The following is a 57,671-nucleotide window of genomic DNA, read 5'->3' on the forward strand; positions in this document are numbered from 1 at the left end:
AATCAATGCCCTAGACCCTGCAATGTTATATTGACAGTAGTTGACTGAATGAAAATGACTTTGTAGCTAGCTTTTTTCACCCCTTGTCGGCGCCACGCATAGAGAAATTGGATTCCTAATTTCTACAAACAATACCAGTTGGGGAATAAGTCCCAATATAGAAGGTGACAGTAAGTCAACTTACAAAAATGTGCAAGTTAGCCGGGCCTCAACACAGAGATTTTCGAAAAGAAATTCTACATATTATATTTATTTTAAAACGCCGATTTCTTGCAAGTATTCTTCATATGGAATTTCTTTTGAAACGCCGCCTTGTTTATTTAAATCGATAACACGATTTGCAATCGTGTTGATAAATTCGAAGTCATAAGAAGTAAAGATGATAGAACCTTTAAATGATTTAAGACCATCATTGACAGCAGTAATACTTTCTAAGTCTAAGTGGTTAGTAGGTTCGTCAAGTAAAAGTACATTCGCACTTGATAACATCATTTTACTTAGCATACAACGTACTTTTTCTCCACCTGAAAGCACACTAGCTTTTTTCTTAACTTCTTCACCACTAAATAACATACGACCTAAGAAACCACGTAAAAATGTTTCTGTTTGTTCATCTTCAGGAGCATATTGTCTTAACCAATCAACGAGATTCATATTTACACCCTCAAAGAACTCTGAGTTATCTTTAGGGAAGTAACTTAATGATGTAGTAACACCCCATTTAAATGAACCTTCGTCTGGTTCCATTTCGCCAGCTAATATTTTAAGTAATGTTGTTTTTGCAATTTCACTATCTCCAATTAAAATCGCTTTATCATTTGGATTCATTGTGAATGATACATTATCTAATACTTTTTCGCCGTCAATTGTTTTAGAAAGATTTTGAACGATTAATAAGTCGTTACCAATCTCACGCTCAGGCGTGAATTTAACGAAAGGATATCTTCTTGATGATGGTTGAATATCATCTAATTCAATTTTCTCAAGTTGTTTTTTACGACTTGTTGCTTGTTTAGATTTAGAAGCGTTAGCTGAGAAACGAGCAATAAAGTCCTGTAACTCTTTCATTTTTTCTTCTTTTTTCTTGTTTTGTTCTTGAGCCATCTTTTGAGCTAACTGACTAGATTGATACCAAAAATCATAGTTACCAACATAAACTTTAATTTTACCAAAGTCTAAATCAGCGATATGAGTACATACATTATTTAAGAAATGACGGTCATGTGATACTACGATAACAGTATTATCAAAGTTAATTAAGAAATCTTCTAACCAACTGATTGCTGGAATATCCAGACCGTTAGTAGGCTCATCCAGTAATAGTACGTCTGGTTCACCGAATAAACTTTGCGCTAATAATACTTTAATTTTTTGGTTGTTTTCTAATTCAGCCATTTTTTTATCGTGTAAAGTTGGATCGATACCTAAACCGGATAAAAGGTTAGCTGCATCAGCTTCAGCATTCCAACCATTCATTTCTGCAAATTCACCTTCAAGTTCGGCAGCACGGATACCATCTTCATCACTGAAATCTGGCTTCATATAGATTTCATCTTTTTCTTTCATAACCTCATAAAGACGTTCGTGACCTTTAATTACAACATCAAGCACGCGTTCATCTTCATAAGCATAGTGGTCCTGTTTTAAAACAGCTAGACGTTCATTTTTACCTAATGAAACATGTCCTGTTTGAGAATCTAATTCACCAGATAATATTTTTAAGAATGTTGATTTACCTGCACCATTCGCACCAATTAATCCATAACAATTACCTTCTGTAAATTTAATATTTACATCTTCAAATAGTTTACGATCTCCAAAACGTAAACTCACATCAGTTACTTGTAACATGCATTTTCTCCTTTTTTTCATTCGATATTCTAACGGAAGAATTATATCATATTATCGTCACAGTTTCGACCTCATATAAGTTGTAATGATAGAATGACTCACACATGTTATAATAATAAAGAATACAAGAATCGAAGGAGAATAACATGGCATTAGACAAAGATATAGTAGGTTCTATAGAATTCCTTGAAGTAGTAGGGTTACAAGGCTCAACTTACCTTTTAAAAGGACCAAACGGTGAAAACGTAAAGTTAAACCAATCAGAAATGAACGATGATGATGAATTAGAAGTAGGTGAAGAATATAGTTTCTTCATTTATCCAAACCGTTCAGGTGAATTATTTGCAACTCAAAATATGCCTGATATTACGAAAGATAAATATGATTTTGCTAAAGTACTTAAAACGGATCGCGATGGGGCACGTATAGATGTTGGATTACCCCGTGAAGTGTTAGTACCATGGGAAGATTTACCAAAAGTGAAATCACTATGGCCACAACCAGGTGATCATTTGCTAGTTACATTACGAATTGACCGTGAGAATCATATGTATGGACGTTTAGCGAGTGAATCTGTTGTAGAAAATATGTTTACACCTGTACACGACGATAATTTAAAAAACGAAGTCATTGAAGCCAAACCTTACCGCGTATTACGAATTGGTAGCTTCTTATTAAGTGAATCAGGTTACAAAATATTCGTACATGAATCAGAACGTAAAGCTGAACCAAGACTAGGTGAATCTGTTCAAGTTAGAATTATCGGGCATAATGATAAAGGTGAGTTAAATGGTTCATTTTTACCACTTGCACATGAACGTTTAGACGATGACGGTCAAGTCATCTTTGATTTACTAGTTGAATATGATGGTGAATTACCATTCTGGGACAAATCAAGCCCTGAAGCGATTAAAGAAGTATTCAATATGAGTAAAGGTTCATTCAAACGTGCAATCGGTCACTTATATAAACAGAAGATTATTAATATAGAAACAGGTAAAATCACTTTAACTAAAAAAGGTTGGAGTCGAATTGACTCAAAAGAATAATCATTTTTACACGTATCGTAGGATGCGTGTTTTTTATATTCAATATTAAATCGGACAGATGAAGTAGTTTTTGAATTTCATCTGTCCATTTTTTTGTGTTCATATTTAAATTTCGATAATTTTTCAGGAGCATTTTAATTTTACTAATGAAGCAATATTTTTTAGATTAACAAAAAATAATATTTACATTTTCTTAACAAACATTTATGTAACATTTACAGTTTCTAAAAATGAGGTTAATAATTCAAGGTTAAGATAAAGATGTAATCAATACAAATACTATTTGTTGTTCATACAGGGAGGATATTTCAATGAAAAAATGGCAATTTGTTGGTACTACAGCTTTAGGTGCAACACTATTATTAGGTGCTTGTGGTGGCGGTAATGGTGGCAGTGGTAATAGTGATTTAAAAGGGGAAGCTAAAGGTGATGGCTCATCAACAGTAGCACCAATTGTGGAGAAATTAAATGAAAAATGGGCTCAAGATTACTCTGATGCTAAAATCTCAGCAGGACAAGCTGGTACAGGTGCTGGTTTCCAAAAATTCATTGCAGGTGATATCGACTTCGCTGATGCTTCTAGACCAATTAAAGATGAAGAGAAGCAAAAATTACAAGATAAGAATATCAAATACAAAGAATTCAAAATTGCGCAAGATGGTGTAACGGTTGCTGTAAATAAAGAAAATGATTTTGTAGATGAATTAGACAAACAGCAATTAAAAGCAATTTATTCTGGAAAAGCTAAAACATGGAAAGATGTTAATAGTAAATGGCCAGATAAAAAAATAAATGCTGTATCACCAAACTCAAGTCATGGTACTTATGACTTCTTCGAAAATGAAGTGATGAATAAAGAAGATATTAAAGCAGAAAAAAATGCTGATACAAATGCTATCGTTTCTTCTGTAACGAAAAACAAAGAGGGAATCGGATACTTTGGATATAACTTCTACGTACAAAATAAAGATAAATTAAAAGAAGTTAAAATCAAAGATGAAAATGGTAAAGCAACAGAGCCTACGAAAAAAACAATTCAAGATAACTCTTATGCATTAAGTAGACCATTATTCATTTATGTAAATGAAAAAGCATTGAAAGATAATAAAGTAATGTCAGAATTTATCAAATTCGTCTTAGAAGATAAAGGTAAAGCAGCTGAAGAAGCTGGATATGTAGCAGCACCAGAGAAAACATACAAATCACAACTAGATGATTTAAAAGCATTTATTGATAAAAATCAAAAATCAGACGACAAGAAATCTGATGATAAAAAGTCTGAAGACAAAAAATAATAAGACGCAATTTCAAATGTGTCTTGAAACATGATTTTGATGGTGAATCATTATTTAGAGTATAAAGCTTGATTTATCGAGACGCTGATTTTGACATTCAGTTAGTCTACAAGCTTATCAACTTAAAATAGTGGTTCATCATTATTTTACAAATCTAATTATTTTGGGAGTAATAGAAAGAGGTTTGATTATGACTTCATCTACTAATGTTAAAGCTTTAATTGAAAAAAATAATAATAAAAAAGGGAAGCATAATGACAAAATTATACCAGTTATTTTAGCCGCAATTTCAGCGATTTCCATTTTAACAACACTAGGTATATTAATCACATTGCTTTTAGAAACCATCACTTTTTTCACCAGAATTCCAATAACTGAATTTCTATTTTCTACTACTTGGAATCCTACCGGTTCAGACCCTAAGTTTGGAATCTGGGCATTGATAATAGGGACTTTAAAAATCACAGTTATTGCGACTATATTTGCAGTTCCTGTCGGGCTTGGTGCAGCAATTTATTTAAGTGAATATGCAAGTGACCGTGCACGACGCATAATTAAACCGATATTAGAAATTTTAGCAGGAATACCAACAATTGTGTTTGGTTTCTTTGCATTGACCTTTGTTACACCAGTATTAAGATCTTTCATACCAGGTCTTGGAGAGTTTAATGCTATAAGTCCCGGCTTAGTTGTCGGTATTATGATTGTCCCTCTCATCACAAGTTTGAGTGAGGATGCAATGGCATCTGTACCAAATAAAATTCGAGAAGGTGCCTATGGACTTGGAGCAACTAAATTAGAAGTAGCAACTAAAGTCGTACTTCCTGCAGCAACATCAGGTATTGTAGCTTCAATCGTTCTCGCGATTTCAAGAGCAATTGGAGAAACGATGATTGTATCATTAGCGGCAGGTAGTTCGCCAACAGCTTCATTAAGTTTAACAAGTTCGATTCAAACAATGACTGGATATATTGTTGAGATAGTGACAGGTGATGCAACATTTGGATCAAATATTTATTACAGTATTTATGCTGTAGGATTCACATTATTTATCTTTACCTTAATCATGAATTTACTTTCTCAATGGATTTCTAAGCGTTTTAGGGAGGAGTATTAATATGGAAACGACAGATAATAATAGACAATCACTCGTCGATCAACAACTTGTCCAAAAACATTTATCATCCAGAACGGTTAAAAATAAAGTGTTCAAACTCATATTTTTAGCATGTACATTATTAGGGCTTGTCGTACTTATTGCGTTGTTAACTCAAACATTGATTAAAGGGATAAGTCATTTAAATTTACAGTTTTTCACTAACTTTTCTTCTTCAACACCATCCATGGCTGGCGTTAAAGGCGCGTTAATAGGTTCACTTTGGTTAATGTTAAGTATCATTCCATTATCAATCATCCTAGGAATAGGTACAGCTATATACTTAGAAGAATATGCGAAAAACAACAAATTTACTCAGTTTGTTAAAATCAGTATTTCCAATTTAGCTGGTGTACCATCAGTTGTATTTGGGTTATTAGGTTACACTTTGTTCGTTGGTGGTGCAGGGATTGAAGCCTTGAAAATGGGTAACAGTATATTGGCAGCAGCGCTAACAATGACCTTACTGATATTACCAATTATTATTGTTTCAAGTCAGGAAGCAATTAGAGCTGTACCTAACTCAGTACGCGAAGCTTCTTACGGCTTAGGTGCTAATAAATGGCAAACGATAAGACGTGTTGTCTTACCAGCAGCGTTACCTGGTATTTTAACTGGATTCATTTTGTCTCTTTCAAGAGCACTGGGAGAAACAGCACCACTTGTGCTTATCGGTATACCGACTATATTATTGGCAACACCTAGAAGTATATTGGATCAATTTTCAGCATTACCTATCCAAATATTTACTTGGGCGAAAATGCCTCAAGAAGAATTCCAGAATGTTGCATCGGCAGGCATTATCGTTTTACTAGTTATCTTAATCTTAATGAATGGCGTTGCGATTATTTTACGTAACAAATTTAGTAAAAAATTCTAATTTAAACAATCAATCTCATTTATCTATTAAAAAGGGAGTTTTAAATATGGCGCAAACACTTGCACAAACTAAACAAATTTCTCAAAGTCATACGTTTGATGTCTCACAAAGTCATCATAAAACACCAAATGATACAAACTCACATTCTGTTATATATTCAACACAAAATTTAGACTTATGGTATGGCGAAAATCATGCATTGCAAAATATTAATTTAGATATTTATGAAAACCAAATTACTGCCATTATAGGTCCATCTGGTTGTGGCAAATCAACATATATTAAAACTTTGAATCGAATGGTTGAGTTAGTACCCACAGTCAAAACAGCTGGTAAAATATTATATCGCGATCAAGACATTTTTGATCAAAAATATTCTAAAGAACAATTACGTACAAATGTGGGCATGGTCTTTCAACAACCTAATCCATTTCCAAAATCAATATACGATAATATTACTTACGGTCCAAAGATTCACGGTATTAAAAATAAAAAAGTTCTTGATGAAATCGTTGAGAAATCATTACGTGGCGCTGCAATTTGGGATGAATTAAAGGATAGGTTGCACACAAATGCATATAGTTTATCCGGTGGGCAACAACAGCGTGTTTGTATCGCGCGTTGTTTAGCAATTGAACCTGAAGTCATTTTAATGGATGAACCGACATCAGCATTAGATCCAATCTCAACATTAAGAGTAGAAGAGTTGGTTCAAGAACTAAAAGAAAAGTATACAATTATTATGGTTACACATAATATGCAACAAGCAGCTCGAGTATCAGATAAAACTGCCTTTTTCTTAAATGGTTATGTCAATGAATATGATGACACTGATAAAATTTTCTCTAACCCATCAAACAAGAAAACAGAAGATTATATTTCAGGAAGGTTTGGTTGATATATAATGGCAATAATTAGACAACGATATCAGGAGCAACTTGATGATTTAATAAAAGAATTACGTCGGTTAGGTGCAAATGTCTATGTGAGTATTGAAAATGGTATAAAATCATTAAGTATTGACGATAGAGGCTTTGCACGACAAACAGTTAAAAACGATAAACATATCAATCAATTAAATTATGATATTAATGAGCGAGTTATCATGTTAATTACAAAGCAACAGCCTATTGCGAGTGATTTGCGTATGATGATTTCTTCATTAAAAATCGCCTCCGATTTAGAAAGAATAGGAGATAATGCATCGAGTATTGCCAATATTCGATTGCGTACAAAGATTACAGATGATTATGTGTTAACCCGTTTAAAGACAATGGGTAAACTAGCTATGTTAATGTTAAAGGATTTAGATCAAGCATTTAAAAAGAAAGATACCGTATTAATAAGAGAAATAATTGAGCGAGATGAAGATATCGATGACTTATATAGTCATATTATTAACGCAACGTATCTTATTGATAACGATCCATTTGTCGCTGCACAAGCTCATTTAGCAGCAAGACATTTAGAACGTATTGGTGATCATATTATTAACATCGCTGAAAGTGTTTATTTTTATTTAACAGGTACACATTACGAACAATAACTTAAAGTTATTACTATAAAATCCCTTACGATAAATATATATATTTCTATTATTCATAAACCCTCAAAAAAACCAAGATTCTCACAATTAGTAATGTGAAAATCTTGGTTTATATTGTTCTGCTATAAATTGTCTCGCATCTTAGTTATTTGCTTGCTCAATTTCATCTGTTAATTTTTCAACTTCATCCACTAAATCAGAAATATATTGAATTGTAGATTTAAGTGGCTGTTCTGTAGTAATGTCTACACCGGCAATGTTTGCAAGTTCGACAGGTGATACACTACCACCTTTTTTCAATGTTTCTAACCAAGCATCAACAGCTGGTTGGCCTTCATTTTTAATCTTTTGAGAAACGACAGTTCCGATTGTTAAGCCAGCAGAATACGTATACGAATATAATCCCATATAGTAATGAGGTTGACGCATCCATGTTAATTCAGCACCCTCAGTCATGTCTACTGCATCTCCGAAAAATTGTTTATAAACATTTAGCATTATTTCATTTAATGTCGGCGCATTTAAAGATTCACCTTGATCTACTTTGTGATACACTTCACGTTGATAAGCAGCTTCTAATAAATGGGTAACCATATTATGATAATATGTTCTAGATAAAATTGAGCCAATAACCCAACGCTTAAATCTTGGATTATCACTTGTGTTAAATAAATAATTGGCCATCAACATTTCATTCATTGTAGAAGGGGCTTCAACAAAGTACATTGATGCTTCTGATTCAAGATATGGTTGATGTTTTTGAGCTAATGTAAAATGACCTGCATGACCTAATTCATGTGCTAAGACAAATGCTTCAGCCATTTTACCAGTCCAAGAAATGAACACATATGAATGTGTAAAGTATGGACTTGCACAAAATGCGCCTGTATCTTTACCTTTATTTTGTGCAAAATCAATCCATCGCTGATCGTATGCTTCACGTAACATGTTTGTATAGTCATCACCTAAAACACTTAACGCACCGAAAATATAATTTTTTGAGTCTTCAATTGAAATCTCTGGTTCATAATCAGGGTCTACAGAAATCTTCAAGTCTTCAAAACGCATGTTATCTAATCCGTGAATACGTTGTAAAAGTTTAGCATATTTCTGCATAACTGGTGCCAAGTCACGCATAATCATATCGATTTGACGGTCAAACATATCACGGGTTACTTCTTGACTATGTAATAAATAATCGATTACCGATTCAAATCCACGTAAATCAGCTTCAATTTTTTCTTGTTGTACTTGCATATTATATGTAGCCGCGGTAGTATGCTGATATTTTCGAATCCCATCGCTAAACGATTTGAAGCTTTTACGTCTAAAATCAGGATTTTTATTATCTTCATAATCATTTTCAAACGTAGCATAGTCGACAGGGTACGTTGTACCATCATGTTCAAATGAATCGAATGTAATATCTAGCATTTTTGTCGTGCCGTATAAATCATAAGGACTGTTTAGCGTAGGTGATAAAGTTGCTAATACTTGTTCTACCGACGCAGATAATTGGAATGGCTTTTGTTTAATTAACTGTTTAATATAGTGTTGATATGGACATGCTTCTTCTAATTGTTGAAGTATTTCTTCTGGTAATTCAAGTATTTCTGACTCTACAAATGATAATTGGCTAACAATTTTACCGTATGTAGTAGATAATTTAGCGCTCAATACTTGTGCCTCAATATTACTAGTATCTACACTTAAACGTAGTTCTGCATAATTACTTAAGCGATCTAAGGCAATTAAAATATTTTCTAATTCAGCTAAAGCAGTATTAATTTGTTCGATTGAATTTAATGTTGTTGCATATGTATGATGAAATTGATTGGCTTGTTGTACTAGAGCGTCAATACTTTCATAATATTGTTGATCATCTTTAAATAAGTCTACTAAATCCCATGTTTCTGAAACAGGAACATCTTCTCTTAAAGGTAAACCTTGAGACATATAATCACTCCTTTGGTATAATACATTCATTATACATAATTTTATCTCGTAAACGATAATGTTACGATTTCCATGTCGCAAGGAACAATGTTTTTTCTAATAGTAGATAGAATATTGCTTGAAACTGACTGCTATTGTTTAAGTTTTTAAAAATTTATAATAAAATGTATACAAGGAAAGTAATGAAATAAAAGGAGAATGAATATGACATTATTCGATATGCCTAATTATTTATGGATCACAACATTAATAATGATTTTATTAACAATATTCTGTTGCTTAGTTTTAAATAAATGGTTTGTATCTGCTGTAATTACATTTGTTATATTAGGTGTGCTTGCATTTTTTATTCCAAATTTTCAAGATATAAAATATCAACCATTATTAGGATACGCTGCATTTTTAGCAATCATGAGTTTATTAATTAGTTTTCTATTATGGTATTTTACTAGAAATTGGCGTAAAGAAAGAAAAGCGCGTAAATTAGAAAAGCAAATTGAAAAATACGGCTATGAGGGCGCTGAACTTCGCCGTAAAGATAAAAAATAATATTCGACAACTATATGCACAAAATCATCGACTTTTAAGTTACACTGCAGTAACAATTATTTCGAAAGAGGTGGAATACAGTGCTATAGTTGTTTTTGTTTTGACTTTTTTATATTTTAGATGGTTGACTTGATTCAAAATATTATATTTTATAATGATTTTGTTAAAAAATTAAATATACTTCAATTTCTTTTTGGATAATACTATAATGAACTTTGGTTCTTAATATGTAAGTTGCATATACATGTGCCATTCTCATGTAAAAAGAAAGTGTTAGTAACTTACACAAGGAGGGGGACTATTATGTTCATAATAAAGTCTATGTTGTATAGACTGATGCAAATGATAGTTGTTTTATTTGTTATTTCTACACTTACATTCATTTTAATGAAATTATCACCAGGCAATCCTGTTGATAAAATATTACATCTTGATGTAGCACAAGTGTCGACGGAACAAATAAATGCAACCAAAGATAAATTGGGATTAAATGATTCTTTATTGGTACAGTGGTGGCATTGGATGAATCATTTATTACATTTTAATTTAGGAAAAAGTTTTGAATCAAAAGAACCGGTAACACAGATATTATTCAACTATGCACCCATAACACTACTCATATCTTTTTCAACATTAGTAGTGTCGTTATGCATATCTATACCGCTCGGCATTATAGCAGCCAAACGATTTCATAAGTTATCTGACAAAGTGATTAGAGTGATCTCAACACTATTAATTAGTTTACCAGCGTTCTTTATCGGTATTATTTTATTATTTATTGTCACAAATTTAATGAATATAGATAGCGTTATACTAAGTCAGTTTGTATTGCCTGTATTCACGCTATCTTTAGGTATGTGTGCATACATCATTCGTTTAGTGCGCTCTAATTTATTGACGTTATTGCAAAGTAATATCGTACAAGCATCAAGATTACGAGGTATGAATGAACGTTATATTTTAATTCATGATTTACTAAAACCAACAATTTTACCGATTATCCCATTATTAGGGATTTCACTTGGTAGTCTAATAGGTGGTACTGTAGTGATTGAAAATTTATTTGATATACCTGGTATTGGTTATCTATTAATGGATAGTATTAAATCTCGAGATTATCCTGTTATTCAAGGATGCGTGTTATTTATTGGCTTCTTCGTTGTTATTATTAATACGATTGCTGATTTATTAACGTTATTACTTGATCCGAAGCAGCGTTTACAATTAGGAAATCCAAAAAACAAAACCAATACACCATTGATATCAGAAAGTAGTGACCGTCATGCATAAAATATTTTCAAAGAATAACCTTATCTTTTTTGTATTCGGCGCATTTATATTTGTGATGATTGTACTACAATTCTTTGTCAGTAGTGAAAATGCAACCAAAGTCAATTTATCACAAACTTTTGAACCTATTAGTTGGTTGCATTTATTAGGGACTGATGATTATGGGAGAGATTTATTTACCCGAATTATTATCGGTGCACGTTCAACATTGTTTGTTACTGTTTTAACATTAATAGCTATCGTTGTCATAGGTGTTACACTAGGTCTATTTGCCGGATATAAAAAGGGGTGGATTGAACGATTAGTGTTAAGGTTTATTGATGTTGGTCTAAGTATTCCAGAATTTATCATCATGATTGCTTTAGCAAGCTTTTTCCAACCATCGTTATGGAATTTAGTTACTTCAATTACAATAATAAAATGGATGAATTACACAAGGTTGACTAGAAGTATAGTTAATAGCGAAATGAATAAGCCTTATATAAAAATGGCACAATTATTTCATGTACCTACAAGAACAATATTAATATGTCATTTAACACCTAAAATTATACCGGCTATTATCGTTTTGATGGTCGTTGATTTCGGTAAAATCATTCTATATATAAGTTCACTATCATTTATTGGGTTAGGTGCACAACCGCCAACACCAGAGTGGGGCGCTATGTTGCAACAAGGTCGTGATTTTATTTCGTCTCATCCAATTATGTTGATTGCACCTGCTTCAGTCATTGCTATAACTATTTTAATTTTTAATTTAACCGGCGATGCGCTAAGAGATAGATTGCTGAAACAACGAGGTGAATATGATGAGTCTCATTGATATACAAAATTTAACAATAAAGAATACTAGTGAGAAATCACTTATTAAAGGGATTGATTTGAAAATTTTTAGTCAACAGATTAATGCCCTGATTGGAGAGAGCGGTGCTGGAAAAAGTTTGATTGCTAAAGCCTTACTTGAATATTTACCATTTGATTTAACCTGCACGTATGATTCGTACCAATTTGATGGCGAAAATGTTAGTAGATTGAGTAAATATTATGGTCATACAATTGGCTATATTTCTCAAAATTATGCAGAAAGTTTTAACGACCATACTAAATTAGGTAAACAGTTAACTGCGATTTATCGTAAGCATTATAAAAGTAGTAAAGAAGAGGCTTTGTCCAAAATTGACAAGGCTTTGTCGTGGGTTAATTTACAAAGCAAAGATATATTAAATAAATATAGTTTCCAACTTTCTGGGGGCCTACTTGAACGCGTATACATAGCAAGCGTTCTCATGTTGGAGCCTAAATTAATTATTGCAGACGAACCAGTTGCATCATTGGATGCTTTGAACGGTAATCAAGTGATGGATTTATTACAGCATATTGTATTAGAACATGGTCAAACATTATTTATTATCACACATAACTTAAGTCATGTATTGAAATATTGTCAGTACATTAATGTTTTAAAAGAAGGTCAAATCATTGAACAAGGTAATATTAATCATTTCAAGCATGAGCATTTGCATCCGTATACTGAACACCTAATAAAATATAGAACACAATTAAAGAGGGATTACTATGATTGAGTTAAAACATGTGACTTTTGGTTATAATAAAAAGCAGATGGTGCTACAAGATATCAATATTTCTATACCTGATGGAGAAAATGTTGGTATTTTAGGCGAAAGTGGCTGTGGTAAAAGTACGCTCGCTTCATTGGTTCTTGGCTTATTTAAACCTGTTAAAGGAGAAATTTACTTAAGTGACAATGCTGTGTTACCGATTTTCCAACACCCTTTAACTAGCTTTAACCCTGATTGGACGATTGAGACCTCATTAAAAGAAGCGTTATATTATTACAGAGGCCTAACTGATAATGCTGCTCAGGATCAATTATTAATACAACATTTATCTACTTTTGAGTTGAACGCGCAATTATTGACTAAATTACCAAGCGAAGTGAGCGGCGGACAATTACAAAGATTTAATGTCATGCGTTCGTTATTAGTACAGCCTCGCGTTTTAATATGTGATGAGATAACTTCAAATTTAGATGTTATAGCTGAACAAAATGTAATCAATATATTAAAAGCGCAAACGATTACGAACTTAAATCATTTTATTGTTATTTCTCATGATTTATCCGTGTTACAACGCTTAGTCAATAGAATTATCGTTCTTAAGGATGGCATGATAGTCGATGATTTTACAATAGAGGAATTATTTAATGTTGATAGACACCCTTATACAAAAGAATTAGTGCAAGCATTTTCATATTAGTTATTTAAGAATGCGATAATTCTAGACTTGTTATAAAATATAGATAAATCAAGTATATTAATCTAGACACTTATCGATTTTATTTTCTATATTTAAAAATAATAAAAAAAAGGAGTATCATTAATGGGATTACTTGATATTGCAAGTATTCGTTCTATAGAAAGAGGCTTTAATTATTATCAAAGTGAATGCGTCATTAACTTAAAATCATTTTCAGAAATGCAGCATGAGGCTGAAGTAAAGGGCAGTGGTAACAAAGTTTATCGTTGTTATATTGATATGGAACATCCTAGAAAATCTAAATGTAATTGTCCTCATGCTGATGGAAGACGAGTGATATGTAAACATATGATTGCATTACTCTTTACAGCTAGTCCAGAAGCAGCAAATAAACATATAATCATGTTAAACGAAGTTGAAGAAGACTATCACTTTCGCAGAAATATGTGGATTGATTTTCTTAAAGAAATGATTAATGATATGAGTGAAGAAGAACTCCGCGATGCATATTTAAACATGTTAATTGAACATGGAGAAATGGCAGAATTATTTGGATTAGATGAAGAGGATGAAATGTTCGAGGACGAATTTTATTAAAATAGCCCCTATCGATTGATAATGATTATCATTTGATAGGGGTGTTTTTATTTATATGATTTTAAGACTTTGCAAATAGCTTGTGCATTATTATCGATGTGTTTGATTTTATCAAGTTTCAATATTGCTTGTGTGTATGCTTCTGATGGTCCTATAATATAGCCACTACTAGCATGTTGTAACATGACAATATCATTGTGGTCATTACCAAATGCTATATATTTAACATCTGCATCAAATATATATTGTAATGCAGTATATTTATTAATATTTTGCGCTGTTATATCAATGTTATACTCATTTGAATGGTGAATCATTTCCAATTCTTGATGGCATTTATTTAGCTCGTCTAATATAGTTGTAATTTGTGCCACGTCTATATTTAATAAAATAATCTTGATTGGCGTGTCGATATTTGCAACATCAATACAACTGGCCAGCTTATGTGGATCTAAACGCTCAAAAATAGCGTTCTCAGCGTCAAGTTGTGCAGCATAATTCCAATCATCATCAATAATATAATCTAACTCATACTTTTGAATTATTTTTAAGATATGATGATATGTATCTGTATGAATTGGTTTGATAACAGAAATCTTTGATTGCTGTGAAATCATAGCACCATTTGCGCCAATTAATGTGTGCTGATGAAATACTGATGGTAAAACTGGCAACAAATCACGAATCGGACGTGCTGATGCAAATATAAGTTCATGACCAGCATGTTGTAATTGTAACAATGTATCGATAATAGTCTGGTCAATTAATCGGCCGTCAAAACAAAGCGTACCGTCAATATCAAAGACAAATCTCATCAAATCACTCCAAACAATATAATACCATGATTATAGCATAAGTAAGTTATGTGACGATATTAGATAATGATTATGATGTAGGGTACCTTTTGCGTTACAGATATTTAACTTCCTATAATATATATTATGTAAACTAGAATGTGAAATTCCATAAAAGGTTTATTCACCAAAAATATAATACATTTTGACTTGTTTTGAGTCATATTGAATGAATTAAAACGTATACTCAACTCAATCATTTACAAATAGGTTGTGCAATGCATATTTATATTTATTGCAATCACTTGTTAAACTTGTCATTTAATATATCATTAGAGGCTTTATTAAAAAGCATAAAAAAGAGCCTATAGTATCAATAACTATAAGCCCTAACATCATTTACATCTATTTCTTTAATTTTTTACGTAATTTATCCAATGTTGTGAACAACCAATATTTCACTTTATGAATTGGTTTATAGAAATCCCCTATTAATTCTTCGATTTGTACATTAAATCCACGTTTAAAGCGGTATACGCCATAATCTTCACTGTTTTCCGTAAAATCACCTGATAAACCATAGAAATTATAACGATCATAACCATTATCGAAGCAATAGTTAATCATAAACCAATGCATCATGTATGGTCCCATAAATTGATTATATTTTTCTGATGAACCCCCAGAGAAATAATTCACTTCATATGCATTTGCAAAATAAACGCCAGAAGCAAGGTTTAGAATCGGGCCGTCCGTTTTGCTCAATTCACTAGCATTCAATAATTCATGCTGATCATGATCAATTTGCTTATCTAATTCTGCAATTTTCTTCATTTGTTTATCTGATTTGTTTTCTTTCGCCATCATTTGATCACGACGATTTTCTTTGTCATTCAATTCCTGTTGCAACTTTAACACATATTCATCAAGGTCAATATATGCTAATGGTACTAATACTTTATCTCCATATGTGTCAATAAAGTTATAAAAATAATCATCTGTTTTTGATACAAATCCAGCACGCTCTTCAGTTTCACGATATAAATCTAGGAAAAGATTGAACTCATCACGTTCAAGGAATCTGACTTTAACACCATAGTTTATCGCTTTATTAATATTACGTTTACGTTGACTATCAAATGTCTTTTTCAATGTTTCAGGTGTTTTACCTTCAAGGTTTAATACGCCCATCCATCGTACTTGGCTCGATGTATCATACTCAGTTGTAAAGCCATGATGCTCGTAACCATGCGATTTAAACAAGTTTACTAAGGCATCATTTTTCTCGCGACCTTCAAATGGCACGATATCTTTATCATATAGATGATATAACCAATACGGATCTAATTTAACATATAAACATTGATGTTGCTGTAAATATTTATCTAACTCTTTTAAATAATAATCAACTAATCCTAAATCTGAAAAATCCATTACTGGACCACGATTCGAATAGTAAACATAACTTCCCATAGTAGGAATTTTAGAGAAAAGGCTTGCTGCAATTACTTTGTTATTGTCGTCTTTAATACCTAATAAAACTACTTCAAAGCCATCATTCTCACGGGTAACTATATTTTCTTTTACTTGGAAATAATGACTTTCCAATGATGGATTTTGTACAAAGTTGTCAAATTCGGTAACAGTTAACTCTGTAAATTTCATGTTTTGATAATTCCCTTCCTAAAAAATTCTGTCTTTAACTTTTTTAAGTGCGGTATATGCTGCGTAAACAGGTTTATTAATTGGTTTTATAAAGTCACCAACATATTCAATAATTTCAGCATTGTAACCTTTTTTGAATTTAACTACACCAGCATCTTCAGCATCTTCTGTAAATTTACCACTAACACCATAGAAATTATAACGGTCAATGCCATGATTTAATGCATAATTAATCATTTCCCATTGCACTGCATAACTTCCGGCAAAATGGCGGAAAGCATTTGATGTACCACCAGCATAATAAACAACTTCAAATGGATTGATAAAGAAGAAACCAGCAGAGATAGGTAGTTCATTACCATGTTCTTCTTGTAGACGTTTACCTTCTTCAATCTTTTGCTCATTTGCATCAAGTTGTTGTTGTAAGTTATCTCGTTTGTTATGCGCTTTTTTGTTTTCAGGACGTTTTTCAATATCCTTTAATGCTTTATTTAAATCTTTATTTAAAATATCACGCTCTTCATTTAGTTCTTTAATATATTCATCAAAATTGATATACGCTAAAGGCACTAACACACGGTCTTTGTAATATTTTAAGCGATTGTAATAAAACTTGTCATCACGATCAGCAAAAGCTTTTGATTCTGACGTATCTTCCATAAATGATCTAAAAATTGGTAGTTCTTCTTCAGATAAATATCTTACTTTAACACCATTCTTTTTAACTTTTTTCGTGTTTCTTTTTCTAAGTCCATCCATATTTTTAATGATGTCATCTGCTGTTTTATCTTTTAAATCTAACACTGAGTGATAACGAATTTGTAGCACAGGATCAAATCCTTTATGGAATCCAGTATGTTCAAATCCTAAGTTACTCATTTTATCAAAGAACCAATCATTACCAGCATTACCTGTAATCTCGCCATCATGATTCAAGTATTGATATGGTAAATACGGATCGATATGTAGGTATAGACAACGATGTTTTTTAACATATTTTGATAATTCATTAAAGAAAAAGTGTACGAGTTCTTGATTTTCATAATCGATCACTGGACCGCGATTTGAATAAAAATACTTGAACACTTTCATAACAGGTACAGCAGTAAGTAAGCAAGCTGCAATGACCTCGTTATTATTGTTTTTTATTCCCACTAAATGTGTTTCATAACCTTCAGCAAGCTTTAACTCATAGTGGCCAACAGTTTGCGTGAAATGACTGTATGGCATGCTATCTGTAAAGGCGCCAAACTCTTTAGCTGTTAAATTTGTAAACTTCATTATCATTACTCCTATTTATCTCTCGTTAATTAATTTCATTTCCGTATTTGCAGTTTTTCTATTTCCCCTCTGCAAATGTCAAAAATAATAAATCTAATCTAAATAAGTATACAATAGTTAATGTTAAAACTAAAACATAAACGCTTTAATTGCGTATACTTTTATAGTAATATTTAGATTTTTGCATACAATTTCAAAAAAAGTAATATGAACGTTTGGGTTTGCTCATATTACTTTTGTATCATTTCTATTCAATTTTATAATTCACCGTTTTTCACTTTTTCAAACAGTATTCGACTAATTTTTTTAAATCAAGTAAACTTAATTATTCAATGTTTGCTGGATAGATTGTAAATATTTAATGATTTCTTCACGCGTGTTAGATTTAAATCGTTTTACTATTTCACTACCAATAACGATACCATCTGCAACCTCTTTTATATCTGCAACATGTTGTGGAGTTCTTATACCAAATCCTGCGACAACTGGCACATTGGCTATCGCTTTAATTGACTCAATTTTTCGTTTTAATTCTGGGTGAAACGCACCGTTTTGTCCTGTTGTCGCATTCATCGTCACAGTATAAATAAAGCCTTCCGCATGTGATACGATATCTTTTATACGTTTGTCATCAGTAGTCATCGCAACTAACGATATGATTTTGACACCATAGTGACTAAATTGTTGTTTTAAACGCTGCGATAATTCAAATGGTAAATCAGGAATAATTAAGCCGTAGACACCGGTATCTCGACATTTTTCAAAAAACGCTTGTTCTCCATAATGACAAATAATATTATAATACGTCATTAATACATACTGACACTTAATTTGATTACCGTGTTTTTCTAATTGCTCGAAAATATAATCTATCGTTATGCCTTGTTTAATCGCTTGTTGACCTGCTTCCATGATAACTGGACCATCAGCAACCGGATCAGAGAAAGGTACACCAATTTCAATTATATCTGCACCATTTTCACTCAACAATGTTGCATTTTCAATCAAATCTTTATTGCCCATAATATAAGGTATAAATAATTTAGTCATTTGCAAGACCTCGCTCTGCCATATATTGTCTAATTGTTTCCATATCTTTATCGCCACGTCCAGAAATAGTTACTACAATAATATCTTCTTTCGACATCGTAGGCGCTAGTCTTTCAACATAACTCAGTGCATGTGCACTTTCAATTGCAGGTATAATACCTTCATGTTTTGTAAAGTTGATTAAAGCATTCATTGCTTGTGTATCACTTGCATTTTCAAAAGTTACTCTACCAATGTCGTGGTAATAAGAATGTTCTGGTCCAATACCAGGATAATCAAGTCCTGCTGAAATAGAATGTGCTAGTTGCACTTGCCCACCTTCATCTTGAATTAAATACATTTTAGTACCATGTAATACGCCAGGTGATCCTTTGCCAATTGCAAGTGCATGTTTATCAGTATCCTCGCCTTGACCTGCGGCTTCAACACCGTATAACGCAACATCATCTTTAATAAATGGATAAAATGTACCGATTGCATTTGAGCCACCACCAATACATGCTACAATTGCATCCGGAAGTCGACCTTCTTTCTTCAATATCTGTGATTTTATTTCTTTACCAATCACACTCTGAAAATCTCTAACAATCGTTGGGAATGGGTCTGGACCTAATGCAGAACCTAATAAATAATGTGTGTCATCTACATGACTTACCCAATATTGCAATGCTTTATTAACTGCATCCGATAAAGTCCCTTGACCATCTTTAACTGCCACAACCTTTGCACCAAGTAATTCCATTCTAAATACATTAAGTTGTTGTCTTTTAATATCTTCACTTCCCATAAAGACAACAAGTTCCATATCAAATAATGCAGCAACCGTAGCACTAGCTCCACCATGTTGACCCGCACCAGTTTCAGCAACAAGCTTCTTCTTGCCCATTCTTTTAGCAAGCAACGCTTGACCTAATGCATTATTAATTTTATGGGCGCCTGTATGATTTAGATCCTCTCGTTTTAAATATATTTTAGCACCACCTAGGCTTTCAGTATATGATGCAGCATATGTAAGTGGCGTCGCGCGTCCTACATACTCTGATAAATAGTATTCCAGTTCTCTTTGAAACTCTGGATCTGCTTTTGCCTCTTTATAAGCTTTTTTCAACTCAATAATTGCTGGCATTAATGTTTCTGGAACATATTGCCCTCCGTATTCACCAAAGAAACCTAATTCATCTGCTTCTGTTTGTATTTGTTTATTCATTTTCTCTATCTCCTTTCACAATATTTACAATTGCTGTCATTTTTTCTATATCTTTTCGCCCATTTACTTCTATACCTGATGCAAGATCATAACCTTGATGTGATAATTTAAGTTGATTAACTGTTTGAATATTTTCAGAGTTAATGCCTCCTGCTATCTAGTAAGGTATGTCTTTTATGTACTTCAAAATAGTCCAATCATATGTTTGACCGGTACCACCATACGACACTGAGGGTGTGTCGATAATAAATAAATCTACGAACCCTTTATATTTATTTATGTTTTGGATTATGTTTTCATCTGCAGCTAAAGCTTTAGTAATCTTAATGCTTGAATACTTCTTTTTAATTTCCTGTATAAAATCAATAGATTCTGTGCCGTGTAACTGTATTGTGTTAATTGGCGTATTGCTTAATACGTGTTCAATAGTTGTTAAATCAGGATTTACCACGACACATACTTTGTCAATATGATTTTGAACAGCAGACGCTAACTTTTTTATTTGGGTAATTGTTTGATGCCTTTTACTTTTTTCATAATGGATGAAACCTATCGCATCAATAGGTAATTGACTGGCCGCTGTAACATCCTCGATTGATGTAAAGCCACAAAATTTCAATTTCATCATGATTTCACCTTTTGCATTTTCAGTTGTGGTAAAAATTCAGATAGATTGTCACAACGCATAAGCGCTTCACCTATTAGTAGGCCATCGATACCACTATGCAAGATTTTTTTTACATCAGATGCATCGTGAATACCACTTTCAGAAATATAATAATGATTTGGTTTTTTATTTTCTAAAATAGTATTTGTATGTTCCACATTTGTGACAAATCGTTTTAAGTCCCTGTTATTTACACCAATCAATTTAGCATTAACCTTATAGGCACGTTCTAATTCATGACGATCATGTACTTCAACTAGCACTTCTAAATTTTGCGATATAGCGTAGTTATATAAATCTTTCAATTGTTTATCCGATAAGATGTTAACGATCAATAAAATCATAGATGCACCTGCTTGTTTAGCAACATCAATTTGAAGCGGATCTATAATAAAATCTTTGCATAATACGGGTAATGTTGTTTTTGTTGTCAATGCTTGTAATCTTTCAAAACTACCACCAAAGTACTTTTCATCAGTTAAAATGGACACGGCATTTGCACCATACTTTTCATAATCTGAGATTTGTTGCGATAAATCTCGTTCAGGTAAGTCATTAACTGTAGGACTCTTCGATTTGATTTCTGCAATAATTGCTAGCTTTGGTTCTTTCTCAATTGCGTTTATAAAAGATTTTTTATTCTGAATATTCACACTTTTCAAGGTATTAAGTTTGTCTTGATAATAGCCATTTTGTAAAAGTGACTGTTTATATTTAACAATTTCTGCTAAAATCGTCATATTATTCACCTCTCATTTGATGGTATTTTTTCAATGCTTTACCATTATCAATCAATGTAGTTGCAAGTTCTATGCCTTCTGCGATGGTATCCACTTTCTCTGCAACATAAAGGCTTAAACCCGCATTTAGTAAGACAACATCACGTCGACTTGACTGATCTTTACCATTCAAGATATTAAGGGAGATTGCTAAATTTTCTTCAGGTGAACCACCTTTAAAATCGCTATTCGGCGCATGTTTCAAACCATAATCAGTCGCATTTAATGTGTAATTTTTGATTTCTCCATCTTCAGTCAATTCATATATCAAATTATCACCAGATAGTGTTGCTTCATCCATACCATTTGCACCATGTAAAACGATTGCACGTTTTCTGCCTAAATCTTTAATCGTTTTAGCAACTAACTTTAACTTTGTAGGATCAAAGACGCCTACCATTTGATACGTTAAGTGATATGGATTAATTAATGGACCCACAAGGTTTAATATTGTAGGCTTTCCAATCATTTTTCTAACTGGTTGCATATACTTCATGATTGGATATGATTCAGTTGCACCAATGAATACAAGGTCTTTTTCATTTAATTGGTTAGGTGTATCATCAACAGTTGTTGTTTGTATGTTCATTTGATTTAACAAATCCGTACTACCTGAATTTGAGGTAATACTTTTATTACCATGTTTAATGACTTTAACACCAGCACTTGCTACAACAAAAGCTACAGTTGTTGAAATGTTGAAACTATTTGACTTGTCACCACCTGTGCCGCACACACACATAGCCCCTTCATAACATGGTTGATGTGGATACATTGTATTAATTAAGCTACGTACAATATATGTTAATTCTTGTTGTTGGATTTCTCGCTCCGAATAGGAACTAAGTAATTCGTATTTAATATCAGTTCCAATACTAGGAGAAATAAGTATATCGATTAGCTCTTTAATGTCGCTTTCAAGTAATATAGTTTCAGTTTTTATTCTTGTTAGTAATGTCATGGTTTTCATCCTTTCTTCACTAGTTTAATAAAATTTGTAATTATTTTGACACCATAGTCTGTAGCAAATGATTCAGGATGGTACTGAATACCATAATGCGGTCGTTCATTATGCTCAAATGACTGTATACAATCTTCGGTACGTCCAGTAATTTTCAATTCTTCTGGAAAATTATCAGGGTTACTTATTAATGAATGATATCTCATAATTGAGAACTGTTCTGGTACATCGTGATATAACACTTTGTGAGTATTTGAAGTGATACTTATAGTATCAACTTTGCCGTGCATAACCTTGTCGCCTTTAATCACTTCTCCACCGTAGTAACAAGTCAGTGCCTGAGCCCCTAAACAAATACCTAAAATGGGTTTATCTTGGTAGGTTGATATGATTTTCATTAACTGTTGGTCGTCTAATGGATGCCCAGGACCTGGTGAAATAATGACAGCATCAACAGATTGATTCAGCACACCATCATCATCTGGGTATTGAACAATGACGTCAGTATGTTGAGCAACAATATCCACTAGGTTATACGTAAAGGAATCATAATTATCTACAACTAAGATCATGGGCTCACCTCCAATAAGCTTTTAGCTTTCAATTTCGTTTCATTCAGTTCTTTTTCAGGAATAGAATCATATACAACTCCACAACCAGCTTCTACGTTGATATACTGCTCATCTATCATCATCGTTCGAATTGCTAATGCAAAATCTAAGTTATGATTACAATTTATGTATCCAACACCACCACTATAAACGCCACGTTTATGTGGATATTGTTCATAAATTCTTTCGATTGCACGTAATTTTGGTGCACCTGAAACGGTACCTGTTGGTAATAAATTCGCAATAACTGTCATTGGCGATAAATTTTGATTTATTTTACCAGTGACTTCACTTACGATATGCATAACATGTTCATATTTTTCAATAACCATTAATTTAGTAATTTTTGAGGTACCGATTTTACTTACTCTATGAATATCATTACGCCCTAAATCAACAAGCATACGATGTTCACTACATTCTTTAGGATCGTTAAGTAGTTGTTTCATATTCTCATTATCTATTTTTGTCGTCTCACCACGTTGAATCGTACCTGCAATAGGATTAGTTGTTACAATTTGATCTTTGACACTTACGAAACTTTCGGGAGAACTACCGACAATATAGGGTTTATCGATATTAAGATAATACATATATGGACTTGGGTTTTGTCGTTTTAAATTTTGATACAGTTGAAACGTAAGTTGATTTAAATGCTGATTAGCATGATGCGCATATTTGTAAATTCTTGACGGCACAACTTGGAACATATCCCCTTCTGCTATTTTCTCTTTGAAATACTGTATCATTTCGATAAACCTTTCTTCAGAAATGTTTGATTGAATTTCTTTAGTTTTAAAATCAAAATCTTGTGTAGGCATGAATGGTTGGATTTTAGTTAAGTCTTCGATAGACTTATTAACTCGATTCTCAAAATCTGATTTTGTTGAATTTGAAAATTGATTCGTCGCGATGATATATAACTCATCTTTGTAATGGTCAAATACATAAACTTGTTCAACCATATATAACCGTACATCGTGCTGCTTGTGATCCTCTAATTGTATTGATTGCAATTTAGGAAATTCATGTCTTACTAAATCAAAGCTACACGTCCCAACATATCCAGATATAAACGGTAATGGCTTAAGTTGATTATCTTGAATATTATGATAGTCTTCATTTATTTTAGTCGTTAAATAATGATACGGTCTTTCAGTGATTTGATACGACTCTTTTAAAGTGCTTACAGATAATACATCGTTATCTAAAGTTAAAGTACCGTAGATGTCAAATATCACTATAGAATAGCGACCCTTAGTTTGTTGTTGATTTGTACTTTCCAAAATGATCTTCTTGGAATGAAGTTGTGCTAAAACTTCAGGTGTTACATTTGCTTTTATTTTTTTATAGAATACATCCATTCTTTACGCTCCTTTCTAAAAAAACGCCAGCATCCTTATCAATATAAAGGACGCTGACGCGTGGTACCACCTAAATTAACCGAATATTCGAAATATTCATAGTTCACTCTTTACTATATATAATTTTCTGTTGCAGACAAAACCCAATTTCATTAATCTCGGTGTTAGTTCACATCACCCACTAACTTTCTGTTGCTACCTTTAACTAACTACTACATTTTGTCTAAATAAAAAGACACCACATAACGCATATACCTGTAAGGACGCGTTACCGTGGTGCCACCTTAGTTAACATAATTCATGTTCACTTTCAAAACTCATTCAATTGTTTTCCAAAGTCCAATTCACAAGATATGGCGTGCTAATTCCCATCACCCATTAGCTTTCTATTTGCTACGTTTCATATCTGCTACTATTTCTTTAGAAAATTCTAATTATTTTTATAGTTCATTATATTACATAGGTCGTTCACATTTGTCAACACTAATTGTTTACTCAATTGGTGATAAGCAATATGCATATAATAATTTCTCTGTCGCTTTAATAGAATCAATATGTGTTCGTTCCATTGCATGAGATGATTCAATGCCAGCCCCAAATAAACCATGTCTGATATCCGCACCAGCATGTAAAGCTGCTGAAGCATCTGAACCATAATATGGATATATGTCTACTTTATATGGAATATTATTTATTTTGCAAAGATTAACTAGGTGTGATTTCAATTGCTTATGATATGGACCTGAAGCATCTTTGGCACAAATAGAAACTGTATATTCATCCGATGCTTGACCGTCTCCCAACGCGCCCATATCTAATGCAATATATTCTTTGATTTTCGAATCAATTGATGCATTTGCACCGTAACCTATTTCTTCGTTATTAGAAATATAAAATTGCGTTGTATGTGGTAATATTATTTGCTCTTCTTTTAATTTCTTTAGTAATTGTAGTATCATCGCTACGCTAGCTTTATCATCTAAATGACGAGATTTAATAAAACCTGATGACGTGATAACTGTACGTGGATCAAAGCTAACAAAATCACCTACTGAAATACCTAAACTCTTTGTATCTTCTTCTGATGTAGTTACTTCATCAATTCTTATTTCCATATGCTTTTGGTCTCTAGGTATTTCATGATTATTTCTATATACATGAACACTTGTTTCATGCAGACAAATGGTTCCTGTATATATTTGGCCAGCATCAGTTTTAATTTGGCAATATTCACCCTCAATCGCGTTATACGTGAATCCTCCAATTAATTCTATTGCTAAGCGTCCATCTTCTTTAATTTCTTTAACCATTGCACCTAAAGTATCAACATGAGCAGTAATACAGCGTTGTACTTCATCATTTTTGCCTGGCACTGTTATTAATAACGCACCTTTATTTGTTAGTGTTGTTTGATAACCTAAGTCTTTTGCATATTTTTCGACAAATTGAATTGCTTCTTCTGTGTCTCCTGAAGGACTATTAATACCTGTTAATGTTTTAATCATTTCTAATATTGGTTCCATTGATTTACCCCTCCGTTGCCATTGTGTTACTATACTCTTTATTGTAGATGATTTATATCTGTTTATCTATTAATGCTATTATCGATTTTTATTTACTATTGCACTGTGTCAACAGCTCATTTACAATGTTATTATTCTGAAAATTTCGAAATAAGGTGATTTATATGACAACAGTTTTATTTGTTGGGCTTGGATTAATTGGTGGAAGTCTTGCTAGCAATATAAAATACTATAACCCTAATGCTAATATTATTGCATACGATGCGGATACTTCTCAGTTAGATAAAGCTAAATCAATCGGTATTATTAATGAAAAATGTTTAAATTATAGTGAAGCTATTAAAAAAGCCGATGTAATTATTTATGCAACACCTGTTGCTATCACAAATAAATATCTTAGCGAGCTTATAGATATGCCAACTAAACCTGGTGTTATTGTTTCTGATACTGGTAGTACTAAAGCAATGATACAGCAACACGAATGCAATTTATTAAAACATAATATTCATTTAGTCAGTGGTCATCCAATGGCTGGTAGTCATAAATCTGGTGTACTAAATGCTAAAAAGCACTTATTTGAAAACGCTTATTATATTTTAGTCTACAATGAGCCAAGAAATGAGCAAGCAGCAAACACGTTAAAAGAACTGTTATCACCTACTCTTGCTAAATTTATTATAACTACTGCTGAAGAACACGACTACGTAACAAGCGTCGTAAGTCATTTACCTCATATCGTTGCATCTAGTTTAGTTCATGTTAGTCAAAAGAACGGTCAAGAACATCATTTAGTCAATAAACTTGCAGCTGGTGGTTTTCGTGATATCACTCGTATAGCTAGTAGTAATGCACAAATGTGGAAAGATATCACCTTGAGTAATAAAACGTATATTTTAGAAATGATTGGACAACTAAAAAGTCAGTTTCAAGATTTAGAAAAACTAATAGAAAGCAATGATTCTGAAAAATTGTTATCATTTTTTGCCGAAGCTAAATCGTATCGTGACGCACTGCCGGCTAAACAACTAGGTGGACTAAATACTGCGTATGATCTATATGTAGATATTCCGGATGAATCAGGTATGATAAGCAAAGTGACTTATATCCTGAGTTTACATAATATATCTATAAGCAACTTAAGAATCTTAGAAGTACGCGAAGATATATACGGTGCTTTAAAAATTAGTTTCAAAAATCCTACTGACCGAGAACGCGGTATGCAAGCATTGAGTGATTTTGATTGTTATATCCAATAATTATTAAGTCTCTTTTGATAAATTCCATGTATTCTTAGATATTATTGTGAAAATCTATTGTGATATATGAAATATTTATCTTTAGAGACTTATTTTATACGAATCACAGTTATATATTACTTAAACCTTATAGTCATTACATTTTATGTCCAGCCATTAAACCTAATCTGCCGTGTTTTGTACCTGCTTCTGTAAACGATACTGCTTTGGACACAATACCTTTGCCGTATTTCAAATGTAATTGGTCTATCGTTTTAGCTAGACATTCGTCACGTTTGCGTTGGTATTCATCTTCAAACAGACTTAACTGTCGCTCATCCTCATTAATAAATTGACTCAAAGATATACTTAGCGTACGATATAGTGCTTGTTTATTACATAATTTATCTGCGAAATGCATTACTACTTTATAAATATCTTTTTCTAAGTTTGTTGGATCTTTCAAAGTATATTGCTTATGTACACCGCCTTCATCACTATAGCCAAAGGCAAAATGTATCGTTCTTGCCACTTTTTTTCTTGCTCGAACTCTGCTAGCAACATCTTCAATTAACTCTTGCATTACTACTTTTGCTTCATCAAAATGATAATCTCTCATTAATATTTGACTTTTGCATATCGATGGATTGCTGATCTTATGCTTTTCACGTACTTTACTCTGATCTATCCCATTCGCATGTAGATGCATATCAACACCTAAAATACCGAACTCTTTTTTTAAAAATTTATATGGATATTTCGCTAAATCTCCTATAGTAAAAATTCCTCTTTTATTCAATTTGGCTTCTGTTCGACGATTAATACCCCAAAAATCTCGCAAGGGCTGAATTGGCCATAATTTTGTTGGTACATCTTGGTATCGCCATTCAGCTATACCATTTTGATTATGCTTCGCTTCAACATCCATAGCAATTTTACTTAATAACATATTAGAACCAATGCCCACAGTACAATAAATGCCTGTTTCTTCATAAATTTCACGTTTAAGTCTTTCGCAAAATGCATGTACTGTAGAACTAAATCTATGATAGCTATCAGTAACATCCATAAAAAATTCGTCAATACTATATTGGTGTAAATCTTCAGGTGGAATATAACGCAATGCAATCTTAGAAATAGCAACTGAAACATTAAGATATTTACGCATACTTGGATTGATAATGTAAATATCATTTCTATGTGGTATTTCAAACAATCGCGATCCTGTCTTGATGCCTAATTCTTTTAATTTAGGTGTCGCAGCCAATACTACAGAACCCTGACGCTTAGTATCTGCAACAACAGCTAACTTTGTTTCTAATGGATCTAGCCCCTTTTCAATACAAGAAACACTCGCAAAAAAACTTTTTTGGTCAATACATAGAACATCCCTATCTTCTAATAAATGATAATTATACACTGTTATTCCTCCCTTACTTGAATTCTATTATATACGAACACTTGTTCTATTTCAACTATTTTAGAACAAGTGTTCTGTTATTTTGCAAATGAATTTTTAAGTATTACATGATATACTCAAATTAATAATGATTAGGAGGTTTGGATGATGCCAATCGTCAATGTAAAATTATTAGAAGGTCGTTCGGATGAACAATTAAAAAATTTAGTTAGCGAAGTTACTGACGCCGTAGAAAAAACAACTGGAGCAAATAGACAAGCAATTCACGTTGTTATAGAAGAAATGAAACCAAACCATTATGGTGTGGCTGGCGTAAGAAAGTCAGATCAATAATTCTTCATAGGATGCATGCCAAATAATTCTTTGAAAACGAACAAGGCGACTTCTATCTGAGTATGATAGAAGTCGCCTTGTTTATTTTTAATCTTCATCTAAAAAGTCTTTAATAGCTTGTTTATTTGTGTTTTTATTAATCTGTAATGCACTACCATCAGTATTTGTATTGACATCTTCGTATGAGTTCTTGATTGGCACAGTCAATGACTTAACATCTTTTTCACCTCGGATACCAAAACTCAAACCTGTTTGGAAGATCCCTGAATCAGGAATGTTTGTATTCACATAGCCTCTTAAAATACCTGCAACTTTTGGTAATTTAACAACTGTTCTAAAATTAACCATTTCTTTTTTCAATGTTTGCATCACTTGTTGCTGACGTCGCACGCGTCCGAAGTCACCTTCAGGGTCGTGACGGAATCTTGCATAACCAAGTAATTCTTTACCATTCAACCTATGGTTACCCTTTTTCAAAGATACACCAATATTTTTCGACATATCTTTTTCGACATTAATTGGTACACCTTCTGGCATTAATTCATCAATCATTTTCTCAAATCCAGTAAAATCAACTACTGCATAATATTCAGGATTAATTCCTAAATTTTTATCAAGTGTTTTTCTAAGTAGCTCTGGACCACCTAAAGCGTATGCTGAATTAATTTTGTGTTTTCCATATCCTGGAATATCTGCATAAATATCACGCATGACAGACATCATTTTCATCTTTTTATTGATAAAGTCATATTGAACAACCATGATAGAATCTGTTCTTGATTGTCCACCTTGTGCTTTATCTGCACCGAGTACAAGAATAGAAATTTTACCATCATTTTTTACTGGTCCATTAAATTGATGTACTTTAACATCTTTCGCATGTTTCTTGGCATATTCTACACCGCTATTGTAACTATGTACAATATATACAACTAATGCGATAAGTAAAATTACAACAATCAGAAGAATGATAGGTAATTTCCTAATTTTCTTCTTCTTTTTTCGCTTAGGCGCCGAAGTGCGATGTTCACTTTGACGTCTATATTCGTTGTCATTAGTTTCTTTATCCATATTTACCTACCTTATATCTTCAAAAATAGATTTTTGTGTACTATAATAATCACATATTAACGTTATATAAAAACAATTCAAAAAGCAAGTGATTTCTTAATAAATCGTACTAAGGTCTAATGAAAGGATGTCAAAAATGAATATTAATACAGCTTATTTTGCCGGAGGTTGTTTTTGGTGTATGACGAAACCATTTGACACCTTTGACGGCATAGAAAAAGTAACTTCTGGATATATGGGCGGACATATTGAAAATCCTACTTACGAACAAGTAAAATCAGGTACGAGTGGTCATTTAGAAACTGTTGAAATTCAATATGATGTTGCATTATTCTCATACAATAAGTTATTAGAAATATTTTTCTCAGTCATTGACCCATTAGATACAGGTGGTCAATATCAAGACCGTGGTCCTCAATATCAAACAGCTATTTTCTACACTAATGATCATCAAAAAGAACTCGCTGAGACTTATATCGAGCAGCTTAAAAATACGATTAATGCTGATAAGGCAATTGCAACAAAAATATTGCCAGCGTCACAATTTTACAAAGCCGAAGACTATCACCAAGATTTTTACAAGAAAAATCCAGAGCGCTATGCAGAAGAACAAAAAATACGCCAAGAATACAAAAATAAGCAATAACATTTATACTTGATGAAACTGATTAAGTTAGGCGACTCAACTTAAGCTCATTTCAATATTAAAATACGGTACAGATAGGAAACTTAAATATTCTTATCTGTACCGTTTTTTATAAATCATTCTTTATAGAAACGAAAAAATCCAAGCGCTTCAGGCAAAACTGTATACCTCTTAGCACTTGGATTTTTATTATTTGTGACGTATTACACGCATTACTTTAGAAAGTGATTCCCAAAGCGAATTATCTTTACGATAAACTAAAAAGCGTGGTTCCCAATTTGGATTATATTTAGATTTATAACGACGTAATCCTTGGAAACGATATAGACCGTTGAAATGTTCAAAGACACGGCCTGCAAGTCGTTCTCTTAAATATGAATAATGCAATTGACCAACGTTCGATAACGTTGCCATACCCATATTAAATTTTGTATAACCTTGTTCTTTACTCCAAAGTAACATATGCAAGTATAGACCATCCATTAATGGTAAATCTAACTCTGGCAACCATCTAATTAAATCGACTGAAATGGCATCATTAAAGTATGTTGGCATTAAACTACAAAATGCAATTACTTCATTCTCTTCATTTCGCATTACACCAATTGGCGCTTTAGATAAGTATTCTTCATTAAATTGACCAACAGAGAAATGCATTTCCTGACGATTATCTAGCCATAAATCACTTACATGTTGAAGTTCATTTATAAATTCAGTTGAAAACGGTGGTTCAATAATTTCGAACGAAATATTAAGTTCATCGAATTTGTTTAAAGTCGCTCTAAATCCACGGCGTTTTTTACCTGAAGTTGAAAATTGTGTTAAATCAATAATTGCTTCTTCACCTAATTTGAAAAATTGGTTACCGAAATTATGATATAACGGCATGTGTTGATCTGTAACTTGATAGAATATAACATCATAGCCTAAATACTCAGCGTAATTATAGAATGCTTCTAACAATTCATCAAAGGCATTTTCATCACCGATTGGATCGCCAAGAACCACTAATGAACTTGCTTTATAACGATACATTAAAAATGCTGTTTTATTTTCATTAGTGAAAAACTGCTTGTCACCACTATATATCAAGTGACTCAAATAATTACCGCCATACTGATTAATAATCTCCTCGCAATCTTCAATTTTAGAAGAAATACGTACTTTGCTAAATTGATAATCAAACAACCATGCAATCATACCTATGATGATAGCGATGATTAAAATCGTAAGCCAGAAGTAATAGCGCAATACAGATGTATGCATTTCAATCGTATAAATATCTAATGCATATAACGTTCCAGCAATAAATATATGGTTAACATATAAAATAAATAAACTGAATAAAAGCATTGCAACTATATTTCTCATTCTTACTGGGCGTTTTAACCTACGTGCTCTACGGAAAGCTACAATAAGAAGAACAAAAATAATAGCTAACCATGTTATTAAAATATATGAAGCGTAAGTGAAGAATGTCGCCACTGTGATTAATAAAATTGAAATCATAGCAAAGATGATGGCACGTCTACTTTGCTTATAAATACCAACTACATTCAGTAAAAGTAATAAACAAGCACTAGTATGAATTGCCAATAAAATATAATACGTTAAGTGATTTCCATCATATAAAGCATCGTAAACAATCGTTAAGTTATTTACAAAAAAGATCATACTTGTAAAGAATACTAAAATTGCTAATGACAATGATGGAATTTTAGCAATAATATCCTTTTGATAAGACATTAAAAATGACGTAACATCTTTAGCCGGAATGAAATATTTAGATCCTTCAATATATTTCTTAGCTGAAGTACCAAACTCAAATGATGATAAAATTAATGCAATAATTACCGGTACAAAATAGTACGCAAAACGATATAGAAGTAGCATTAATAATACTTTTTCCTCAGGGACACCTAAAGTTTTAAATCCTAGTAATACAACTAAATCGAAAGCGCCGAAACCACCAGGAATAAAGCTGACTAATCCAGATAATGCAGCAATAATGAATATTGCAATAAATGACATAAATGAGACATGGACGTCAACTATGACACCACAGAAGTATAATACAACTGCAGCAGCTAACCATTCCACACATGACACTAATGTACAATACAAGCCTACATAACGATTGTTTTTATCGGGCGGTCTAACCATTGAATATATAATAAATAATGGTAAGAACAACGACACAGCATAAAGTACCCATCTCACCCACGTAATTTTATCTAAAATTAAAGATGCATCGAAAACATGGAATACAATTAACAATGATAATAAGCTTAAACCTGTCAACATTGAAATAAGTATTAAGGATATAAAGTGAACTAATTTCTTTTTATCATGCGTATAGTTTTTATAAACCATTGCTCTAACGCCTGCACCAATAAAGCCACCGAAACCTACAATCGCATTCAATGCATTGATGATATAACTTACTCTTAAAACTTTGCCTAAGGATATATCCATTTTTAAAGCTCTAGATAAAATCACATCATACATTGATAGAATAACAAGCGATGCCCCACCACCAATAAATAGTAAAACTAAGGACATACGGTTAATCTTACTAAATTCAACCAACGTATCTTTAAAGTTAATACCAGATAACTCCCGATACAATGTGATTACTACAAAAATAAATAAAGCTGTAGCAAACGTAATTTTTAAGATTGAAAATATTTTGTTTTTAACTTCCTGATTCATTTTTTCACATCAATTCTAATTATTTCTGTTATAAATCAAAATATATCATATAAACCATAAAAATAGCATATCATTTACCTTTGATTTATATAACACTTTTGTCATATTGACATCTGTATTAAGAGGTAAATAGAAAATATTACTATCTCAAACAGAACAATATGGTTATCTATACTGATTCATATTTAACATAAAGAAAATGATGAATCAATACTTATGAAAAATATTATTAATTAACAGCTGATTATGAGTGCTTCTTAATATATTAAAAATACCACTTGTTTTTATTTTCGTCATGATAATGAGGTACTAATCAAGTGGCAAATACTCGTTTCATTATACATGTGCTTTATAAAGGGCTAACCTTTCGTAAAAATTTATAAGCTAAACATGTGCTGATAATCATAAATGTGAGTGCCCAACATTATAAGCACCATAAAAATACCAACAAACGTATAGTCTATTGGTATTTTTAATTACTTATTCAACTATTTTATTACTTTCTTTAATATCATATTCACCTACATCATTACCATAGAAACGATTGTATCGACGTTTAAATAATTGGAATAAATGAGTAACTAATACTTTTAAAATAGCATATCCCGGAATACCTAAAATAACGCCTACAATACCAAGCAATTTGCCTGCACACAGTAAAATGAAAATGATTGTAAGTGGATGAATCTTAAGTGTTTTACCCATGATATTTGGTGAAATGAAGTGCCCTTCAACAAATTGTACTAAAGTCCATACTACTGCTAATTTTAAGAGCATCCACGGCGATGTTATAGCAGCTATTACAATAGCTGGTGAAATCGCTATAGTAGGCCCTAAATATGGCACAACACTTGTAACTGCCGCAATACTAGCTAACACTAAACTATATTTCAACCCGATAACCGAATAACCGATAAACAACAGTATACCGATACAGAATGAAACAATAATTTGTCCTTGAATGTATGAACCAACTTGAACACTCATTTTTTCAAGTAGATCATGAAAATCTTTTCGGAATTTCGGTGGCATAATATTCGTTGAAAATTCTTTGAAGTGATGTCCATCTTTAAGCATAAAGAATAGTACAAATGGTGTTGTGACAATCACAACGCCAATATTAGCAATCGTTTCTGCAAACGTTGCAATTTTAGACCCAAAGCCATCTGTAAATTCACTTAACATAGATGGTATTTTCTTAGGTAAAGAATTTAACCAATCATTAATTTGACTATAATACGAAGAGAAAAACGTATTATTTGCTATTTTATCAATAGAATTAATTAATTTTTCTAGATATTGCGGTGAATTTTTAACTAAACTATCTACTTGCGAACCAATAATAGGTATCAATAAATTAACAATTAACGTAATAACACCTACTACAGCTAGATAAATAATAGAAATACCTGCAACTCTTGGTATTCTATAACGCTCCATCATATTTACGATTGGGTTAAATAAATAGAATAGAATTAAAGAGACGATGATAGGTGCTGCTATCGTCTTAAAAACGATGATAAAAGGATCAAAAACGTATGATACTTTTTCGAAAATAAAAATAACAATACCCAACAATACTAGAGCTATTAATGAGAAGACTAAATCATTCCCACCAACAAACTTCATATACCGTGATTCGGTAAATTTTAAAAAGTTCTTTCTTATATTCTTTTCATTTTCATTCAATTATAGATTCACCACCACTTAAAATATTCATAAGATGTTGTATAAAAACAGTCCACTTATGTAAAATTACTAACATCAATGATACCATACAAATACCCTTTACAGTAACGAAACGCCCGTGTAATACACTTAATTTAGGATTGATTAATCCTTTCTTCAAAATGATGAATGTGTAATGTTAAATATATAATTTCAGACTCACTGATATTAACATCAAATTGTTTTTGTATCATAGTTAAAATTTTATATGCTGTGTTATAGCAAATCGGATAGTGATTTTTAATCATAGACACAAAATCATCTTGTGCATGTATATATTCTTTTCTTCTTAATCGGCGAATTAAAAATTGTACATGTCTTATAAAACGTTGGTATTGTAATGATTCCTTATCAACAGTTGTCACAAGGTCTGATTCAATGATATCTATACCTTTTTTAATAACATTATTGATCAAAGTCATCTCATGCATAGATAAATCTTCTGTGTTAGATGCAATATGTAATGCAATAAATCCTATCTCATCTTCAGGAAAATGTACATCTAATGCTGCATTTAACTGATCAATCACCTGTTTAGCAATATGATATGCATCACTATATAACTGCATAGTTTCCATAACAAATGGATTGCTAATAACTTGATTTTGTTTTAAGCGTTTATATGCAAATATAATATGATCCGTTAATGAAACTACAAGTTGTTTTGAATCAACATTCATCGCAGTATTAGAAATAAAATTTAACGAATCAATAATTACTTGTAATACATTGTCATCAGCGATTTCAACTAAACTTTTATAATGTGCTTTTTGTTGCTCACTCTCTAATTTATAAATTTTCTCTATTGTAATAGTTTGGTCGTTTAACGCCATTCCCTCTTTTTTGTTAAAACCAATACCTTTACCGATTAAAATAACTTCTTGATCATTATTAGTACATACTACGACATTGTTGTTCAATGTTTTAGTAACAATATATTCTCCCATTATCATCACCTATTTTTCTATTATTAAGATTATATATCGGAAATGTCTAACTTGAAAGTATAATAATTTAAATACTTGTGTTCTATTACACGCCTATCCTATATGATATATCTTAATTTAATTTCGATGCCTCTCAAAGTGGAATAACTATAATAAAAAAATCTGACTCCCATATTTACAAATAATTCTATTTATTTATATATTATCTGAATTAATACTCAATACAAACTAAAACGTACTATTAAATTGTGCAAAGCTAAAATAAATTTATATTCATCTATCTAACAATATGTCTTATTAATGGTATAGTCTTTGCACACCAATGGAGGAAATAAATCTCAATCTTATTATGTTAATATTTAATCAAATCTTAGATTAACTAGTGTAATGATACAGATGATTATTGAGTACAAATTTAAAACCCCGAGATTTTCGCTTTAATTTGAAAACCTCAGGGTTTATTAGATTTTTATAAAATGAATCGTTACATTAAAAATATTTATTTATCAGAGTTCTTATATTTGTTAGCGCCCCAAGCACTAATTCCAAATAAGTTAATTTCTAAGTTTTCAGGTTTAAAGACAGGATTCTTGCCTTCTTTTTTCTGCTTTTGATAATCTTTCATTAATGCAAAAGCTACATTGGACAGTCCTATAATGGAAATAATGTTTACAATTGCCATTAAGCCCATAAATAAGTCTGCTGTATTCCATACTGTTTCTGTTTTAGCAACAGCTCCCATAAAGACAAGTACTACAACAAGACATCTAAAGATAAATAATATCACACGATTTGTAGATAAAAATTCAATATTAGATTGACCATAATAGTAGTTACCTACCACAGATGAAAATGCAAACAGTGTAACTGCTATTGTTAAGAAAATACCTCCAGCAGAACCTAAATGCTCATTAAGTGCTGATTGAGTAACTGCAACACCTTGTGGTGCACTTTCACCAAATTTCAATCCTGAATATAGTAAAATCATGATTGCAGTTGCTGTACAAACCAACATTGTATCAAAGAACACACCTAATGATTGGATTAAACCTTGCTTAACAGGGTGTGGTACGGCAGCAGTTGCCGCTGCATTCGGCGCAGAACCCATACCAGCTTCGTTAGAGAATAAACCACGTTTGATACCTTGAAGAACCGCAGCACCTACAGCGCCACCAGTTACTTGTTCGATACCAAATGCACTTTTAATAATCGTACCTATCATAGGAACAATTTGATCTAAATTAAATAGCAATATTACTAAAACCATACCAATGTAAATGATAGCCATAATCGGTACAATTAACGAAGATAACGTAGCAATACTACGTACACCACCAAATATAATAATAGCTGTTACGATTGCTAAAATAATACCTGTGATTACTGGACTAATATTATATTGCGTATTTAACGACTCCGCAATTGTATTAGATTGCACTGTGTTAAATACAAATGCAAATGTAATTGTAATTAAAATCGCAAATACGATACCTAGCCATTTTTGATTTAAACCTTTAGTAATATAGTAAGCTGGACCACCACGGAATCCACCATCTTTATCATGTACTTTATAAACCTGAGCCAAAGTCGCTTCTATAAATGCACTCGCTGCACCTATAAATGCAATAACCCACATCCAAAATACTGCACCTGGACCGCCTAAAACAATCGCAGTCGCAACACCAGCAATATTACCAGTACCAACTCTCGAACCAGCACTAATCGCAAATGCTTGGAATGGCGAAATACCCTTCTTACCATCTTCTAAAGTTTCTGGACGTTCTACTAAAGCTCTAAACATTTCAGGTAACATTCGTAATTGGACGAATTTAGAACTAATTGTAAAGAAGAATCCAGCTGTCAATAATAGACCAATTAAATATTGAGACCATATTAGATCGGTACCAACATGGACAAATTCTTTAAACCATCCAGGAATTAAACTATCGAAATCTTTCAAAATAAACCCCTCGCATCCTCTACATGAATCATGCATCTTCTATAAAATTAGACCGAATTGAAACTTCAGTAAATATAGAGATACGTCATCATTTCTTATACAATACAAGAGATTTATATTAGTTTGGTCAAAGTATATCGCTAATTTAACGATAAGTACTTGGTCAGCATTTAATATAAATCCCTTGAATTTAGTCAAAATTTAACATTACTGTATTTTATCATTTAATTTCGTGATTGCATATAGTTTTTAGCTAATATACATGTCTATTACTTCACCAAAATCATCTGTATCTACAATGAATGAGCCATTTGTATATTGCTCAGATTTATGAATATCATTAATTAAACCATCTTCTTCGTTTGATTTTGAATATAATGTATATTGACTATGTTCACCTGTCACTACATGTGCAGCTACTATACGATGTGGATTTTTCTTTAATTCTTTTAATAAAGTTATTCCACGTTGTGCTCTTTTAGCAACTTGTAAGATTTTAAAACTAATACGTTTTAACGAGCCGCGTTGTGTGGCCATCAATATAGTATCATTTTCAGAAACACCTTCAGTCATAACAACGAAATCTTCAGCTTTAAGATTTATTGATTTAACACCAGCTGCCCTTAATCCGGTATCTGATAGTTCACTTGTATTATACGTTAATGACATACCTTTATTAGTAATGATGGTAATTAATTGATCTTTTTCAAAGCGCATAACACTAATCAAATCATCATTTTCTTTAACTTTAGTAGCAATTAAAGGTTTATTAAAACGCGTTGTTTTAAATAGAGGCACTGTACTTTTCTTAATCATGCCATTTTGAGTCGCAAAAACATAAAATGCATCTGTATTAAAGTCCTTTTCATTAAAGACATTAATAACCACTTCATCTTCTTCGATAGGAACTATTTGTGATACATGTTGCCCCAATTCTTTCCAACGAATATCTGCTAATTTATGAACCGGTATAAATAGATAACGACCTTTATTTGTAAATACTAGTACGGTATCTTGCGTATTTACTTCTTGATGTTTAAGTAAACTGTCACCATCTTTTAAACCAATATCTTCAACACCGCTAGCATTAAAGCTACGAATAGAAGTACGTTTAATATATCCATGACGTGTCATACTTAAAATAACTTCTTCACTAGGCACCATAACTTCTTTGTCAATTTTAATTTCTTCAATTTCTGCTTCAACTAAAGACAGTCGTTCAGATTTGAATTTCTTTTTAATTTCATTCAATTCTTCTTTTATGACATTCAATAATGCATCATGGTTATCAAGAATATGACGTAATTGTTTGATTAATGCTTCAAGTTCTTTATGTTCACCTTCAAGCGCAACTATGTCAGTGTTTGTTAAACGATATAACTGTAACATTACAATTGCTTCAGCCTGTTCTTCTGTGAACTCGTATACTTCGATAAGGTTTTCTTTAGCGTCACGCTTGTTTTTAGAGCTACGAATCAATTCGATTACTTTATCTAAAATTGACAACGCTTTAATCAAACCTTCGACGATGTGCATACGTTTTTCAGCATTATCTAATTCAAACTTCGTTCTATTTGCAACAACCTCAATTTGATGATTCAAATAACTATCTATAATTTGACGAATACCCATCAATTTTGGACGACCATCACTAATAGCGACCATGTTGAAATTATATGAAATCTGTAAATCAGAGTTTTTATAAAGATAATTTTTGATTGATTCACTGTTCACATCTTTTTTCAATTCAATTGCTATTCGTAAACCAGTTCTATCAGTTTCATCACGTACTTCAACGATACCATCGACTTTTTTGTCAGCACGTAATTCATCGATACGTTTTACTAAGCTACTTTTGTTCACTTCATATGGAATTTCAGTAATAATTAACTGTTTACGTCCATTGCGTAAAGTTTCTTCTTCAACTTTAGAACGAACTATAATTCTACCTTTACCTGATTCATAAGCTTTTTTAATACCATCAATACCTTGAATAATACCACCAGTTGGAAAATCAGGACCTTTAATATATTTCATTAATTGATTGACTGTAATATCCGGATTATCAATATATTTAAGTGTTGCTTGAATCACTTCAGCTAAATTATGTGGTGGTATATCTGTCGCGTAACCTGCAGATATACCTGTAGAACCATTCACTAGTAAGTTAGGAAATCTTGATGGCAATACCATTGGTTCGAGTGTCGTATCATCATAGTTTGGAATGAAAGAAACTGTCTCTTTATTAATATCACGTAATAACTCTTCAGCTAGTAAGCTTAACTTAGCTTCAGTGTAACGCATTGCCGCTGGCGGATCATTATCGATACTACCATTATTACCATGCATTTCTATTAAGACATGTCGTAACTTCCAGTCTTGACTTAAACGGACCATTGCTTCGTACACTGAGGAGTCTCCATGTGGATGATATTGACCAATAACATCACCGACTGTTTTCGCACTTTTACGGAAATTTTTATCGTGTGTATTACCACTTGAATACATTGCATATAAAATACGACGTTGTACGGGTTTTAAACCATCACGAACATCTGGCAATGCACGCTCTTGAATAATATATTTACTATATCTTCCAAAGCGATCACCTAAAACATCTTCAAGTGATAAATCTTGAATTATTTCACTCACTAGATTTCCTCCTCATCAAATTGATCATTTTCAAGCACTTGTACTTCAGAATTATCTAAAATACTTTGGTCCTCTTGCATACCAAACTCAACATGCTTTTCAATCCATTCACGTCTAGGTTGTACTTTGTCACCCATTAATGTTGTTACACGTTTAGATGAACGCACTTCATCTTCAACTTGTACACGAATTAAAGTTCGTGTTTCTGGGTTCATCGTCGTTTCCCATAATTGTTCAGGGTTCATTTCACCCAAACCTTTGTAACGTTGTAACGTGAAGCCTTTACCAAGTTCTTTTTGTAATTTATTAAGCTCTTCGTCAGTCCAAGCGTATTCAACTCTCTTTGTTTTGCCTTTACCTTTTTCCAATTTATAAAGTGGAGGTAAAGCAATAAATACACGACCTGCTTGAACAAGCGGTTTCATATATTTGAAGAAGAATGTTAACAATAGCACTTGAATATGCGCACCATCAGTATCAGCATCAGTCATAATAATTACACGATTATAGTTACTATCTTCAATTTTAAAGTCAGTACCAACGCCTGCCCCGATTGTGTGGATAATTGTATTAATTTCTTCATTTTTAAAAATATCTTCCAGACGTGCTTTCTCTGTATTAATTACCTTACCACGTAATGGTAATATCGCTTGGAATTTGCGGTCTCGTCCAAGTTTTGCTGAACCTCCCGCAGAATCACCTTCGACTAAATACAATTCATTTTTATCAGTGTTTTTACTTTGTGCAGGTGTTAATTTACCAGATAGCAAAGTGTCTTTACGCTTGTTTTTCTTACCTGAACGAGCATCTTCACGAGCTTTACGTGCAGCTTCCCTTGCTTGTTGTGCTTTAATCGCTTTTTTTACAAGTGATTTAGACAATTGTCCTTTTTCTTCTAAATAGAATGGCAATTTGTCTGCAACAACTGAATCAACAGCACTTCTTGCTTCAGAAGTACCCAATTTAGATTTCGTTTGTCCTTCAAATTGTAGTAATTCTTCTGGAATACGTACAGACACAACAGCTGTTAAACCTTCACGAATATCATTACCGTCTAAGTTTTTATCTTTTGTTTTAAGTTCATTAATACGACGTGCATAATCATTAAATACACGTGTCATTGCTGTTTTAAAACCAACTTCATGTGTACCACCATCTTTAGCACGTACATTATTTACGAAACTTAAAATACTTTCTGAATATTGATCATTATATTGGAAAGCTACGTCTACCTCTATACCATTTGCTTCACCTGAAAATGTAGCCACGTCATGCAAAACTTCTTTTCCTTCATTGACATAACTAACAAACTCTTTGATTCCTTCTTCATAATGGTAATGCTCTTGACGCTCTTTACCACTGCGTAAATCATTAAGCGTTATTTTTAAATTTTTCAATAAGAACGCAGACTCTTGTAGTCGTTCACTTAAAACATCAAAATTAAATGATGTAGATGCTTTAAAAATTGTATCATCAGGTTTAAATGTTACTTTGGTACCTGTTTTCTTAGTTTTACCTTTTTTCACTAAACCAGAAGATGGCGAACCACCGTTTTTAAAACTTTGATGATATATATTACCATCTCGATGGATTTCAACTTCAAGCCATTCACTCAATGCATTTACAACTGAAGCACCAACGCCGTGAAGACCACCTGAAGTTTTATAGCCGCCTTGTCCAAATTTACCTCCTGCATGTAAAACAGTAAAGATAACTTCTACTGTCGGTTTACCTGATTTATGTATACCTGTTGGCATACCACGTCCATTATCTTCTATAGAAATACTACCATCTTTATTAATTGTTACATCTATTTCGTTACCGTAACCATTCAATACTTCATCGACGGAGTTATCGACAATTTCATATACTAGATGATGTAATCCCCGTTTATCAGTTGATCCAATATACATACCAGGTCTTTTACGAACTGCTTCTAACCCCTCTAAAACCTGTATTGAATCATCTGAATAATTATTTTGTTTATTCATTGCCAATGATTTCGCCTCCTGCAAACGTACGTTCGTTTTTAAAACTATACAATAGTTATTCTTATATAAATCAGCGTAAAATGCAAGTATCAATTAACTTTCATAGCTTAATTCCATATATTAATCCCTGTTTTTAAAAATTTTAGCCGTAATTTAAACGAATATGATAAAATAGTCCTAAGATATTAAAGGATGTGTAATATTTATGATGATAATCGTCATGTTACTACTAAGTTATCTTATCGGCGCTTTCCCAAGTGGATTCGTAATTGGAAAATTATTTTTCAAAAAAGATATTAGACAATTTGGTAGTGGTAATACTGGCGCTACTAATAGCTTTAGAGTATTAGGTCGTCCTGCAGGATTCTTGGTAACATTTCTAGATATTTTCAAAGGGTTCATAACTGTTTTCTTCCCTTTATGGTTACCAGTTCACGCAGATGGCCCTATTAGTACTTTTTTTACAAATGGTTTAATTGTTGGCTTATTCGCTATACTTGGACACGTTTATCCTGTTTATTTAAAATTCCAAGGTGGCAAAGCGGTTGCAACTAGTGCAGGTGTCGTCTTGGGAGTCAACCCGATACTTTTACTAATACTTGCAATTATCTTCTTTATTGTATTGAAGATTTTTAAATATGTTTCTTTAGCAAGTATCGTTGCAGCAATTTGCTGTGTGATTGGCTCGCTTATCATTCAAGACTATATTTTATTAGTCGTTAGTTTCTTAGTTTCAATCATATTGATAATTAGACATCGCTCTAATATCGCAAGAATTTTTAGAGGCGAAGAACCTAAAATAAAATGGATGTAACAATTTTTTGACATTAGTCCATCATTGCATATTTTTTTGCAGTTGATGGATTATTTTATTTTTGCAAAAACAATTTTTTTAACTTAAAATTCAACTATACTTAGTTTTTTTACAAGAACATTTGAGATCGAGACATAGATCAATGTCATAGGCTACACAATGTTATATTAGCTGTAGTTGACAGAATGAAATGCGCTTATAACTAGGTTTTTTCAATTCTGGTCGGGGGTCCCAACATAGAAGCTTATGGAAATTCAGCTTACAATAATGTGCAGGTTGGGGTGGGCTCCAACACAGAGAATTTCGAAAAGAAATCCCACAAACAATATGAATTGGGGCCCACTCCCATTCTGTAATAAATTTAGGAGGTCATTGTTATGCAAATAGAACTTACTGATGCAGCAGTAACTTGGTTTAAAAATGAACTTGAGTTACCTGAAAATAATAAAGTGCTCGTGTTTTTTGTAAGATATGGTGGCGAATTCCAACTCAAGCAAGGATTTAGTCCTGCTTTTACAGTTGAACCAAAGGAAGATGTTGATATTGGCTATGAACAACAATATGACGATTTAAATGTTGTCGTAGCGGAAAAAGATTTGTGGTACTTTGAAGATGACCACATTATTGTAAATGTAGTTGATCACGAAGATGAAATTTCTTATTCCACAAAATAACTAAAATAAAACGAACTTGTTTACACATTCTGATGTGTACTGAACCTCACAAGTTGTACTTTGGTTTAACACATCTGATGTTGTATGAACAAGTTCGTTTTTGCTATATATTAACTTATCTTCACGCTAATTACATTAATGTTAACATATTGGCTATTTTTTATAGATTAATTGTTAATATTGCCTCTCCAAACATTTATAGTAACTTATAAAGAATCAATACCATCCATTATCTCTACTGTTCTCCCTTCATTATTGAGCGTTTGCACTTTACTATAGGCTTCATGCCAATCTGGGAAATAACGATCCAACCGTATAGGCTTAAAAGTATCTTCTTTAATGCAAATCAATTCTGTGGAACCTGTAGTTGCAAGTTCACCTTTTTCATTAAAAATCTCATATTTATACACTGAACGTAATCTCGAATATTTTTCAACCCAAGTTTTAACTTTAACTTTTTCTGGATAAAAAATAGACTTTTTATAATTGACATTGAGGTCAGTCACAGGTGAAATGATTCCTTGTTTTTCCATATCAGCATAACTAAAACCTAACTTCGATATATAATCCAACCGCGCAACTTCAAACCAAGTTGCATAATTCCCGTGATAAATTACACCCATCTTATCAGTTTCAGCATAACGCGCTTCTATTTCTGTAATACTATATATCATTTTAAGCCTTCTTTCAGTTTAACTTTATATCTCATTCTAACATAAAATACAAGAAGAGGCCGGCCAAGAACACAAAGGTTTTGAACCGACCTATTAAATCATAAAGTTTATAGAGGTATTTTTGAGCACTATCAAAGTGCCTCAAATACCGATTAAAATTTTACTGTGATATCTATTTTTATTGCGCTAATTTATTTCTTAAAACCATTTGTAAAATTCCACCGTGACGATAGTAATCCATTTCAACAAGTGAGTCAAAACGAACCATAGCGTCAAATTCTACCAAATCACCATCTTGCTTCTTAGCAGTAACTCTGACGTAGTCATGTGGTTGAACATTTTCATCAATATTAACAGAAATTTCTTCTGTACCATCTAGACCAAGAGAATCAGCTGATTCACCTTTTTTAAACTCTAATGGTAATACACCCATCATAACTAAATTTGAACGATGGATACGTTCATAACTTTGTGCAATAACCGTTTTAACACCTAATAAGTTTGTACCTTTTGCTGCCCAGTCACGAGATGAACCCATACCATAATCGTTACCAGCTAATACAACTAAACCTGTACCATCTTCTTTATATTTCATTGCAGCATCAAAGATAGGCATTACTTCATTTGTTGGCCAATAAGTTGTAAAACCACCTTCAGTACCTGGCGCTAATTGGTTTTTAATACGTATATTAGCAAACGTACCTCGAACCATTACTTCGTGATTACCACGTCTTGAACCATATGAATTAAATTCACGAATAGGCACTTGATGATCTTGTAAATATTTACCAGCTGGCGTATCTTTACCAATTGCACCTGCTGGAGAGATGTGGTCAGTTGTCACAGAATCACCGAATTTACCCATAACACGTAAACCATTTAATGGAACAATCGTACCCGGTTCTTTAGATAATCCTTGGAAGAATGATGGATTTTGAATGTATGTTGAATTAGGATCAAAGTCATATAGAGGTTGATCAGTTACATCAATCTCATTCCATAATTCATTGTTATTGTATACATTATTATATTCTTCAATAAATAATTCAGGTGTTACAACACTATCAACGGTATCTGAAACTTCTTTAATTGATGGCCAAATATCTTTCAAATATACATCTTCACCGTCATTACCTTTACCAATAGGTTCATTTTGTAAATCAATATCAACCGTTCCAGCTAATGCATAAGCAACAACTAACTGTGGTGAAGCTAGGTAATTGGCTTTAACAAGAGGATGGATACGACCTTCAAAGTTACGGTTACCAGATAATACAGATGTCACTAATAGGTCCTCATCAGCAATCGCTTTTTCAATTTCTGGTAATAAAGGACCTGAATTACCGATACAAGTTGTACATCCATAACCAACCAAGTTGAAGCCTAAATCATCTAAATAAGGTTGTAAGCCAGCATCTCTTAAATATCCGGTAACAACTTTTGAACCTGGTGCTAGAGAAGTTTTAACGTATTCAGGAACTTTCAAGCCTTTTTCAACTGCTTTTTTAGCAACTAAACCTGCACCTAACATTACATAAGGGTTAGATGTATTTGTACATGATGTAATTGCTGCTATTGCAATATCACCTGTTTTCATTGTAGCTTTTGATCCATCTTTGAAGTTAATTTCAGCTTTCTTATCAAATTCACTTTTATCTAAACCGTGTCCTTGGTTGCCCGCTGGAGCTGTTACAGAATTTTCAAATGATGATTTCATATCACTTAAGAAAATTAAATCTTGAGGACGTTTTGGTCCTGAAAGCGATGCTTCAACTGTTGATAAATCCAATTCGATAACATCTGTATAATTAGGATCTTCTTTTTCAACATCAAAGAACATATGGTTTTGTTTCAAATATTCTTTTACTAGCGCGATATGTTCGTCTGATCTACCAGTTAACTTCATATATTTAAGAGATTCATCATCAACTGGGAAGAATCCGCAAGTTGCTCCATACTCTGGTGCCATGTTTGCGATTGTAGCACGGTCTGCTAGTGGTAAATGTTGTACACCTGGACCAAAGAACTCTACAAATTTACCAACAACACCTTTTTTACGTAGCTCTTGAGTTACTCTTAACGCTAAATCAGTTGCTGTTGCGCCTTGTGGTAATGAATTTACTAGTCGTACACCAATAACCTCTGGAATTGGGAAATAAGAAGGTTGTCCAAGCATTCCAGCTTCAGCTTCAATACCACCAACACCCCATCCTAGTACGCCAATACCATTTATCATTGTTGTATGTGAATCAGTACCAACTAATGTATCTGGAAATGCAGTTTTTTCACCATCTACATCACGAACATGTACAACACTTGCTAAATATTCTAAGTTAACTTGGTGAACTATTCCAGTTGCAGGAGGAACTGCATTGTAATTATCAAATGCTTTCGTTGCCCAATTTAAAAACTGATAACGTTCATAGTTACGTTCAAATTCTAATTTCATATTACGTTCAAGAGCCTCTGGATTTGCATAGCTATCCACTTGAACTGAGTGGTCAATAACTAAATCCACCGGTACTTCTGGATTAATTTTAGTAATATCTCCCCCAACGTCATCCATTGCTTTACGTAAAGAAGCTAAATCAACTACGGCTGGTACACCTGTGAAATCTTGTAAAATAACACGAGAAGGTTTAAATGGTACCTCGCCTTCATTTCCATCTTTTCCAAACTGACTTAAAGCTTTAATATGATCGTCTGTAATTACAAAATCATCTTCTTGACGAAGTAAAGATTCTAACAAAACACGAATTGAATAAGGTAAATTGGAAACTTTAGTAATACCTTGCTCTTCTACAGCTTTTAAATCATAGTAAGTATAACTTTGGCCATTCAAGTCAAAATGTTTTTTTGATTGCTCTTTAAAATTTGCAGCCATTTAATGATCCCCCTTGATACATTTTTATATTTATATGCCTTAATTAAATTGTATTATTATATTTATTGATAAACAACTCATCATGCTTAGAAAACGCTTAATTTAGGTTTTGACTTTTTAATCAGAGTATATAAGCAAAACTTATCATTCAGGTAAGGTGTAATAAGTATTTTTTATTAATTGAGAATAATTATCAATTTCGCGAATGATTTAATTCAATATTTAAACGTATTATTTCATTGAGCAGAAAGAAAATTATGGTGCCAAACTTTAATATTTCTTTTCAATGTCATTCTTTTGATGGGAGTGGGACAGAAATGATATTTTCGCAAATTTTATTTCGTCGTCCCAGCCCGGCAAGGTTGACTAGAATTGAAAAAAGCTTGTTACAAGCGCATTTTCGTTCAGTCAACTACTGCCAATATAACTTCGTAGAGCATAGAATATTGATTTATGTCCCAGCCTGAGTTAATTTTCTATAAAAGTATAGTTAATTTTTGTTTATACCGTCGTACCTCACTTTAGCTTTGTCAAACCCCTTTCTATTAAGTTGTGAGAAATAAACCTATCTTAAAATATAAAAAAATCGAGAATTCGTAGTTTAATAACGAAATTCTCGTTCTTATCCTTTTGAATATACTCAATTTTCCACAAAAACAAACAAGTAGTATATCTGTTCTAGCTACTAGAATGACATACTACTTGTTATTAAAATACTTAACTAAATTTTATTAGTTATCTTTTTTCTCTATATTTCTACGTGACTGACGCTTTTCAAGAATGTCAGATTCATAATCTTCTTGTTGACTCTTGATATATTCTTGTAAGCGGCGTTTATTCGGAGTCAATGTTAAACCTAGGAATTTACGTTCCTGGTTCGCATCCTTGTAGAAACTTACCATCATGAGTATGACGACAAAGGAGAATGGGAATGCACTAATAATTGCAGCACTTTGAATCGCATTTAAAGCTTCAGCGCCGTTACCGCCACCAGCTAATAAAAGTACAAATGCTATTAAGGCCTGTGAAATTCCCCAAACAACTTTTACCATACTAGATGGATTTAATGAACCAAATGTTGTTTGCATTCCTAATACAAATGTTGCTGAGTCAGCAGATGTAATAAAGAATGATGCAATTAATAATAATGCAATCAACGATAAAACAATACCAAATGGCACATGATTAAACACTCCAAATAGCTGTGTTTCAGGAGTCATATCAAAAATTTCTTTGTGTTTCTTACCTGTCTCGATGCCTAATACACCAAAGACACTAAACCATACAAAACTAACAATTGCTGGAACTAGCAAGACACCAGAAATGAACTCTCTAATTGAACGTCCTTTTGAAACTCGTGCAATAAACACTCCAACGAATGGGCTCCAACTTAACCACCAACCCCAGTAATAAAGTGTCCATGAAGACATCCATTCACGTTTTTGAGGATTTAAAGCAGCTGTATCAAAACTATTAAACAAGAATGTGTTTAGTAAACTACCCGTAGAGCTAGTTAACATATTTAAAATAAGAACAGTTGGTCCAACAATTAAAGCAGCTACCATTAAAATAGTACCTAAACCAATGTTCAAGTTACTTAAGTATTGAATACCTTTACTTAATCCAGACCATGCACTTGCTATAAATAAGATAGTAACAACAATGATGATAATCGCTTGTACAAACGTATTGTTTGGAACATTGAACAAGTAATGTAAACCACCATTAATTTGTAGAGCACCCATACCTAACGAAACGGCTACCCCAACGATTGTCGCAAATACAGATAAAACGTCAATAAAAATCCCAATAGGTCCTTCCACTTTATCACCTAAAAGAGGACGTAAAGTTCTAGATAATAAACCTGGTTCACCTTTACGGAATTGCGAATATGCCAACGCTAACGCAACAACACCATAAACAGCCCAAGCATGGAATCCCCAATGGAAAAATGTTGAACGTAGAGCTTCAGTATAAGCTTCAGTAGTTTTGGGATCTGCTGTAGGTGGCGTAGCAAAGTGCGCCATCGGTTCAGCTGCACCATAAAACACCAAACCTATCCCCATACCAGCACTAAACAACATAGCAAACCATGAAATTGTATTAAACTCAGGTTTGTCATTTGGTTTACCTAGTTTAAGTTTTCCAATAGGACTAAAAATAAGGAATATACAGAAGAACACGATAATCGTAGTAAGAATAAGATAATACCAACCTAACTTTTCTGTAATCCACATTTTAATATTATTGGTAACATAGTTGAATTGTTCAGGTAAAAATGCACCAAGTAATACGACTATAGCAACAACAATTGCACTATAGATGAAGACTGGTGAATACTTCTTTCCATTTGGATTCTCTGGTGAAGAAGAATTCATAATTAATTACTCCCTTCAATTCTATATTTAATTTTATGTAGTAGAATAAAAATATTATCTAAACATTTTATTCAATAACTCACGCACCTTTATAGGATAACAAAGGTCTTTGCGATAATCAAATTTTCTTGAATAATCTATTTTCTAATTTTTTTATTTGTTGTATAATTGAGGTTACATTTAAAAAAGAGAGGTTGAGTGTAATGTTAAAAGAATTCAAAGAGTTCGCCTTAAAAGGTAACGTCTTAGATTTAGCAATTGCTGTTGTGATGGGTGCAGCTTTCAACAAGATTATATCTTCATTAGTAGAAAATATCATCATGCCATTAATTGGTAAAATTTTCGGATCAGTTGATTTTGCTAAAGAATGGTCATTCTGGGGTATTAAATACGGTTTATTTATCCAATCTGTTATCGACTTTATTATCATCGCGTTTGCTTTATTCATCTTTGTTAAGATTGCAAATACATTAATGAAGAAAGAAGAAGCCGAAGAAGAAGCAGTTGTGGAAGAAAATGTTGTGTTATTAACTGAAATCAGAGATTTATTACGTGAGAAAAAATAATTTTTAAATAAAAAGAGATGGGCTAAGGTTGTTCTATACATTCCAAAGTACCATCTCTATTTTTTATGTTTTAATTTCTTTTGAATCTTGTTGAACTCTGATATTGATCTGATTTCACTTCTAAAACTAAAGGTATTCTATTTTTCAATTCGCTCACATGTGAAATAATCCCAACCATTCTACCAGTTGATTTAAGATTTAACAAAGTGTCTAACGCTGTTTCAAGTGTTTCTTGATCTAATGTACCGAATCCTTCATCAATAAATATTGATTCTAGTGAAATACCTCCTGATTGCTGCTGTACAATTTCGCTTAACCCTAAAGCTAATGCAAGCGACGATTGGAAAGTTTCTCCACCTGATAACGAGCTAATATGTCTAGACTTATTTGAATGCAAATCAAATACATCAATTTCTAGGCCACTAAGACCATGAGAAACCGCTTCTCGCCTAATTAGTTGGTATCGATTATCTGACATTGTTGCTAATCTCAGATTTGCTTGAGCAATAATTTGATCTAAATAGTAAATTAAGACAAAGTTTTCCAATGTAAGATTTTTGTTGTTCTTACCACTGACAATCTCAGCCAATTGAAATATTTCTTGTTGATTCTTTAATTCTTGATTTAAGTAATTAATATGCGAAACTATAGATTGTGTTTTTTTAATATTATTTTGACATTGATAATGAACAGCAGAGTATTCATCTATCAGTGTATTCATCTTTCCTTTTTTCAGTTCATATTCATCTATTAATTTATCAGAGTCCAATAACTCTTTATCCTTGGTTAATGATTCTAACCTAGCTATTTCCATTTCAAATTCATGATAACATTTTTTATAAGTATCCCTTTTCTGCTCTAATTCCTCTTGCTCGCCCCTCCAGGCTATTATTTCATTTATATCATTGTCATCAGTTAAATTCAGCCTCGACATTTCCATTTCAATAGACTGTTCATTCAATTCTAAGTCATTATTGTAAGTTTCTAGTTGATTTTCATAGTGATTTAGATTATTTTGCTCAATTAACTTTCTTTGAGACAATTGTATTAACTTATCTTCAATCTCCTTTGAGTGTTCTTGATGTTGATTCACATCTTGAACATACTTCTTATAATCCACTTCAAAATTAGTGATATTATTATATTTTGAGAGTGTTTCAAATTCAGTGATGAGATCTCGACATAATTTCAACTCAGATTCATTTTTATTTAGACGCAATTGTTTATTATGAATTTGCAACGTTAGATTATCTTTTTCTTCTTTCATTTGTTCTATAAATTTATTAAGATCTCTTTGATTATTCAATGCATTTTCATTTTCTAGCAGACGCTTATTCAATACTTCGAGTGAAAGATCACTTTGCGTTTTAATATTAATATTCGATATTTTTTCATTAACAAATTTAATTTCAGAATTATGCACAGCAATATTCGATTTCATAGTGTGGATATTTGCTTCAATTTCTTTAATTTCATTTTGACGTTTAGCAATACTGTCAAAATCAATATGATGCCCTAAATCCTGAATTTCATTACCACATATCGGACATTGATCTCCAATCTTTACAGCAGATTTAATTTCACTTATAAAGCTTTCTTTATCATTTAAGTCCAATTTTGATTTATCGTAGCGTTCTAATTTTATTTCGAGATTCTTCAATATAGTTTTTTCTTCATTAATTTGATTCTCTAACTCTTGCTTACTACCTAATAGTTTATCTAATTCAGCTTTAGCTTTTTCATTTTCTTTAATTACATTAATTTCATTATTTATGTTAGTTATCGCATTATTTAGTTCGATAATTTTCTCGTAATCACTTTCATTATTACCTATTGAATTTTCGACCTTTTCTAAACCTTTGATTAGATTATTTAATTCATCACCTAATTGTTCACCCTCAGTTCTCAAGCGTTCAATATTGAGATAACTTTGTTGATACTTATAAATATCGTTAAATAATACTCTAGTTTTATCAATAAAAGAGATTTTACTTTCAATTAAATCTCCGTTTTCTTCTAACATTTTTTTCTCTTTGTCTATGTTTCGTTTATCACAATCAAGATTCAATATTTTATTATTGGTTTTAGAAATATCTTTTTTGCTATTAGCAATTTTGCTTTCAATTTTTTCTCTATTTTCAATATAATTCAATAGGTTTGTAATATCTTGTAACAACTTTAACTTAGCTTCAATTTCCTCTATTTCAGGTTGTTGCTCTTTCAATTGAACGAAATCAATTTTATTTTTGTTGAGTTGATTAATATTATCTTTTAATATATTATTTTCTAGTGTTTTCTTTTCTATTATTTCATATTCTTTAATAGCAGTTTCTTTACTTTCATTCACAAATGCTAGTATTTCTTTCGACCTAGCTTGTAAAAGTGGTATATTTTCAATCACTTTGTCTATCTGTTGAGTGGCAACCTCTAATAAGCCTTTTATTTTGTCATCATCAAATGATTCAATTTCTTGCCATAAAAGGTCAATTTGTTGATATCTATTCTCGATTTGAGCTTTTTCTTTTTTTACTTCTTCTTTTAATATTTCTCGTATAGCTTCAAATTTTTCACTGTCAAACAGTGTTCTTAATATCCCTTGCTTTTCACGACTGTTTGATATTAAAAAGCGTTTGAATTCACCTTGAGGCAAAATAAACAATTGTCGGAATTGATCTGCATTTACTCCTAATAATTCAATAATGAATTGGGTACCTGAAATTACTTTACTTTCTCTAATTTCATACTTGCCATCCACCATCTCAAATACATCAAATTTAGCGTTCGTTTTTGTTGTATTACCTTCTTTGATATAAGGGCCTTGTCTATGCACTTTATAAATTCGATGATTTAATTGAAATTCAAACGTTACTGACATCGGCTGTTTACCATCAGCGAAATGACTTCTCAAATCATTTTCTTCTCTTTGTTCAGTTGATGCTTTACCAAACAAGGCATAAGTCATTGCATCAAAAATCATTGTTTTACCCGATCCAGTCTTACCACTTATTAAAAACAATTCATTATTATCAATTTTAGAAAAATCAATTTCTTCTTTTAAAAAGGGTCCGAAATTATTCAACTTTAAATGTAATGGTTTCATTCATTAATCCTCCTTTCTCAATCCGTTTTCTAAAATATTTTTTATCTTTTTAGATTGGATATCCGATAATTCTTTATCAGTTATATGTTTATAAAACATTTCGATGATTGACATGTCATCTTTTTCTCTTATTTCTATAGCGTTATTTTCTTCATTGTAATTAAAAGTTTCATTCGTCAGCGCTAAAGTATTAGGATAAATTTGTTTTAAACTCATCATTGGATCAGTAATATGGGACATATTTTTAAGTTTAAAATGTAAATAATTATCTTTATTTTTCACATGAACTTTTTCATTAATAACATCATTATATTCGCCCGAGATAATTTCCAATTGTCTAAGCGGCTTAAGAGGAATAAATACATCGTTAATAATGCCATCGTTAATTGTTACACGTCTATACCCTTTAGCTTGACCCGCTTCCGAAAATGAATACTGCAATAAGGAGCCACTATATTTAATTTTGTCGTCTTCTATACTAAATGGATGATGCAAGTGACCTAGCATGACATAATCAAATATATCAAAAACACCTTTCTGAACTGACTCAACCGTTCCAATAGTTAATGGTCTTTCAGAATCAGATGTCTTTCCACCTTGAACAGTCAGATGACTAATTAAAATATTGACGGCATCTTCATCAATTGCCGGTGCTATTGTTTCAATACAGCGCGTAATTCCCTGTTGATGCGTTTCAATGGTGTCATCTTCAAAATAGTGTTTCATTTCGCTCACAGTAGCATAAGGGAGTGTATAAAAATTAACCCCATTTATCTCTATTGGCGAATTAATCGATGTAAAATCTGTTCTTATAAATAACTGATTATGTTCAAACCAACTCGCCCCATAGTTTAATCTCTCTTTACCATCGTGATTTCCGCTAATCATAATTATTGGTATACGCAGTTCTAAATTTAGCTTTCCAATCGCTTGTTCTAATAACATGATTGCATCTTTACTTGGATATGTTGTGTCATATAAATCTCCAGCTATCACAATGATATCAGGTTCTTCTTCTTTCATTTTTTCTACGAACATATCTAAAATATACGCTTGATCTTCTAAAAGCTGTTTGCCATTTAATATTTTCCCTAAGTGCCAGTCTGCTGTATGTATAATTTTCATTACTGCCTCCATATAGAACATTTGTTCGCTTTTTATTTTAATATAAACATTTCACCTTTTCAAGTAAAATTAAAACCACTCATTGACTGATTTAAAAGTCGATCACAAGTGGTTTTAAAAGTAATTAATTGATTAATGTTTTCTTTAGTTTTTTGTATTTATATAGCATTGCTGCTCTCCAAGGAACAATCATACAGAATGCTAATAAAAAGAACATGCCGCCTAATTCTCCAGGATCTATTTCATTACTAATGAATATTTTCATCACAGTACGAATGATAAGTAATGAAATCAAAATAACTGGAAATGCTTTAGATCGTTTCATATAAATTTCTGTACCTTTGACTTCAAATCGAGAAGTCCAAATTAGAACTGTAGAAAAAAGCAAACCAATTATAAAGGCTTCTAGCATTTCCGATCCAGTTAGCCTAAAATATGGAACGACGTACATCAATGCACCAGTCGCCATAAAAAACGGTGGCAAAACTATTTTTTTCTCATTTACCGGATAATTTTGAGCTTTCATACGAATAACTATAACTATAGTTCCCATAAATAAAGCTACAATGATTGAAAATAATAAATAGAGCACGCAGACACCTTCTCGTTAAATAAACTCTCTGTAAATCATACAAAATGAATTATAGCATTTCTCAGTCTATTCGTCATTTTGTTAACTTTAATTTTAATAAACATATTTATTCTTATAAATTTGATTATAAAAAGAGGCCATTTCCATATCTGGAAAATAGCCTCTATCAATTGCGAATTTACTTTTTCGCACTCTTCATATTTTGATCCATATTTTTATTCATCATCGTCATCATTTGATTAATTTTCTTCTGAGAAGGTTTTTGACCCATTTGCATCATCATCATACGAAGCATTTCTTCGTTGATTGGTGGGTTTTTCTTCAAGTAGTCCATCATATATTTTCTAGCTAAAAGGAAACCTCCAATTAAACCTAAAATTAATGCAGCTACTATAAAAATAATTGCTAACCAAGTTGCCATTGTTTCACCCGCTTTCTTTATCCTACTGAATTTTACTAAATTCATCACATTATTTCAAGAACTAGTTTATTCAAGTATTTTAATATCGATACTAAAAATAATATCAAAAATCATGCTGTTATAACAGAGGTTTTAAAGATTAATCTGAAATAGTATATTTTCAAAAGTTATCACTTATGATGTAGTTTGAGTGCTATACTCTAAATTTCAACACTTTAAAAAAAGCCTAAGATTATGCATCCTAGACTTCTAAACATACTCGCTTTATAAATTATTCTTATAAGCTCATAACTTGGTTTAAGATATTTTCTTTTGTAAAGCCATATTTTTCAACTACTAGATCGCCAGGTGCACTTGCGCCAAAGCCGTCAATAGCAATAACTTTACCTGCAGTACCTACATATTTATGCCATCCTAGCGGTGAAGCCATTTCAATCGCAACACGTTTTGTTACGCTTGATGGAATAACTGATTCTTTATATTCTTCAGATTGTTGTTCAAATGCATTCCAGTTAGGCATTGAAACAACACGCACTGATTTACCTTGTTTTTCAAGATCTTTAGCAGCTTCAACTGCAAGATTAACTTCTGAACCTGAAGCTAATAATAGGAATTCTGGTGTCTCTTCAGAGCCATAAACTGTATAGGCACCTTTTCGAACGCCTTCTTCAACTACATCTTCTGGTACATCTAAAACCGGTAAGTTTTGACGTGTCAATACTAATGAAGTAGGTGTAGATTCAGATTCTAAGGCAACTTCCCATGCTACTCTTGTTTCATTACCATCAGCAGGACGGATAACATTCATATTTGGAATGGCTCTTAGTCCAGCTAATTGTTCAATTGGTTCATGAGTAGGACCATCTTCACCTACTGCAATTGAATCATGTGTGAAGATGAACGTAGCATTTAATCCCATAATTGATGATAAGCGTAACGCTGGTTTTAAATAATCACTAAATACGAAGAATGTTGCACCATATGGATGTAAACCTCCATGTGCAGCCATACCATTTACAGCAGCACCCATAGCAAATTCACGTACACCAAACCACACATTTTTACCTTCAGGTGTTTCAGAACTATAATCAGTTGCATCATTTACATTGGATTTGTTTGAACCAGCAAGGTCTGCTGATCCACCAAAGAATGAAGGGACAGTTTTACTGATTGCTTGAATAACAGTACCAGAATCAGCACGAGATGCACCATTATGACCAAGTTCAAAACGTGGTAATTCATCCTTATAATTTTTAGGCAATTTACCACTAATCGCTAATTTAAATTCTTCTGCTAATTCAGGATATGTTTCTGCATATTTTTCTAATAATGAATTCCATTGAGATTCATCTTCATTAGCACGTTTTAACATAGTATTTTGGAAAATTTCGTATACTTCT

General features: G+C 32.2%; 49 protein-coding genes and 1 pseudogene (1 of these 50 cut by a window edge). 19 read left to right on the plus strand and 31 right to left on the minus strand.

Annotated features, from left to right (window positions below; all coding sequences use genetic code 11):
• Positions 1–249 precede the first annotated feature (249 nt).
• Entirely contained in the window at positions 250–1,851 is a 1,602-nt protein-coding gene (locus tag ACXQH5_RS01060) for an ABC-F family ATP-binding cassette domain-containing protein (protein WP_000942303.1), read from the minus strand.
• Positions 1,852–1,997: 146 nt separating this feature from the next.
• On the opposite strand from ACXQH5_RS01060, the gene cvfB reads away from it, so the two are divergent.
• The 6 genes from cvfB (at position 1,998) to phoU (ending at position 7,777) form a co-directional block, all read left to right on the plus strand.
• Entirely contained in the window at positions 1,998–2,900 is a 903-nt protein-coding gene (gene cvfB / locus ACXQH5_RS01065) for an RNA-binding virulence regulatory protein CvfB (RefSeq protein ID WP_001162352.1), read from the plus strand.
• 311 nt (positions 2,901–3,211) lie between these two features.
• The gene (locus tag ACXQH5_RS01070) at positions 3,212–4,195 is read left to right on the plus strand and encodes a phosphate ABC transporter substrate-binding protein PstS (RefSeq protein WP_000759237.1); all 984 of its coding nucleotides are present in this window, start codon (positions 3,212–3,214) and stop codon (positions 4,193–4,195) included.
• A gap of 190 nt (positions 4,196–4,385) precedes the next feature.
• Positions 4,386–5,312 carry a phosphate ABC transporter permease subunit PstC gene (gene pstC / locus ACXQH5_RS01075; protein ID WP_458066409.1) on the plus strand — a complete coding sequence of 309 codons (927 nt, stop codon included), beginning with the start codon at positions 4,386–4,388 and terminating at the stop codon, positions 5,310–5,312.
• A 1-nt stretch (position 5,313) separates the two neighbouring features.
• Positions 5,314–6,231, plus strand: a complete 918-nt coding sequence (gene pstA / locus ACXQH5_RS01080) for a phosphate ABC transporter permease PstA (protein ID WP_000450291.1) — start codon at positions 5,314–5,316, stop codon at positions 6,229–6,231.
• Between the two features lie 46 nt (positions 6,232–6,277).
• On the plus strand, positions 6,278–7,129 hold the full coding sequence (gene pstB / locus ACXQH5_RS01085; RefSeq protein WP_000079452.1) for a phosphate ABC transporter ATP-binding protein PstB: 852 nt from the start codon (positions 6,278–6,280) through the stop codon (positions 7,127–7,129).
• 6 nt (positions 7,130–7,135) lie between these two features.
• Positions 7,136–7,777: a phosphate signaling complex protein PhoU gene (gene phoU, locus ACXQH5_RS01090; RefSeq protein WP_000974847.1), complete on the plus strand. Its 642-nt coding sequence runs from the start codon at positions 7,136–7,138 to the stop codon at positions 7,775–7,777.
• Between the two features lie 141 nt (positions 7,778–7,918).
• On the opposite strand, the gene pepF is transcribed toward phoU, so the two are convergent.
• Positions 7,919–9,733: an oligoendopeptidase F gene (pepF, locus tag ACXQH5_RS01095; protein WP_000077558.1), complete on the minus strand. Its 1,815-nt coding sequence runs from the start codon at positions 9,731–9,733 to the stop codon at positions 7,919–7,921.
• 204 nt (positions 9,734–9,937) lie between these two features.
• Here pepF and ACXQH5_RS01100 point away from each other — a divergent pair, with 204 nt between their 5' ends.
• The 7 genes from ACXQH5_RS01100 to ACXQH5_RS01130 all read left to right on the plus strand — a co-directional run bounded on the left by ACXQH5_RS01100 (position 9,938) and on the right by ACXQH5_RS01130 (position 14,446).
• On the plus strand, positions 9,938–10,282 hold the full coding sequence (locus ACXQH5_RS01100) for a 6TM ABC transporter family protein (RefSeq protein WP_000171798.1): 345 nt from the start codon (positions 9,938–9,940) through the stop codon (positions 10,280–10,282).
• Positions 10,230–10,415: a hypothetical protein gene (locus ACXQH5_RS01105; RefSeq protein ID WP_031845103.1), complete on the plus strand. Its 186-nt coding sequence runs from the start codon at positions 10,230–10,232 to the stop codon at positions 10,413–10,415. Before ACXQH5_RS01100 ends, ACXQH5_RS01105 begins: the two co-directional genes overlap by 53 nt.
• 170 nt (positions 10,416–10,585) lie before the next feature.
• Positions 10,586–11,572: a nickel ABC transporter permease gene (gene nikB / locus ACXQH5_RS01110; RefSeq protein ID WP_000469944.1), complete on the plus strand. Its 987-nt coding sequence runs from the start codon at positions 10,586–10,588 to the stop codon at positions 11,570–11,572.
• Positions 11,565–12,395, plus strand: coding sequence for a nickel transporter permease (gene nikC, locus ACXQH5_RS01115; RefSeq protein WP_000548930.1), 831 nt, complete (start codon positions 11,565–11,567; stop codon positions 12,393–12,395). Before nikB ends, nikC begins: the two co-directional genes overlap by 8 nt.
• On the plus strand, positions 12,382–13,155 hold the full coding sequence (locus ACXQH5_RS01120; RefSeq protein WP_000052320.1) for an ATP-binding cassette domain-containing protein: 774 nt from the start codon (positions 12,382–12,384) through the stop codon (positions 13,153–13,155). Before nikC ends, ACXQH5_RS01120 begins: the two co-directional genes overlap by 14 nt.
• Complete coding sequence (locus tag ACXQH5_RS01125) at positions 13,148–13,849, plus strand: ABC transporter ATP-binding protein (RefSeq protein WP_000571245.1); 702 nt, start codon at positions 13,148–13,150, stop codon at positions 13,847–13,849. Before ACXQH5_RS01120 ends, ACXQH5_RS01125 begins: the two co-directional genes overlap by 8 nt.
• Positions 13,850–13,972: 123 nt before the next feature.
• Entirely contained in the window at positions 13,973–14,446 is a 474-nt protein-coding gene (locus ACXQH5_RS01130; RefSeq protein WP_458066418.1) for an SWIM zinc finger family protein, read from the plus strand.
• Between the two features lie 47 nt (positions 14,447–14,493).
• On the opposite strand, the gene ACXQH5_RS01135 is transcribed toward ACXQH5_RS01130, so the two are convergent.
• The 11 genes and pseudogenes from ACXQH5_RS01135 to ACXQH5_RS01185 all read right to left on the minus strand — a co-directional run bounded on the left by ACXQH5_RS01135 (position 14,494) and on the right by ACXQH5_RS01185 (position 26,348).
• Positions 14,494–15,261 (minus strand): Cof-type HAD-IIB family hydrolase, encoded by a 768-nt coding sequence (locus tag ACXQH5_RS01135; RefSeq protein ID WP_001213011.1) that lies wholly within the window; start codon positions 15,259–15,261, stop codon positions 14,494–14,496.
• Positions 15,262–15,645: 384 nt separating this feature from the next.
• Positions 15,646–16,905, minus strand: a complete 1,260-nt coding sequence (gene femB, locus ACXQH5_RS01140; protein WP_000673098.1) for a glycine glycyltransferase FemB — start codon at positions 16,903–16,905, stop codon at positions 15,646–15,648.
• A gap of 18 nt (positions 16,906–16,923) precedes the next feature.
• Complete coding sequence (gene femA, locus ACXQH5_RS01145) at positions 16,924–18,186, minus strand: glycine glycyltransferase FemA (protein ID WP_000673315.1); 1,263 nt, start codon at positions 18,184–18,186, stop codon at positions 16,924–16,926.
• A 321-nt stretch (positions 18,187–18,507) separates the two neighbouring features.
• The gene (gene trpA / locus ACXQH5_RS01150) at positions 18,508–19,236 is read right to left on the minus strand and encodes a tryptophan synthase subunit alpha (protein WP_000163620.1); all 729 of its coding nucleotides are present in this window, start codon (positions 19,234–19,236) and stop codon (positions 18,508–18,510) included.
• Positions 19,229–20,443, minus strand: a complete 1,215-nt coding sequence (gene trpB, locus ACXQH5_RS01155; RefSeq protein ID WP_168367455.1) for a tryptophan synthase subunit beta — start codon at positions 20,441–20,443, stop codon at positions 19,229–19,231. Before trpB ends, trpA begins: the two co-directional genes overlap by 8 nt.
• Positions 20,436–21,068, minus strand: a pseudogene (locus ACXQH5_RS01160) (phosphoribosylanthranilate isomerase). The gene trpB and the pseudogene ACXQH5_RS01160 overlap by 8 nt, the downstream one beginning before the upstream one ends.
• Positions 21,068–21,850 (minus strand): indole-3-glycerol phosphate synthase TrpC, encoded by a 783-nt coding sequence (gene trpC / locus ACXQH5_RS01165; RefSeq protein ID WP_000153622.1) that lies wholly within the window; start codon positions 21,848–21,850, stop codon positions 21,068–21,070. Before trpC ends, ACXQH5_RS01160 begins: the two are co-directional and overlap by 1 nt.
• A gap of 1 nt (position 21,851) precedes the next feature.
• Complete coding sequence (trpD, locus tag ACXQH5_RS01170) at positions 21,852–22,850, minus strand: anthranilate phosphoribosyltransferase (RefSeq protein WP_000173835.1); 999 nt, start codon at positions 22,848–22,850, stop codon at positions 21,852–21,854.
• Positions 22,851–22,855: 5 nt separating this feature from the next.
• Positions 22,856–23,422 carry an anthranilate synthase component II gene (locus ACXQH5_RS01175; RefSeq protein ID WP_000604804.1) on the minus strand — a complete coding sequence of 189 codons (567 nt, stop codon included), beginning with the start codon at positions 23,420–23,422 and terminating at the stop codon, positions 22,856–22,858.
• Positions 23,419–24,825 carry an anthranilate synthase component I gene (locus ACXQH5_RS01180; protein ID WP_000382434.1) on the minus strand — a complete coding sequence of 469 codons (1,407 nt, stop codon included), beginning with the start codon at positions 24,823–24,825 and terminating at the stop codon, positions 23,419–23,421. The genes ACXQH5_RS01175 and ACXQH5_RS01180 overlap by 4 nt, the downstream gene beginning before the upstream one ends.
• A 491-nt stretch (positions 24,826–25,316) precedes the next feature.
• Positions 25,317–26,348 carry a M42 family metallopeptidase gene (locus ACXQH5_RS01185; protein ID WP_000433354.1) on the minus strand — a complete coding sequence of 344 codons (1,032 nt, stop codon included), beginning with the start codon at positions 26,346–26,348 and terminating at the stop codon, positions 25,317–25,319.
• Positions 26,349–26,512: 164 nt separating this feature from the next.
• Here ACXQH5_RS01185 and ACXQH5_RS01190 point away from each other — a divergent pair, with 164 nt between their 5' ends.
• Positions 26,513–27,604: a prephenate dehydrogenase gene (locus ACXQH5_RS01190; protein WP_000214296.1), complete on the plus strand. Its 1,092-nt coding sequence runs from the start codon at positions 26,513–26,515 to the stop codon at positions 27,602–27,604.
• A 136-nt stretch (positions 27,605–27,740) separates the two neighbouring features.
• Here the strand turns inward: ACXQH5_RS01190 and ACXQH5_RS01195 are convergent, their stop codons facing one another.
• Complete coding sequence (locus ACXQH5_RS01195; RefSeq protein ID WP_000283026.1) at positions 27,741–29,003, minus strand: Y-family DNA polymerase; 1,263 nt, start codon at positions 29,001–29,003, stop codon at positions 27,741–27,743.
• A gap of 147 nt (positions 29,004–29,150) precedes the next feature.
• Here ACXQH5_RS01195 and ACXQH5_RS01200 point away from each other — a divergent pair, with 147 nt between their 5' ends.
• Positions 29,151–29,336 carry a 2-hydroxymuconate tautomerase gene (locus ACXQH5_RS01200; RefSeq protein ID WP_001123276.1) on the plus strand — a complete coding sequence of 62 codons (186 nt, stop codon included), beginning with the start codon at positions 29,151–29,153 and terminating at the stop codon, positions 29,334–29,336.
• An 87-nt stretch (positions 29,337–29,423) separates the two neighbouring features.
• Here ACXQH5_RS01200 and ACXQH5_RS01205 read toward each other — a convergent pair whose 3' ends face one another.
• On the minus strand, positions 29,424–30,407 hold the full coding sequence (locus tag ACXQH5_RS01205) for an LCP family protein (protein ID WP_000356975.1): 984 nt from the start codon (positions 30,405–30,407) through the stop codon (positions 29,424–29,426).
• A gap of 136 nt (positions 30,408–30,543) precedes the next feature.
• On the opposite strand from ACXQH5_RS01205, the gene msrA reads away from it, so the two are divergent.
• Positions 30,544–31,053, plus strand: coding sequence for a peptide-methionine (S)-S-oxide reductase MsrA (msrA, locus tag ACXQH5_RS01210; RefSeq protein ID WP_001024830.1), 510 nt, complete (start codon positions 30,544–30,546; stop codon positions 31,051–31,053).
• A gap of 189 nt (positions 31,054–31,242) precedes the next feature.
• Here msrA and mprF read toward each other — a convergent pair whose 3' ends face one another.
• From mprF to parE, 7 genes are all read right to left on the minus strand, one after another.
• Entirely contained in the window at positions 31,243–33,765 is a 2,523-nt protein-coding gene (gene mprF / locus ACXQH5_RS01215) for a bifunctional lysylphosphatidylglycerol flippase/synthetase MprF (RefSeq protein ID WP_001071147.1), read from the minus strand.
• 480 nt (positions 33,766–34,245) lie between these two features.
• Positions 34,246–35,454, minus strand: coding sequence for a cell elongation protein CozEb (gene cozEb / locus ACXQH5_RS01220; protein WP_001004752.1), 1,209 nt, complete (start codon positions 35,452–35,454; stop codon positions 34,246–34,248).
• Complete coding sequence (locus tag ACXQH5_RS01225) at positions 35,447–35,614, minus strand: hypothetical protein (protein ID WP_001788758.1); 168 nt, start codon at positions 35,612–35,614, stop codon at positions 35,447–35,449. Before ACXQH5_RS01225 ends, cozEb begins: the two co-directional genes overlap by 8 nt.
• Positions 35,589–36,440: a glucose PTS transporter transcription antiterminator GlcT gene (glcT, locus tag ACXQH5_RS01230; protein WP_000505015.1), complete on the minus strand. Its 852-nt coding sequence runs from the start codon at positions 36,438–36,440 to the stop codon at positions 35,589–35,591. The genes ACXQH5_RS01225 and glcT overlap by 26 nt, the downstream gene beginning before the upstream one ends.
• 499 nt (positions 36,441–36,939) lie before the next feature.
• Complete coding sequence (locus ACXQH5_RS01235) at positions 36,940–38,400, minus strand: alanine/glycine:cation symporter family protein (protein WP_000651164.1); 1,461 nt, start codon at positions 38,398–38,400, stop codon at positions 36,940–36,942.
• 249 nt (positions 38,401–38,649) lie between these two features.
• Positions 38,650–41,052, minus strand: a complete 2,403-nt coding sequence (parC, locus tag ACXQH5_RS01240) for a DNA topoisomerase IV subunit A (protein ID WP_001289574.1) — start codon at positions 41,050–41,052, stop codon at positions 38,650–38,652.
• Entirely contained in the window at positions 41,052–43,043 is a 1,992-nt protein-coding gene (parE, locus tag ACXQH5_RS01245) for a DNA topoisomerase IV subunit B (RefSeq protein WP_458066456.1), read from the minus strand. The genes parC and parE overlap by 1 nt, the downstream gene beginning before the upstream one ends.
• A gap of 205 nt (positions 43,044–43,248) precedes the next feature.
• On the opposite strand from parE, the gene plsY reads away from it, so the two are divergent.
• Positions 43,249–43,857, plus strand: a complete 609-nt coding sequence (plsY, locus tag ACXQH5_RS01250; protein WP_000972779.1) for a glycerol-3-phosphate 1-O-acyltransferase PlsY — start codon at positions 43,249–43,251, stop codon at positions 43,855–43,857.
• A gap of 377 nt (positions 43,858–44,234) precedes the next feature.
• Entirely contained in the window at positions 44,235–44,531 is a 297-nt protein-coding gene (locus tag ACXQH5_RS01255) for a HesB/YadR/YfhF family protein (RefSeq protein WP_001165377.1), read from the plus strand.
• 206 nt (positions 44,532–44,737) lie between these two features.
• Here ACXQH5_RS01255 and menI read toward each other — a convergent pair whose 3' ends face one another.
• From menI to ACXQH5_RS01270, 3 genes are all read right to left on the minus strand, one after another.
• Entirely contained in the window at positions 44,738–45,205 is a 468-nt protein-coding gene (gene menI, locus ACXQH5_RS01260; protein ID WP_000640488.1) for a 1,4-dihydroxy-2-naphthoyl-CoA hydrolase MenI, read from the minus strand.
• Positions 45,206–45,383: 178 nt separating this feature from the next.
• Complete coding sequence (gene acnA, locus ACXQH5_RS01265; RefSeq protein ID WP_000729745.1) at positions 45,384–48,089, minus strand: aconitate hydratase AcnA; 2,706 nt, start codon at positions 48,087–48,089, stop codon at positions 45,384–45,386.
• A gap of 731 nt (positions 48,090–48,820) precedes the next feature.
• Positions 48,821–50,467, minus strand: a complete 1,647-nt coding sequence (locus ACXQH5_RS01270) for a BCCT family transporter (RefSeq protein WP_001088980.1) — start codon at positions 50,465–50,467, stop codon at positions 48,821–48,823.
• A 203-nt stretch (positions 50,468–50,670) separates the two neighbouring features.
• Here ACXQH5_RS01270 and mscL point away from each other — a divergent pair, with 203 nt between their 5' ends.
• Positions 50,671–51,033: a large conductance mechanosensitive channel protein MscL gene (mscL, locus tag ACXQH5_RS01275; protein ID WP_000910489.1), complete on the plus strand. Its 363-nt coding sequence runs from the start codon at positions 50,671–50,673 to the stop codon at positions 51,031–51,033.
• 70 nt (positions 51,034–51,103) lie between these two features.
• On the opposite strand, the gene sbcC is transcribed toward mscL, so the two are convergent.
• From sbcC to tkt, 6 genes are all read right to left on the minus strand, one after another.
• Entirely contained in the window at positions 51,104–54,133 is a 3,030-nt protein-coding gene (sbcC, locus tag ACXQH5_RS01280) for an exonuclease subunit SbcC (RefSeq protein ID WP_000803151.1), read from the minus strand.
• Between the two features lie 3 nt (positions 54,134–54,136).
• Positions 54,137–55,258 carry an exonuclease subunit SbcD gene (gene sbcD / locus ACXQH5_RS01285; RefSeq protein ID WP_000691293.1) on the minus strand — a complete coding sequence of 374 codons (1,122 nt, stop codon included), beginning with the start codon at positions 55,256–55,258 and terminating at the stop codon, positions 54,137–54,139.
• Between the two features lie 124 nt (positions 55,259–55,382).
• Positions 55,383–55,850 (minus strand): CcdC family protein, encoded by a 468-nt coding sequence (locus tag ACXQH5_RS01290; protein ID WP_000966175.1) that lies wholly within the window; start codon positions 55,848–55,850, stop codon positions 55,383–55,385.
• A gap of 93 nt (positions 55,851–55,943) precedes the next feature.
• Positions 55,944–56,042, minus strand: coding sequence for a hypothetical protein (locus ACXQH5_RS01295; protein WP_031845100.1), 99 nt, complete (start codon positions 56,040–56,042; stop codon positions 55,944–55,946).
• Positions 56,029–56,271: a YneF family protein gene (locus ACXQH5_RS01300; RefSeq protein ID WP_000246909.1), complete on the minus strand. Its 243-nt coding sequence runs from the start codon at positions 56,269–56,271 to the stop codon at positions 56,029–56,031. Before ACXQH5_RS01300 ends, ACXQH5_RS01295 begins: the two co-directional genes overlap by 14 nt.
• Positions 56,272–56,548: 277 nt before the next feature.
• Positions 56,549–57,671: the 3' portion of a transketolase gene (gene tkt / locus ACXQH5_RS01305; RefSeq protein WP_000481447.1), read on the minus strand. 866 nt of this gene lie beyond the right edge of the window; only the last 1,123 of its 1,989 coding nucleotides appear in the window; its start codon lies beyond the right edge, outside the window; its stop codon occupies positions 56,549–56,551.

The sequence above is a fragment of the Staphylococcus sp. SA22 genome (genome assembly GCF_054165785.1).

Bases quoted from the DNA above. Each gene is read 5' to 3' on its own strand.
- pstC (WP_458066409.1), top strand. From the start codon at position 4,386: ATGACTTCATCTACTAATGTTAAAGCTTTAATTGAAAAAAATAATAAT.
- ACXQH5_RS01185 (WP_000433354.1), bottom strand. From the start codon at position 26,348: ATGGAACCAATATTAGAAATGATTAAAACATTAACAGGTATTAATAGT.
- trpA (WP_000163620.1), bottom strand. From the start codon at position 19,236: ATGACTAAATTATTTATACCTTATATTATGGGCAATAAAGATTTGATT.
- parE (WP_458066456.1), bottom strand. From the start codon at position 43,043: ATGAATAAACAAAATAATTATTCAGATGATTCAATACAGGTTTTAGAG.
- nikC (WP_000548930.1), top strand. From the start codon at position 11,565: ATGCATAAAATATTTTCAAAGAATAACCTTATCTTTTTTGTATTCGGC.
- menI (WP_000640488.1), bottom strand. From the start codon at position 45,205: ATGATATATAGTATTACAGAAATAGAAGCGCGTTATGCTGAAACTGAT.
- plsY (WP_000972779.1), top strand. From the start codon at position 43,249: ATGATGATAATCGTCATGTTACTACTAAGTTATCTTATCGGCGCTTTC.
- ACXQH5_RS01070 (WP_000759237.1), top strand. From the start codon at position 3,212: ATGAAAAAATGGCAATTTGTTGGTACTACAGCTTTAGGTGCAACACTA.
- pstA (WP_000450291.1), top strand. From the start codon at position 5,314: ATGGAAACGACAGATAATAATAGACAATCACTCGTCGATCAACAACTT.
- acnA (WP_000729745.1), bottom strand. From the start codon at position 48,089: ATGGCTGCAAATTTTAAAGAGCAATCAAAAAAACATTTTGACTTGAAT.
- femB (WP_000673098.1), bottom strand. From the start codon at position 16,905: ATGAAATTTACAGAGTTAACTGTTACCGAATTTGACAACTTTGTACAA.
- ACXQH5_RS01060 (WP_000942303.1), bottom strand. From the start codon at position 1,851: ATGTTACAAGTAACTGATGTGAGTTTACGTTTTGGAGATCGTAAACTA.
- nikB (WP_000469944.1), top strand. From the start codon at position 10,586: ATGTTCATAATAAAGTCTATGTTGTATAGACTGATGCAAATGATAGTT.
- ACXQH5_RS01130 (WP_458066418.1), top strand. From the start codon at position 13,973: ATGGGATTACTTGATATTGCAAGTATTCGTTCTATAGAAAGAGGCTTT.
- sbcC (WP_000803151.1), bottom strand. From the start codon at position 54,133: ATGAAACCATTACATTTAAAGTTGAATAATTTCGGACCCTTTTTAAAA.
- femA (WP_000673315.1), bottom strand. From the start codon at position 18,186: ATGAAGTTTACAAATTTAACAGCTAAAGAGTTTGGCGCCTTTACAGAT.
- glcT (WP_000505015.1), bottom strand. From the start codon at position 36,440: ATGGGAGAATATATTGTTACTAAAACATTGAACAACAATGTCGTAGTA.
- ACXQH5_RS01125 (WP_000571245.1), top strand. From the start codon at position 13,148: ATGATTGAGTTAAAACATGTGACTTTTGGTTATAATAAAAAGCAGATG.
- pepF (WP_000077558.1), bottom strand. From the start codon at position 9,733: ATGTCTCAAGGTTTACCTTTAAGAGAAGATGTTCCTGTTTCAGAAACA.
- ACXQH5_RS01120 (WP_000052320.1), top strand. From the start codon at position 12,382: ATGAGTCTCATTGATATACAAAATTTAACAATAAAGAATACTAGTGAG.
- trpD (WP_000173835.1), bottom strand. From the start codon at position 22,850: ATGACATTACTAACAAGAATAAAAACTGAAACTATATTACTTGAAAGC.
- ACXQH5_RS01270 (WP_001088980.1), bottom strand. From the start codon at position 50,467: ATGAATTCTTCTTCACCAGAGAATCCAAATGGAAAGAAGTATTCACCA.
- ACXQH5_RS01200 (WP_001123276.1), top strand. From the start codon at position 29,151: ATGCCAATCGTCAATGTAAAATTATTAGAAGGTCGTTCGGATGAACAA.
- msrA (WP_001024830.1), top strand. From the start codon at position 30,544: ATGAATATTAATACAGCTTATTTTGCCGGAGGTTGTTTTTGGTGTATG.
- phoU (WP_000974847.1), top strand. From the start codon at position 7,136: ATGGCAATAATTAGACAACGATATCAGGAGCAACTTGATGATTTAATA.
- ACXQH5_RS01255 (WP_001165377.1), top strand. From the start codon at position 44,235: ATGCAAATAGAACTTACTGATGCAGCAGTAACTTGGTTTAAAAATGAA.
- trpB (WP_168367455.1), bottom strand. From the start codon at position 20,443: ATGAATAAACAAATACAAACAGAAGCAGATGAATTAGGTTTCTTTGGT.
- ACXQH5_RS01175 (WP_000604804.1), bottom strand. From the start codon at position 23,422: ATGATCTTAGTTGTAGATAATTATGATTCCTTTACGTATAACCTAGTG.
- mscL (WP_000910489.1), top strand. From the start codon at position 50,671: ATGTTAAAAGAATTCAAAGAGTTCGCCTTAAAAGGTAACGTCTTAGAT.
- pstB (WP_000079452.1), top strand. From the start codon at position 6,278: ATGGCGCAAACACTTGCACAAACTAAACAAATTTCTCAAAGTCATACG.
- cvfB (WP_001162352.1), top strand. From the start codon at position 1,998: ATGGCATTAGACAAAGATATAGTAGGTTCTATAGAATTCCTTGAAGTA.
- ACXQH5_RS01190 (WP_000214296.1), top strand. From the start codon at position 26,513: ATGACAACAGTTTTATTTGTTGGGCTTGGATTAATTGGTGGAAGTCTT.
- ACXQH5_RS01205 (WP_000356975.1), bottom strand. From the start codon at position 30,407: ATGGATAAAGAAACTAATGACAACGAATATAGACGTCAAAGTGAACAT.
- sbcD (WP_000691293.1), bottom strand. From the start codon at position 55,258: ATGAAAATTATACATACAGCAGACTGGCACTTAGGGAAAATATTAAAT.
- ACXQH5_RS01135 (WP_001213011.1), bottom strand. From the start codon at position 15,261: ATGAGATTTGTCTTTGATATTGACGGTACGCTTTGTTTTGACGGCCGA.
- trpC (WP_000153622.1), bottom strand. From the start codon at position 21,850: ATGACGATTTTAGCAGAAATTGTTAAATATAAACAGTCACTTTTACAA.
- mprF (WP_001071147.1), bottom strand. From the start codon at position 33,765: ATGAATCAGGAAGTTAAAAACAAAATATTTTCAATCTTAAAAATTACG.
- ACXQH5_RS01300 (WP_000246909.1), bottom strand. From the start codon at position 56,271: ATGGCAACTTGGTTAGCAATTATTTTTATAGTAGCTGCATTAATTTTA.
- ACXQH5_RS01180 (WP_000382434.1), bottom strand. From the start codon at position 24,825: ATGGATGTATTCTATAAAAAAATAAAAGCAAATGTAACACCTGAAGTT.
- ACXQH5_RS01100 (WP_000171798.1), top strand. From the start codon at position 9,938: ATGACATTATTCGATATGCCTAATTATTTATGGATCACAACATTAATA.